The sequence below is a fragment of the Deltaproteobacteria bacterium HGW-Deltaproteobacteria-18 genome (assembly GCA_002841885.1).
Classification (GTDB): domain Bacteria; phylum Desulfobacterota; class Desulfovibrionia; order Desulfovibrionales; family Desulfomicrobiaceae; genus Desulfomicrobium.
Genome location: PHBE01000025.1, coordinates 1 through 43,239, shown reverse-complemented (window position 1 = coordinate 43,239; position 43,239 = coordinate 1). Strand labels below are relative to the sequence as shown.

At 56.7% G+C, this 43,239-nt stretch carries 40 protein-coding genes, 1 tRNA gene, 1 other RNA gene and 1 CRISPR repeat array; of the genes, 33 read left to right on the top strand and 9 right to left on the bottom strand.

Annotated features, from left to right (window positions below):
• Positions 1-170: 170 nt before the first annotated feature.
• Positions 171-1,361 (top strand): cystathionine beta-lyase, encoded by a 1,191-nt coding sequence (metC, locus tag CVU60_17365; protein PKN40158.1) that lies wholly within the window; start codon positions 171-173, stop codon positions 1,359-1,361.
• A gap of 55 nt (positions 1,362-1,416) precedes the next feature.
• Here metC and CVU60_17360 read toward each other — a convergent pair whose 3' ends face one another.
• Positions 1,417-2,787: a sigma-54-dependent Fis family transcriptional regulator gene (locus CVU60_17360; GenBank protein PKN40157.1), complete on the bottom strand. Its 1,371-nt coding sequence runs from the start codon at positions 2,785-2,787 to the stop codon at positions 1,417-1,419.
• 535 nt (positions 2,788-3,322) lie between these two features.
• Here CVU60_17360 and CVU60_17355 point away from each other — a divergent pair.
• The 5 genes from CVU60_17355 (at position 3,323) to CVU60_17335 (ending at position 7,243) form a co-directional block, all read left to right on the top strand.
• Entirely contained in the window at positions 3,323-3,535 is a 213-nt protein-coding gene (locus CVU60_17355) for a hypothetical protein (protein PKN40156.1), read from the top strand.
• Complete coding sequence (locus CVU60_17350) at positions 3,535-3,720, top strand: hypothetical protein (GenBank protein ID PKN40155.1); 186 nt, start codon at positions 3,535-3,537, stop codon at positions 3,718-3,720. The genes CVU60_17355 and CVU60_17350 overlap by 1 nt, the downstream gene beginning before the upstream one ends.
• 299 nt (positions 3,721-4,019) lie before the next feature.
• The gene (locus CVU60_17345; protein ID PKN40154.1) at positions 4,020-4,994 is read left to right on the top strand and encodes a 4Fe-4S ferredoxin; all 975 of its coding nucleotides are present in this window, start codon (positions 4,020-4,022) and stop codon (positions 4,992-4,994) included.
• Entirely contained in the window at positions 4,987-5,412 is a 426-nt protein-coding gene (locus CVU60_17340; protein ID PKN40153.1) for a FeS-binding protein, read from the top strand. The genes CVU60_17345 and CVU60_17340 overlap by 8 nt, the downstream gene beginning before the upstream one ends.
• A 139-nt stretch (positions 5,413-5,551) precedes the next feature.
• Positions 5,552-7,243 (top strand): pyridine nucleotide-disulfide oxidoreductase, encoded by a 1,692-nt coding sequence (locus CVU60_17335; GenBank protein ID PKN40152.1) that lies wholly within the window; start codon positions 5,552-5,554, stop codon positions 7,241-7,243.
• A gap of 157 nt (positions 7,244-7,400) precedes the next feature.
• Here CVU60_17335 and CVU60_17330 read toward each other — a convergent pair whose 3' ends face one another.
• A complete protein-coding gene (locus CVU60_17330) occupies positions 7,401-7,754 on the bottom strand; it encodes a two-component system response regulator (GenBank protein ID PKN40151.1) in 354 nt (117 codons plus the stop codon).
• Between the two features lie 152 nt (positions 7,755-7,906).
• Entirely contained in the window at positions 7,907-8,446 is a 540-nt protein-coding gene (locus CVU60_17325; GenBank protein PKN40150.1) for a hypothetical protein, read from the bottom strand.
• Positions 8,447-8,603: 157 nt separating this feature from the next.
• Between CVU60_17325 and gcvH the strand changes: the two genes are divergently transcribed.
• The 4 genes from gcvH (at position 8,604) to CVU60_17305 (ending at position 13,163) form a co-directional block, all read left to right on the top strand.
• Complete coding sequence (gene gcvH, locus CVU60_17320; GenBank protein PKN40149.1) at positions 8,604-8,984, top strand: glycine cleavage system protein H; 381 nt, start codon at positions 8,604-8,606, stop codon at positions 8,982-8,984.
• A 104-nt stretch (positions 8,985-9,088) separates the two neighbouring features.
• Positions 9,089-10,417: an aminomethyl-transferring glycine dehydrogenase gene (locus tag CVU60_17315; GenBank protein ID PKN40148.1), complete on the top strand. Its 1,329-nt coding sequence runs from the start codon at positions 9,089-9,091 to the stop codon at positions 10,415-10,417.
• Between the two features lie 5 nt (positions 10,418-10,422).
• The gene (locus CVU60_17310) at positions 10,423-11,865 is read left to right on the top strand and encodes a glycine dehydrogenase (aminomethyl-transferring) (protein PKN40160.1); all 1,443 of its coding nucleotides are present in this window, start codon (positions 10,423-10,425) and stop codon (positions 11,863-11,865) included.
• A 95-nt stretch (positions 11,866-11,960) separates the two neighbouring features.
• Positions 11,961-13,163, top strand: a complete 1,203-nt coding sequence (locus CVU60_17305; GenBank protein PKN40147.1) for a hypothetical protein — start codon at positions 11,961-11,963, stop codon at positions 13,161-13,163.
• 47 nt (positions 13,164-13,210) lie between these two features.
• On the opposite strand, the gene CVU60_17300 is transcribed toward CVU60_17305, so the two are convergent.
• From CVU60_17300 to argB, 3 genes are all read right to left on the bottom strand, one after another.
• The gene (locus CVU60_17300) at positions 13,211-14,491 is read right to left on the bottom strand and encodes a hypothetical protein (protein ID PKN40146.1); all 1,281 of its coding nucleotides are present in this window, start codon (positions 14,489-14,491) and stop codon (positions 13,211-13,213) included.
• The gene (locus CVU60_17295) at positions 14,488-17,196 is read right to left on the bottom strand and encodes a DUF2339 domain-containing protein (GenBank protein PKN40145.1); all 2,709 of its coding nucleotides are present in this window, start codon (positions 17,194-17,196) and stop codon (positions 14,488-14,490) included. Before CVU60_17295 ends, CVU60_17300 begins: the two co-directional genes overlap by 4 nt.
• 246 nt (positions 17,197-17,442) lie before the next feature.
• Complete coding sequence (gene argB, locus CVU60_17290) at positions 17,443-18,324, bottom strand: acetylglutamate kinase (protein PKN40144.1); 882 nt, start codon at positions 18,322-18,324, stop codon at positions 17,443-17,445.
• A 178-nt stretch (positions 18,325-18,502) separates the two neighbouring features.
• On the opposite strand from argB, the gene CVU60_17285 reads away from it, so the two are divergent.
• Positions 18,503-18,775: a hypothetical protein gene (locus tag CVU60_17285; protein PKN40143.1), complete on the top strand. Its 273-nt coding sequence runs from the start codon at positions 18,503-18,505 to the stop codon at positions 18,773-18,775.
• A gap of 245 nt (positions 18,776-19,020) precedes the next feature.
• Here the strand turns inward: CVU60_17285 and CVU60_17280 are convergent, their stop codons facing one another.
• On the bottom strand, positions 19,021-20,364 hold the full coding sequence (locus CVU60_17280; protein ID PKN40142.1) for an HslU--HslV peptidase ATPase subunit: 1,344 nt from the start codon (positions 20,362-20,364) through the stop codon (positions 19,021-19,023).
• Positions 20,361-20,909: an HslU--HslV peptidase proteolytic subunit gene (locus CVU60_17275; protein ID PKN40141.1), complete on the bottom strand. Its 549-nt coding sequence runs from the start codon at positions 20,907-20,909 to the stop codon at positions 20,361-20,363. Before CVU60_17275 ends, CVU60_17280 begins: the two co-directional genes overlap by 4 nt.
• Positions 20,910-21,107: 198 nt before the next feature.
• Between CVU60_17275 and CVU60_17270 the strand changes: the two genes are divergently transcribed.
• A tRNA-Arg gene (locus tag CVU60_17270) sits at positions 21,108-21,184 on the top strand.
• A gap of 76 nt (positions 21,185-21,260) precedes the next feature.
• Here CVU60_17270 and CVU60_17265 read toward each other — a convergent pair.
• Positions 21,261-21,473 carry a hypothetical protein gene (locus CVU60_17265; GenBank protein PKN40140.1) on the bottom strand — a complete coding sequence of 71 codons (213 nt, stop codon included), beginning with the start codon at positions 21,471-21,473 and terminating at the stop codon, positions 21,261-21,263.
• A gap of 326 nt (positions 21,474-21,799) precedes the next feature.
• Between CVU60_17265 and CVU60_17260 the strand changes: the two genes are divergently transcribed.
• The 21 genes from CVU60_17260 to CVU60_17160 all read left to right on the top strand — a co-directional run bounded on the left by CVU60_17260 (position 21,800) and on the right by CVU60_17160 (position 43,031).
• Entirely contained in the window at positions 21,800-22,291 is a 492-nt protein-coding gene (locus CVU60_17260) for a hypothetical protein (protein ID PKN40139.1), read from the top strand.
• 32 nt (positions 22,292-22,323) lie between these two features.
• Positions 22,324-24,903: a hypothetical protein gene (locus CVU60_17255; GenBank protein PKN40138.1), complete on the top strand. Its 2,580-nt coding sequence runs from the start codon at positions 22,324-22,326 to the stop codon at positions 24,901-24,903.
• A gap of 100 nt (positions 24,904-25,003) precedes the next feature.
• Positions 25,004-25,394, top strand: a transfer-messenger RNA (tmRNA) gene (gene ssrA / locus CVU60_17250).
• Between the two features lie 317 nt (positions 25,395-25,711).
• On the top strand, positions 25,712-26,977 hold the full coding sequence (locus CVU60_17245; GenBank protein ID PKN40137.1) for an integrase: 1,266 nt from the start codon (positions 25,712-25,714) through the stop codon (positions 26,975-26,977).
• Between the two features lie 124 nt (positions 26,978-27,101).
• A complete protein-coding gene (locus CVU60_17240) occupies positions 27,102-27,863 on the top strand; it encodes a hypothetical protein (protein ID PKN40136.1) in 762 nt (253 codons plus the stop codon).
• 156 nt (positions 27,864-28,019) lie between these two features.
• Complete coding sequence (locus CVU60_17235) at positions 28,020-28,313, top strand: hypothetical protein (GenBank protein PKN40159.1); 294 nt, start codon at positions 28,020-28,022, stop codon at positions 28,311-28,313.
• 144 nt (positions 28,314-28,457) lie between these two features.
• On the top strand, positions 28,458-30,407 hold the full coding sequence (locus CVU60_17230) for a hypothetical protein (GenBank protein PKN40135.1): 1,950 nt from the start codon (positions 28,458-28,460) through the stop codon (positions 30,405-30,407).
• Complete coding sequence (locus tag CVU60_17225; protein ID PKN40134.1) at positions 30,404-31,018, top strand: hypothetical protein; 615 nt, start codon at positions 30,404-30,406, stop codon at positions 31,016-31,018. Before CVU60_17230 ends, CVU60_17225 begins: the two co-directional genes overlap by 4 nt.
• A gap of 147 nt (positions 31,019-31,165) precedes the next feature.
• Positions 31,166-31,618 carry a hypothetical protein gene (locus CVU60_17220; protein ID PKN40133.1) on the top strand — a complete coding sequence of 151 codons (453 nt, stop codon included), beginning with the start codon at positions 31,166-31,168 and terminating at the stop codon, positions 31,616-31,618.
• Positions 31,615-31,980, top strand: a complete 366-nt coding sequence (locus tag CVU60_17215) for a hypothetical protein (GenBank protein ID PKN40132.1) — start codon at positions 31,615-31,617, stop codon at positions 31,978-31,980. Before CVU60_17220 ends, CVU60_17215 begins: the two co-directional genes overlap by 4 nt.
• Positions 31,977-32,168: a hypothetical protein gene (locus CVU60_17210; GenBank protein ID PKN40131.1), complete on the top strand. Its 192-nt coding sequence runs from the start codon at positions 31,977-31,979 to the stop codon at positions 32,166-32,168. Before CVU60_17215 ends, CVU60_17210 begins: the two co-directional genes overlap by 4 nt.
• 480 nt (positions 32,169-32,648) lie before the next feature.
• Positions 32,649-33,293, top strand: a complete 645-nt coding sequence (locus CVU60_17205) for a hypothetical protein (GenBank protein PKN40130.1) — start codon at positions 32,649-32,651, stop codon at positions 33,291-33,293.
• A gap of 379 nt (positions 33,294-33,672) precedes the next feature.
• Entirely contained in the window at positions 33,673-34,656 is a 984-nt protein-coding gene (locus CVU60_17200) for a hypothetical protein (protein ID PKN40129.1), read from the top strand.
• Positions 34,653-37,130: a CRISPR-associated helicase/endonuclease Cas3 gene (locus CVU60_17195; protein PKN40128.1), complete on the top strand. Its 2,478-nt coding sequence runs from the start codon at positions 34,653-34,655 to the stop codon at positions 37,128-37,130. The genes CVU60_17200 and CVU60_17195 overlap by 4 nt, the downstream gene beginning before the upstream one ends.
• Before the next feature lie 12 nt (positions 37,131-37,142).
• Complete coding sequence (gene casA, locus CVU60_17190) at positions 37,143-38,723, top strand: type I-E CRISPR-associated protein Cse1/CasA (protein ID PKN40127.1); 1,581 nt, start codon at positions 37,143-37,145, stop codon at positions 38,721-38,723.
• Positions 38,720-39,208 carry a hypothetical protein gene (locus tag CVU60_17185; GenBank protein ID PKN40126.1) on the top strand — a complete coding sequence of 163 codons (489 nt, stop codon included), beginning with the start codon at positions 38,720-38,722 and terminating at the stop codon, positions 39,206-39,208. The genes casA and CVU60_17185 overlap by 4 nt, the downstream gene beginning before the upstream one ends.
• Positions 39,205-39,867, top strand: coding sequence for a type I-E CRISPR-associated protein Cas6/Cse3/CasE (gene cas6e / locus CVU60_17180; protein ID PKN40125.1), 663 nt, complete (start codon positions 39,205-39,207; stop codon positions 39,865-39,867). The genes CVU60_17185 and cas6e overlap by 4 nt, the downstream gene beginning before the upstream one ends.
• Before the next feature lie 22 nt (positions 39,868-39,889).
• The gene (locus CVU60_17175) at positions 39,890-41,119 is read left to right on the top strand and encodes a type I-E CRISPR-associated protein Cas7/Cse4/CasC (GenBank protein PKN40124.1); all 1,230 of its coding nucleotides are present in this window, start codon (positions 39,890-39,892) and stop codon (positions 41,117-41,119) included.
• Positions 41,109-41,786: a type I-E CRISPR-associated protein Cas5/CasD gene (cas5e, locus tag CVU60_17170; protein ID PKN40123.1), complete on the top strand. Its 678-nt coding sequence runs from the start codon at positions 41,109-41,111 to the stop codon at positions 41,784-41,786. The genes CVU60_17175 and cas5e overlap by 11 nt, the downstream gene beginning before the upstream one ends.
• 20 nt (positions 41,787-41,806) lie before the next feature.
• Positions 41,807-42,730 (top strand): subtype I-E CRISPR-associated endonuclease Cas1, encoded by a 924-nt coding sequence (locus CVU60_17165; GenBank protein ID PKN40122.1) that lies wholly within the window; start codon positions 41,807-41,809, stop codon positions 42,728-42,730.
• Positions 42,711-43,031 carry a type I-E CRISPR-associated endoribonuclease Cas2 gene (locus tag CVU60_17160; GenBank protein ID PKN40121.1) on the top strand — a complete coding sequence of 107 codons (321 nt, stop codon included), beginning with the start codon at positions 42,711-42,713 and terminating at the stop codon, positions 43,029-43,031. The genes CVU60_17165 and CVU60_17160 overlap by 20 nt, the downstream gene beginning before the upstream one ends.
• A gap of 47 nt (positions 43,032-43,078) precedes the next feature.
• Positions 43,079-43,231: a CRISPR direct-repeat array (repeat unit 29 nt; unit sequence CCGTTCCCCACGCCTGTGGGGATGAACCG).
• Positions 43,232-43,239 lie beyond the last annotated feature (8 nt).

Below are 43,239 nucleotides of genomic sequence, written 5' to 3'. Positions count from 1 at the left end.
TGAGGGGGAAAGGCGACTTTCCCCCTTTTTTCATGGCCGGGTACGGACAGAACAGCCTGGACACACGCGCAGCGAAGATGAATCCTTCAGCCGACGCATTCCCGTCCCCTTGAAAACATTGACCAATGACTCTCGCCAAGGCATCAGCACTCTGAAAAAGGAGGGCGCCCATGAAAGCAAGCACCCGTCTCATGCAGTCACCGAAGCTTGAGCTTCCGCCGACCAGGACCGTCAATCCGGAACTTCATCGCGGCTCGACCGTATATTTCGATTCGTATGCGGACCTGCTCAGTGCCGGTTGCGGCGAATATCGAGGGGTCACCTATGGTACCGACAGGCTGCCACAGCAACGCATTCTTGAAAAGGCCATCGGCGAACTTGAAGGCGCGGCCCTGACCCGTGTCTTTCCCTCGGGGATCAGCGCCATCAGCGAAACCCTGCTGGCTTTTGCGAGTGCGGGTGATCATCTGCTCGTATGCGACAATGTCTATGGACCGACCCTGCGCTTCTGCCGCGAGATCCTGGGCAAATTCGGTGTGCAGACCGATGCCGTGCCCGCCAATGCCGGAGCGGAAATAATCGATTTCATCCGTCCTGAAACCCGGCTTATTTTCCTGGAATCACCCGGCTCGAACACGTTCGAGATCCAGGACATCCCGGCCATCACCCGCATCGCCCGCGAGCGCGGCATCGTCACGGTTCTCGACAACACTTGGGCCACGCCGCTGTACCTCAACCCGTTCGCCCTTGGGGTGGATATCTGCATCCATTCCGTGACCAAATATCTTTCCGGCCACTCGGATGTCCTGATGGGCTCGGTCTCGACCACTGCCGAGCACGCCGAAACCCTGGCGAAAACCTACGCCTGCCGAGAAATCTATGCCTCGCCGGACGACTGCCTGCTGACCCTGCGCGGCCTCAAGACCCTGCATGTGCGCATGAAAGAGCATTATGCTTCGGCGATGCAGGTGGCGCAATGGCTGCAGGAGCAGCCGCTGGTCCGCGAGGTGCTTTATCCGGCTCTGCCCTCGCACCCTGAACACCATCTCTGGAAGCGCGACTTCAGCGGCGCTTCAGGCCTCTTTGCCATGACCTTGCGACATGAATACGCACCGCAGACTCTGGGCGTGTTTCTGGATTCCCTGAGTCTGTTCGGCATGGGATTCAGCTGGGGAGGATACAAGAGCCTGATCACGGCCGGAGTGCCTGGAAGAAACCTGGCCGGGCGCTATCAAGGACAGACGATCATCCGCCTCAATATCGGCCTTGAAGATCCGCAGGACCTGATGGAGGATTTGGGACGCGGGCTGTCGCTGCTCGAAAGACAGACGCCTCTTGAGGATGCGCGACAAGCACGCTGATCACCTCGTTCCTGCATCCGCCAGGCTCGGCAAAGAGCCTGGCGGCCGCGCATTATCAAACCTGCCCGGAACCTACGCTGTAGCGTTTCATCTGGCTCCACACACTGGTGCGGGAGATTCCCAGAATCCGCGCCGCTTCGGACTGATTTCCGTCCGCCTCTCGCAGGGCCTGCACCAGGCGTTCTTTTTTGATCTCGTCCAGGCTTCTGGTCGCCACATCGGCAGGAACGCACGCCACGGATTCGCTCATGAGTTCGGTCGGCAGGTCGCCGGGTTCGATCATGTCCGTCTTGCAGGCCACAAAGGCGTACTCGAAGGCGCTGCGAAGCTCGCGCACGTTGCCGGGCCAGGGATGGCGCAGCAGCAGATCCATGGCTTCGCGCGAGATGCCCTGCACCTTCTTGCCGGATTTGAGCTGCATGCGCAGGAAAAACGAAGAGGCCAAAAGCGGAATGTCCTCGCGGCGCTCGCGCAGCGCAGGGATGCGAATGGGAATGACGTTGATGCGATAGTACAGGTCCTGGCGGAACAGGTTTCTGGCGATAAGTTCCGGCAGATCGCGATTGGTGGCCGTGAGAATCCGGGCCTGGATGGGAATGGGCTTGTGATCGCCAACGCGCTCGATGACCTTCTCTTCGAGCACGCGCAAGAGCTTTACCTGGGTACTGGCGGGAAGGTCGCCGATTTCATCCAGAAAGATGTCCCCGTCGCCCGCGCTCTCGAAACGCCCCATGCGATCCTTGTGCGCACCGGTGTAGGCGCCCCTGACGTGCCCAAAAAGTTCGCTTTCCAGAAGCGACTCGTTGAGCGCCGCGCAGTTGACCTTGATGAACGGCTTGTCCCGGCGCGGACCGGCCTCGTGAATGGCCTTGGCCACCAGCTCCTTGCCGGTGCCGCTCTCGCCGTAGATGATGACCGGCGAGTCGATCTGCGCCACGCCGTCGATAAAATCGAAGACCCGCTGCATGTTCGCGGCCCGGCCCACGATGCCGTGAAAGGAGTCCTCGCGGGAAATCTCGCGCCGGAAGATCTCAAGCTGCTCTTCCTTGTCCACAAGGTCCGAGATGTCCGTCATGGTCTCCACCGCCCCGATTATCTCGCCATCCCTGTCCTTGAGCACCGAGGCATTCTTGACCACCGGCACGCGCGAGCCATCCTTGCGCATCAGGGCGCACTGCTGTTTGCGCAGCTCCCCCTTCTTGAACATCACGCACCAGTGACACTCCGGAATCCCGCGCGCCAGCTCGCAGGACGAGCAGCCAAGGATCGTGCACGAAGCCCCGATAAGCTCTTCGCGGGAATAACCCGTCATGCTCACCAGGCCCTCGTTGACGGACACGATCTTGCCATCCGGCGTGACGATCATGATGCCGTCCTGAATGGTGTTGACCACGGTCTTCCAATATTGATTCAGATCTTCATCCATCCTCTTCGCTCCATGCCACATGTTTTGTTTGTGAACAAAGTACCTGTTCATCTGTTTAGTTAATGAACATGCAAAACGCAACAACGGAACGGAAAACGATCGAAAATAATCGTTCGCAGTCAAATTTAAATTATTATTTCAGATAGATAAAAATAATGAAATTTCAAGATCCGTAAAGCACGAATCTGGCACGCCACTGGCTATTGGGGATATGTCGGCGAATCCCGGCGTATGAGGATGACTGCCATGACCACGTTAGACATGCGGAACACAATGGATTTTTTCGGGATGCTCACGGCCTGCGCACTGATCAAAAGGCTTGAAGCTGGTGAATCCATGCTGATTCTGGCCAACGACAGGGCCTTTCTGCCAGATTTGCGCAGAGTGCACCCTGACTGCAGCTTTCAGATGATCCCGCCTCATGACTTGCAGGACGGCGACGATTACCTGTTTCAAGTCATAAAGATATCATCATGGCCGCACCCGCCTGGCCCTGCGTCACGCCGTGTCCCTGGCCGTAAACTACGGCGCTTCCATGACCATCCTGCATGTGGTACCGGATCTTGTGGACCTCCTGAGCGAAGATGCAGGCTTTGACATCGAAACACACTTCGAGGCTTCGAACTGGAACGAATTCAACGCCTCGGCCACGGCCAGGGCCAAGGAAAAGGACCGGGATCGAGTGCGCCAGATAGCCGCCGATGCGCCACCGAGGACGCCCGCTGCCCGGTATCCGGAGCGGAACTGATGATCCGCACAGGCGATCCGGCCGAACGCATCCTTGAAGAGATCGCCGGGCACGACCTTGTCGTCATGGGCGCCCACGGGCGGGGCGTGTTCGCCAACATGCTGCTCGGTTCCGTGGCCAGCAAGATCGTGCGCCTGAGCCCCGTTCCGGTGCTGACGGTGCGGTTGCCCGAGGAAAAGGCGTGAAGGTGAGCTGGCCGATTGTATCAGGAAAGACATGGATTGCCACGGCTTTCAGCCTCGCAATGACGCCATGGCTCAACCGTCATTGCGAGGAGTCTTCGACGCGGCAATCCATCTTCGCCTCTTCAAATGCAAAGAAAAGACAGGAAAGACATGGATTGCCACGGCTTTCAGCCTCGCAATGACGTCATGACTCAACCGTCATTGCGAGGAGTCTTCGACGCAGCAGGTCAGGCTCTGCGTGAAATCCATCTTTCCGAATATAGAGAAACCGTGACAATAAACTCTCCTTGGAGAAATACATGAAAATAAACCGCAGACTCTTCCTTGCCTCGGGCCTGGCCGCAGCGGCCGGTGCCGTGGCCAGGCCTGCGCAGGCCCTTGCCGGGGAAGGCGGCAGTTCCGGCACGAACGACGCTGTCGTCCTGGCAACCCTGCTCGACATTTCCAAGTGCATCGCCTGCGGCGCATGCGTGGAAGCATGTCGCGAGACCAACGGGCACAAATTCCCCAAACCGACAAAACCCTTCCCCAAGATGTATCCGGCCAAGGTCAAGGCCGCTGACTGGTCGGACAAGCAGGACGTGGACGACCGCCTGACTCCCTACAACTGGCTCTACATCCAGACGGCCACGGGCGAATACAACGGCGAGCCCTTCGAATTGAACATCCCGCGCCGCTGTCTGCATTGCCAGAACCCGCCCTGTGCCAATCTCTGCCCTTGGGGCGCAGCATCAAAGGACGGCCGGGGCATCGTCAGCATCAACGACGAGATCTGCCTGGGCGGCTCCAAATGCAAGAGCGTCTGCCCGTGGCACATCCCCGAACGCCAGACAGGCGTCGGGCTGTACCTGAAGCTCGCACCGAGCTTCGCGGGAAACGGCGTCATGTACAAATGCGACCGCTGCCGGGACCTGGTCGCCCAGGGAAAGACTCCGGCCTGCATCGAGCCCTGCCCCGAAGGAGTGCAGACCATCGGCCCGCGCGACGAGATCAGGGCCATGGCCCTCAAGCTGGCCGAGGAAACCGGGGGCTTCATCTACGGCGACACCGAGAACGGCGGGACCAACACGTTTTACGTTTCCCCCGTGCCCTTCGACGTCCTTGACCAGGCCGTTGAACAGGGGGCGGGCAAACCGCACCTGGCATCGGTCGGAAACCCGTTCGTTAAGGAAGAGCAGCTGGCGCGTGCCGTCTATGCAGCTCCCTTCGTCGGGCTCGTGGCCGGCGTGCTGCATCTGGTACGCGGGGCCACTTCGGAGGACAGCAATGAATAAACTCACCCTTGTTTTCCGCCTGACCGTGATCGCCCTGCTGTTCACTGGCTTCGCCCAGATGCCCATCTTCGCCCGGTATTATCTGGCCGACGTGCCGGGTTTTGCCTGGACGGCGGACTACTATTTCAACCACGTGCTGCACTACATCCTGGCCATCGTCCTGCTGGCCATTCTTGGCTGGCGACTGCCCCGCATCCTCAGGCGCAAGTCCTGGAAGACAATGGACGTCATCGTCGGCCTGTGCTGGGCCGGCATCGTGCTAACCGGCATCATCCGGGTCATGAAGAATCAGCCGCAGAGCTATTTCTCCCCCACGCTGGTCATGTGGGTGGACTGGAGCCATCTCGGATTTGTCATGCTCCTCGGAGCGGCGAGCCTGATTCGACCCAGAGCCCGGCCCGGAGCCCCGAAAAGCTGACGCCCTCTAAACCTGATAAATCACTTTAAGTTTATCTCGGCGGAATCATTCCCTCCATACTGCTGCGCCCCAGGCCACTGGGTGCGCGCCAGGGGCTCTTGTTTCAAAATTCAACCAATTTGATCGAAAGGAGACAAATATGATTGCCAAACGAATTGTCGTGATCGGAGGAACCGCCGCCGGGCCAAAGGCAGCGGCCAGGGCCAGCCGCCTGGATCAGAACGCGGAGGTCATCCTCCTGCAGAAGGCCCCGGAGCTGTCCATGGCGTCCTGCGGATACCCCTACTACGTATCAGGCATGTTCAAGGAGCGTGAAAAGCTTCTGTGCACACCGTCCGGCGTGGTGCGCGACCCGGCCTTCTTCGCCGGTGCCAAGGGCATCACCGCCATGGTCAATACCGAAGCCGTGAGCATCGATCGTGAAAGCAAGGTCGTGAGCTGGATCAATTCCGAGGGAAACAACGGCCTTTTGGCCTATGACAAGCTCATCCTCTGCACCGGATCCGTACCCAAGATGCCCCCGATCCCGGGACGGGACCTAAAGGGCGTGACGACCCTGCACTCCATGGCCGACGCCGACGCCATGCGTACCTGGGCCGAGCATTCCAGAGGCAAGAAGGCTGTGGTCATCGGCGGCGGGCTCATCGGCATCGAGGCCTGCGAAGCATTGAGCCATGCGGGAATCGATGTCACCGTGGTCGAGGCCCTGCCGCAAATTCTCGGTTTTCTGGACACCGAGTTGGCGCTGCTGGTGGAAAACCACGCCCGCGCCAAGGGTGCAAAGATCATAACCGGCGTCGGCCTGTCGGCTCTTGAAGGCGAAGACGGACAGATCAGCGCCGCACGCCTGGCAGATGGGCGGGTGCTGCCCTGCGATCTGGTGGTCATGGCCGTCGGCGTGGCTCCGAACACTGCCCTGGCCAAGGCCGCGGGCCTTGAGATCGGTGCCTCCGGCGGCATCGTCGTCAACGAGTTCATGGCAACTTCGGATCCGAACATCTACGCCGCCGGAGACTGCGTCGAGATTACCAATCGTCTGACCGGAAAGAAAATACTGGCTCCGTACGGCGACCTGGCCAATCTGGAAGGCCGCGTGGCCGGTGAGAACGCGGTGCTCGGCGATTCGGTGCGCTTCCCCGGAACCATCGGCAGCGGCATCTGCAAGGTCTTCGACTTCACCGCCGCGTCAACAGGTCTCTCGGAACGCCGCGCCAGGGAAGCAGGCTTTGATGTGGTCACAGCCATAAATGCCAGCCCCGACAAACCCGGCTTCATGGGCGCAAAACCCCTGGTCTCCAAGATGATCGCGGATCGCGCCACGGGCCGCATCCTGGGATTTGCCTGCGTAGGCCTCGGTGACGTGAACCGCCAGGCTTCCGAAATGGCCGTGGCGGTGGCCGCTGGCTGGACCGTGGACGAAATGGCCATGGCCGACCTGCCCTACGCACCGCCCTACTCCCAGGCCATCGACCATGCCATCGCCACCGCGCATATTCTCCAGAACAAGATGCGCGGGCTCATGACCGGCATCTCCAGCGTCGAGGCCAAGGCCCTCTTCGACGCGGGTGGTCCTCTCTACGTCCTTGACGTGCGCGGCCACGATGAATTCGCGGAGAAGCAGCTCGGCCGTGGCGAAACACTCATTCCTCTAGGCCAGTTGCGGGGGCGCGTGAACGAACTGCCCCAGGACAAGAACGCGACCATCCTCTCTTTCTGCAAAGTGTCCATGCGCGGCTACGAAGCCCAGCGCATTCTCGAAAGCGCCGGGTATACCAACGTACGGGTCATGGAAGGCGGACTCATGGCATGGCCCTACACCAGCGAACAATAGTTTCCCCTCCCCTCCTTAAAGAAGGCCAAAGCCCCCTGACAGATTGGTTGTCAGAGGGCTTTGGCCTTATACTTCGCGAACGTAAGTGACGCATTTCAGCAAATGGACTATAGAAGAGGCGGTCGGCTCCAGCAGCTTTTTCCCGGAAGCGACTTTTTCAGATGAGCTTTTCGACCGTCCGCATCAACTCCGTGCTGTCGTAGGATTTGACCACATAGGCATCGGCCGCAATGGACTTGAGGTCGAAGCGAAAGCTGTCGTAGGCCGTGCACAGGACGATGGGCAGCTTGCCATGGCTGCACCGCAGGCTCTGTAGCATGTCGAGCCCCGACTTGCTCTCCAGCTTGATATCCAGAATGATCAGGTCGGGCTTGTGATCTTTCACCAGCTCCAGAGGATCGTCGCTCCCGTCGGAAAGGACCACTTCATAGCCCAGGGCGCGGAGTTCCTCGGCATAGAGCATGCGCACATGTGCTTCATCGTCGATCACCAGAACCTTCTTCCGGCCCATAAGAACCTCCCCCTGCGTCAAATTTTCTTTTCCATAACAGACTATATCCGACCTTGGGAAGATTCTCCTGTCCAAAAATCAACTCCCTTCCGGCAGCCGCAAAACACAATGCCGCCCGGAGGCGGCATATGGTCACCAGAGAAAGCGCGCCTCTATTCCTGCATTTCAAAAATTCCATCCAGTTCGGAAACAAAAGGCTTCACCGTATCCTGATCTTCCGGCGACGCTGTAAGCACCTTCTCCATTTCCGCCATGCTCGTCTGCATCTGTGTGATCATCTGGGACTTGTATTCGGCCGGGATGTCCTTGTTGCCTTCGATCTCGGCGATGGACTGCTGCATCTGGCCCATGACATCCTGCCCGTCCTTGCCCAGCCTGATGGCCATGTATGCCTGGGTCACCTGCTGGGAAACCGTCGACCAGGTGGTAAAGTCAAATCCGTGCTTTCCGAGAATGGCTTCCACATCGCGCTTCTCCTTGAGGCCCTGGGCCCAATCAGTCACGACCTGGGCGGTACTGGTTGCGTCACCGTCATCACCGCTCTCTTCGGCGTACTGATCAAAATACGGCTTGAGTTCCTGCATGGAGGCAATAAAGCCCTTCACGTCGTTTGCAGTCAGGCCCGAACACCAGGCGTTGGAAGAAATCAACAACATCATTATGAAAAGCCCCGCCACACGCACCAATTTCATACTTCCTCCTCGAAGAATATTTGGCAATGCATAATCTATTTTCCGCGCTCCTCATCTCTTTATTGCGCTTTCGTGGCAATATATTTATGTCAGCGCGAACTCAAGGGGCTGGAAACGATCCAACCCGAATCTCCAAAAAACAACACTGGAGGCTGTCATGAATCCCAAGGAACTTCTATACGCAAAATCCCATGAATGGGTCAAAATCGAAGGCGACGAGGCCGTGATCGGCATCAGCCACTTCGCTCAGGAGCAGCTCGGCGATCTGACTTTCGTCGAACTCCCCCAGCCCGGCGACCAGGCCGAGGCCGGAGCCGAGATCGGAACGGTGGAATCGGTCAAGGCCGCCAGCGAAATATACTCCCCGGTCAGCGGAGAGATCACCGCAGTCAACACGGAGTTGGAAAACGCGCCGGAACTGGTCAACAAGGATGCATTCGGCGCAGGCTGGCTGTTCAAGGTCCGCCTTTCCGCCGCACCCGAAGGACTTCTGGACGCCGACGCCTACGCAGCCCTGTGCGCCGCCGAAGCGCACTAAACCCAATCATCAGGCTGCCCCTTCCGCTGCGCGAACGTTCATTCTTTTTTGCCTGAACTCGTCGCCTCCGGCCGGATGGACGCAGCCCATCATCCGGAGGCGACATGCCCTTCATACCGCATACCCCTGCCGAACAGAGCGAAATGCTGGCCACCGTCGGCGTGGACAGCGTGGAAGCCCTGTTCGAAGATATTCCGAAAAAATTCCGGGCCGCCGAACTGAACCTGCCTCGGGGCCTGAGCGAAATGGACGTCCGCCAGAAGCTCGAAAAGACGGCGGCCAAAAACCACACGGATCTGACCTCGTTCCTGGGCGCAGGATTCTACGATCACTATATTCCAAGCGCAGTGGACGCGCTCTGCAGTCGGGGTGAATTCTATACCGCATACACCCCCTATCAGGCCGAAGCCTCCCAGGGCATGCTGCAGGCGATCTTTGAATATCAGACTGCCGTGGCACGCCTTCTTGACCTGCAATACGCCAATGCTTCCCTCTATGACGGCGGAACAGCGCTCTACGAAGCGATCATGATGGCCGTGCGCCAGAACAAACGCACGCGCATCGTCATCTCCGAGAGCGTGAACCCCATCTACAGGGTCATGCTCGACAGCTACACCACGAACCTCAAACTCGATCTGGTGACCATCCCTCACCAGAATTGCAAAACGGACGTGGATGCGCTGCTTGCTGCCCTGAATGACGACACGGCGGCCGTCATCGTCCAGAATCCCAACTTCTTCGGCACGATCCAGGATTTCACGGCCCTTTTCACCAAGGCCCGCGAACACAAGATCGTCTCCATCATCTCGACCTATCCGATCATGCAGTCCCTGCTCAAGACTCCGGGCGAAATGGGCGCCGATATCGCCGTGGCCGAGGGTCAGAGTCTCGGGCTGCCGCTCAGTTTCGGCGGTCCGTACCTGGGCATCATGGCCTGCAACAAGCAGCTCATCCGCCAGATGCCCGGCCGCATCGTCGGACGCACCGTGGACAAGAGCGGCAAGACCGGCTTCGTGTTGACCCTGCAGGCCCGGGAGCAGCATATCCGCCGCGAGAAGGCCACATCCAACATCTGCTCCAACCAGGCCCTGTGCGCCCTGCGCGCACTCATGTACATGAGCCTGCTCGGGCCCGAAGGGCTCAAGCGCACGGCCCAGATCGGCATGGAACGCGCCAGCTATGCAGCCAAGCGCCTGGAACAGCTGCCCGGAGTACGCGTGGTCAACCAGCCTTTCGGCAACGAATTCACCGTCGAGCTGCCCGTGCGCGCCTACGAGGTCATCGACAAGCTCCTTGTCACCAAATACGTGCCCGGCTTCCCCCTTGGCCGCTACTACCAGGGCATGGACAACCACCTCCTGGTGGCCTGCACCGAAAAAACCACACAGCAGAGCGTCGGCATCCTGGCCGAATTGATTGGAGGTGCCCTGTGAAAACCATGTTCTCCGATTCCGCCAAGGGCAGAACCGGCGTGTGGCCCGACGCCCCCAAGGGAAATCCGTCGTCCACCATCCCGGACGAGCTGCTGCGCGGCTGCCCCCCGAAACTCCCCGAACTGTCCGAGATAGACGTCATCCGTCATTTCACCAAGCTCTCCCGCCTCAATTACAGCGTGGACAGCAATTTCTATCCCCTCGGGTCGTGCACCATGAAGTACAACCCGAAATTCACCGAGGCCGTGGCCGCCCAGCCCGGGTTCACCTCCGTGCACCCGCTTATCCCGCAGCTCAAGGGGGCCGGACACATGACCCAGGGCGCGCTGGAAGTGCTCTACGAGACCGAGCAGCTCCTGGCCGAGATCACCGGCATGGACGCCTTCACCCTGCAACCCATGGCCGGAGCCCACGGCGAGCTGACCGGGGTCATGCTCATGGCCGCCTATCACAACGACAAGGGCAACAAGAAGACCAAGATCATCGTCCCCGACTCGGCCCACGGCACCAACCCTGCCTCGGCGGCCATCGCGGGTTACGATGTCGTCTCCATCGAATCCAAAAACGGGATGATCGACCCCGACGAACTCGAAAAGGTCCTTGACGACGAGGTCGCGGGTCTGATGATGACCTGCCCCAACACCCTGGGGCTTTTCGAGTGCGGGCTGGAACGCATCGTCAAGCTGATCCACGGCGTGGACGGGCTGCTTTACTACGACGGCGCTAACCTGAACGCCATCATGGGCAAGATGCGCGTCGGCGACGTCGGCTTCGACATCGTGCACCTGAACCTGCACAAGACCTTCGCCACCCCTCACGGCGGCGGCGGACCCGGCTCGGGGCCCGTTGGCGTAAGCCGGCGTCTGGTGGACTACCTGCCCGTTTCGCGAGTGGTGAAACTCGAGGACGGACAATACTACCTGAACTACGACTACCCCAAATCCATCGGCTATATCGCGCCCTTCTACGGCAATTTCGGGGTCATCCTCAAAGCCTACGCCTACATCCTGCGCCTGGGCCGTGAAGGCATTGTGCGCGCTTCGGAGAACGCGGTCCTGGCCGCCAACTACCTGCGCAAACGTCTGGAGGATCATCTCGAAATCCCCCACGACCGCATCTGCATGCACGAGTTCGTGGCCTCGGCCGCGAAACAGGCCGAAAAGGGTGTTCGAGCCCTGGATCTGGCCAAGGCCCTGCTCGACAAGGGGCACTATGCCCCGACCATCTACTTTCCGCTCATCGTCAAGGAATGCCTGATGTTCGAGCCCACGGAGACGGAAAGCAAGGAAACCCTGGACGGATTCATCGATGACCTGATCGAAATACTCGGACGTGTCGATACCGATGCGCAATCAATTCAAAACGCTCCCGTGACCACTCCAGTGGAGCGTCTCGACGAGGTCCGCGCAGCCAGAAGCATGGAACTTGTGGACGACGCCGGACTTTGATTCCACTTCATCTGAGCCATAAAAAAAGCCTCCAGCAATGGAGGCTTTTTTTATGGCTGCATATCGATTCACCCTGTTTTGCAGCAACTTTCACGATGCTTGCGATACATGATAAAATTCGTTGCAATCACACACCCTCGTGCTTAAGGAAGTTTCACATATTCTTTATTCATGGGGTGATCATGTCCTACATTTTTGTCGTACCTACACTGCTTGGCCTTGTAGCGCTCATGTATTTTTATGTTTCGCGCAAGCCGGAGCTGGAACCCATCTTTGGTGAAGATCATAATCCAGTAAAGATAATTCCGGTTGTCACCAAACAAACTGCATTCAATGAGTGGGAATCAGTATTGATCCGCGCCCTGGATCATATCTACTCCGGTACGCCGTCATCAACCGGCAACCAACTGACCCACGTCTACGAACCGCCCTCGGCCCTGGCTCAAACCGCAATCTCGAATCTGGTCAAGGCCTTCGACAAGGTAGGCACCCTGCACTCCTCCCTGGCCGCCATCGACAATCCCGGCGTCAGCATGAAAGAGCTCGGCGATCTGGTCACCCGCGACCCCCTGCTCTCTTCCCGCGTGCTGAAAACCATCAACTCCCCGTTTTTTCGCGTGGCCACGGATGTCAAATCCATCCACACCGCCGTGAACATCCTGGGCCTGACCAATCTGAAAAACCTCATCGCATTTGGAGTCATGCCCTATTCGCTGTACAAGCATCCCGAACATCAGCGCATGTTCAAGACCGTCTGGCAGCACATGAACTCCACCGCCATCGCCGCCTCGTACATGGCAAGGGCAAGGCAGGATCTGGACAGCGGCGCCCTGTACACAGCCGGACTGATGCACGACATCGGCAAGCTCGTGCTCATCCTGCTGGTCAAAGATCCCGAAGAGGGCGAAGTGTATCCTCAAACCCTGGACCGCGAATACGAGCGTCTCATGGCCACCCATATCCAGGCTGCCCAGATCATGGCCCAAGGGGGGAGCATCCCGGATCAGCTGCGCACCCTGGTCCTGAGCCACCACCTTCCTGCGCTGCTGCCGGTTTCACAGCTTGAATGTGACGGGCAGCAGGCCAAGAGCCTGACCGTGCTTTTTTTGGCCGACCAAGTGGCCAAACTCATCTCGCCGCACGGCACCCTGCTCGACGACGTCCGCAAACTCGACCAGCTCGACCCCAGCTTCCGCGAGATCTTCTCGAAACAGGAAGCCCGGGAGATCCTGCTGAGTCCCGGGCTTATCGATGACGTGATGAACAACGTGCGTCTGGTGCAGGCGACGCTGAACTAGGCTTCAACTGCTTTTTTTTGACTGCCGGCCGCCTTGACGTCCGGCAGTCATTTTTTTTGATCCAGGGTCCGCAGCAACTGCCAGGCCATGAATCCGAGCAGGATCACCCCAAAGCCTAGCACCGCCCAAAGCACAAGTCCGGCATGATCCGGTTCCGGCAACAGCCGATCGTCACCGCCCAGGACAACCGGGGCCGCAAGCTTGGCTGTACCCAGCCCCAGCGTCCCGATCTTTTTGTCGCCGAGCATGGCGGAAAGCATATCGGGTGCGCGTTTTGCGGAATGCTTGCCCATGGCCAGAGTGAACGGCCCGGGGCCTTGCGGCATGAAGACAAGCTCATGAGGCACCCACCCGACACGCAGCGGCACCGGCGCGCCCTGCATCACGATCCGCAAGCGCTCACAAGGGCCATGCAGCGCAAGGCCCGGACCGTCCAGCAACTGCCCGTCAACGGTCAGACGAAAAAGCGCTCCTGCCGCCACGGCACGCCAGTCTTCGTTCAAAGGCCTGAGCACTTTCACGCCCAGCACAGCATTTTCCACGTCTCCCAGATCCAGCACATCCACCGGCAAGGCGGGCGGCAACGCATACTCGTAGGTATCTTCAGCTACCAGATGTCCGTGCAGGGGCAGAAAACGACGGGTCACGTCCGCGTCGCCGCCGACCATCCGCGCATGGGCTCTGGCCAGAACCGAAAGGTCGGCCTGTCCCGTCAGCAGATAATATTTCCAGCGCTTGCCGTGGAGCATGACCCTGTCCTGCAGGATGCGTCCATTCTGGTGCTCCATGAAGGCCAGCACCGCGCTTCCGGCCGCACGCCAGGAATACAGGTCGTCACTGCCTTGCACTTCGACACGGATGAAGGCCGACGATGAGGCCCCGGCCTCGAAACGCAGCGCGGCGATGTCTTCGGTGATGGCGGAAGCGTCAAGCAGCAGAGACTGATGCGTCCCCGCGGGAAGCGCGGTCATCCGGGTCTCCAGTACGGCACCCTGGTCCGAGGTGCGCACGTTCATGCGAAAGTCATAATCCAAGGCGCCTTCAGGCCCGTCCGAAATTCGAAAAAGGGGCAGAGGCGTTTCCTGCGCGGCGACAGCCTGTACTGCGACGCGGCGCAGGTGCATGGGCACCTCGGCACCCTCGGCGTTGAACACGCGCAGATCGCCAAGGTCGTCTCGCACGCTGGCATTGTAAACTTCAAAAGGCAGTTCCAGGCGTTGCAGGGCAAAATCCGCTTCTGTTTCCAGAAGGTAGCCGCGGGCAAAGTCCATGGGCGAGGCGGCCTGGGCTGAGAAAGGCGCAAGCAGAAGCAGCAGGACGAAGATCATGATTTTTTCCCCTTGGGCGGCATCGGACAGAAATAACCCACCACAAGCATGAGCAGCCCCACACCCAGAAACGAGACAATGCGCGCCACGGTGCCGCGCCCATCCAGATCGACCAGAAAAAGCTTGCCGACCACGACCGCCAGCAGCCCGGCCCCGGCCATCCAGGCCTCCCGCAGGACGCGCCTGCGCCCCAGGAGCATGGCCCCAAGCGCAGCCAGGGACCAGAGCACCGAACAGGCTGCCTGCAACACGTCGGAGCGAAACATGGATTCCAAGGCATAGGGCACATCGCCCAGAAAATGAACCGTCCTGGCCACGACCACGTTCATCCAGACAAAGGCCCACCCAGCCAGGACGGCGGGCAGAAAACGCTCGACCCGGGGATCTCTGATCACGTCATGCCCCACCGCCTTGCGCGCCCAGACCGCCAGGGTGACCAGCACCAGCGCCTGGGTCAGATCGAGGGGGTTCAGGACCGGGACATACGGCAGGGGGCGGGGATTGCCACTGACGAAGCAGGCCCCGATCCACCACAGGGCCAGAAACGCCGCAAGGGCTCCGCCGGCGCGAAGATATGCAGCGAAATGCCTGCGCAGAGGCCAGTCCAGGCGCGGGTAGACGATGACAATGAGCAGCAGGATTCCGGTCACGGCCGCTGCGGCATCGGCCCAGCTTCCGTTTTGAGCGAGATGGATGATCGTCTGCCTGTGCGCTTCACGCAGGGCCAGCACCGCGACCAGGAGCGCACCGAGCGTATGCACCCAGCCGCGCACCCGTGCGTCCCAGCTCTCTTCCAGGGCGAAAAGCATCCCGAATTGAGCCAGCAGGGCCAGCGGCCAGCCAAGCCATCCCCAATCCGCTCCGGGATGTCCGCTCCACAGGATGGCGCTGCAAAGCAGCAGCACGACCGTAAACTGCGCAAGATACCGGGGCATGGGCCATGTGGCCCTCCTGTGCAGCACGGACCAGACGCCGAGGGCTGCCAAAATCGCCGCCAGGAAAATCGGATCCGGGTGAACCTGCTCCCCGGCCCAGAAAAACCAGGTCCCGTACCACCACGCAGCGCCCCACAGCCCCATGACCAGCGGCAGCGGTTCCTCATGGGAAAGTCGCGCCTCAGGCAAAGTCCAGTAGGTCCAGCTCGAAAAAAAGCCTCCCAGCCCCAGAAAGAGCCCGGCCAGAAGATGCCCGCTGTCCAGATGCACAGACCACAGGGAGAGCGAGGCGGCAAAGGCCAGGGCCGCGCCGATCTGCAGCAGCAGGCCGAAGATCCGGGTGACGAGCCGCTCCTGCCGAAGCCCCAGCCAGATCATCCCCGCGCCTTCAAGGGCCCAGGTTGACGCGGTCCATGAAGCATCAAGGGCCATGGGCACGGCCAGGGAAAGAAAGATCACGCCCAGGGCGAGATGGGCCTCGGCCAGGAGCCCAAGACCGCCGCTTTTCTTCCAGAGCAGCCTTAGGGGCAGGATGTACCACAGCGCAAGGCCCAGACAGCTGAAAGCCGCGCCCATTTCAATGTCGTGCACCAGCCCCATTTGCAGCCCGAAGGCCGCTAGCGGCAGTCCGAAGACCAGCGCGCTGTCGAGCCTGGTTCGCCCGGAGCCGCTATGGGCACGGGCGAAGAGGATGGAGACGGTCCCGTACATGAGGAAAAAGAGGATCAGAAAGGGCTCGGTGGTCGAGAAATACTCCGGAGAATAGAACCTGGCTCCCCACAGCGCCCCGATGCCGAAGGTGCAGGCGAACCCGAGCAGGTTGAGCACCCGCCACGTTCTGTACCAGGCGATGCCGAGGACGCCGAGGTTCAGCAGGGCGTAATAGCCGAAGAGCTGCACGTGGCTGCCCTGCCCCGTGGACAGCAGGATAGGGGCCAGAAAGCCCCCCGCCGCGCCGAATACGGCCAGGGCCGAAGCGTTCTGCACCACGGCCAGGATTCCTGAAAAGACGACCACCGCGCACATGAGGATCAGGGCCCACAGCGGCGGGATCATGTCCAGAAAACGGGCCGCCGCAAAAATGGTCAGATACAGCACGCCGACGCCCCCGCCCTGCACCAGCAGGGCGTAGACGGGATTGCCGTGCCGCAGCCGCCAGCCCAGAGCCAGCAGGACAACACCCAGCATTCCGGCCCCGGCCATGCGCAGTTCCACCGGCAGCAGGCTGTGATCGGAAGCGTACTTCAGTAAAAAGGAGACTCCGAAAAAGAGCACCACCAGCCCGACCTTGACCACGGGATTCCCGCCGGTGACCCAGGCCAGGGTCTGCGACCAGGCGGCGGCGAGCCAGTCCGGAGCCATGTGCTCCGTTTTGGTGACGGGCCGCGATGCAGCCAGCTTGGGAGCGAGCTCCTCCTGGGCGGAGAAGACGAAATCCTCGCCGGTGTCCCCACCCGTGCTCCAACCGGACTCGGGCGCGAAGGCACGGGATGCGCCCGCACCCGAATCGGCACCGTCCTGGACGGAATCAGTCGCAGCAGGCGCGGCTGCCGCCATGGTTTCATGCGTTGCAGACGTGCGCTCGGATGATTTTGCGCGGAGCAGGTGTTGAAGTTCCCGTATCTTTTTCTCCTGCGCCGCAATGCGGGACGCAAGAACCCAGCAGACCACGCCGAGGACGGGAAGAGCCAGGAGCGTCGGGCTGCGCCACCAGTCATCGACCGCGCCGAGAAATGAAAACAGGATCAGGATGCCAAGGACAATACGCACAAACACCTCCACGTTGCGGCCGCTCTCGTCCGATGCGCCAGGGACGCATCACGATCCTGCATTGCCACGATTTCATAGGCTTTGCCGAGTGCGGAGGATGTTGGCAAGAAAAAAACCGGAGTGCTTTAAACCCGGCACACATGGAAGTACGCGGACTAAGATGGATGCAGTCCTAAGCAGGTGGGCGAAAAAAAGCCCGGCTACCATCAAGGCAGAGGCCGGGCTTTATCAACAGGGGAGACGTGACTATTTGCTCGTTATTTCAGAACCGATTCCGCCCTGGGTGAACATTTCAAGCAGGATGACGTTCTCCACCCTGCCGTCCAGAATGTGGGCCTTGGACACGCCTCCGTCCACGGCCTCCATGCAGCACTTGATCTTGGGGATCATGCCGCCGGTAACCACGCCCTGCTCCAGGGCGTGCACGGCCTGATGCAGGGTCATGGAGGAGATGAGCTCGCCCTTCTTGTCCAGCACGCCCGGCACATCGGTCAGCAGGATGAGCTTCTTGGCGCCCACGGCCACGGCCACGGCACTGGCCACGGAGTCTGCATTGATGTTGTAGGTGTTGCCTTCCTCGTCCACGCCCACCGGGGCGATGACCGGAATGAAGTTTGCGGCCTGCAGCGAGCTGATGACCGAAGTGTCCACGGCCACGACCTCGCCGACGTTGCCAAGGTCAATGATCTCGGGCGGTGCGTCGGCGCGTTCCACGGCCATCTCCAGCTTCTGGGCCCAGATCATCCGCCCGTCCTTGCCGGACAGCCCAACGGCCCGGCCGCCCTGGGTGTTGATGAGGTTGACGATTTCCTTGTTGACCTTGCCCACCAGCACCATCTCGACCACGTCCATGGTCGCGTCATCGGTGACGCGCAGACCCTGGCGGAACTCGGAGGTGATGCCGAGCTGCTTGAGCATGTTGCCGATCTGCGGCCCGCCGCCGTGCACGATGACCGGATTGACGCCGATATAGCGCAGCAACTGGATGTTGAGGGCAAAACCCTTGCGCAGCGCCTCGTCCTTCATGGCGTGACCGCCGTATTTTATGACGATGGTCTGGCCGTAAAACTCGCGGATATAAGGCAGCGCCTCCAGCAGAAAGGCGGCTCTCAAAGCTTCTTGTGACATGGCTCCCTCGTGGACTTGAAAGGTGGGGAATGGGGCCGGTTTGACGGCATGCGGGAATACCTTGGCAAGGAGGGGGGAAAAATTCAAGCACAATGATGGAAGAGGTTTTGCGACCTGGTACTGTGGTTCGAAAAGGAGGAGGAAGTCTCTGTGCGGACCAGATAGATGATCCGCAAGGATGGAGAACCTGCAAAAACAGGCTCTCTGGGCGGACGCGCCCCGGTTTGGCCCGGGCCAGGGCCGCCGAAACTCCATCGCGGACCTCGTAGAGCTGAATCGGAGCATGCAGGACGGGAAATCAGGACAGCACGCCAGGCACCGATTCAGCAAACGATGCCTGGCTCAGTCAGACAGTCGGTGCCCCTGGCCCGGACCAACCCGGGGCGCTGAGACGTTGCAGGAGCCAACTTTTTTGAATCTGGAACTGATTTCAATTCAGGCTAAATCTTGATTATCACGATGTTCGGCCTTGCAATGACTGGTCGGATAAATCGTCATTGCGAGGAGTCCTCGACGCGGCAATCCATGACTTCCAACATTCATTGCGTATCCAGAAAAAAAGATGGATTGCCGCGCTTCGCTCGCAATGACGGTTTGTGCAGCTCGTCATTGCGAGGAGTCTTCGACGCGGCAATCCATGACTTCCAACATTCATTACAGCGTATATAATGAAATATTACTGCAAAAAAGTAGACACTACAGAATATACCGCGTCAGATCCCTATCCTCCTGCACATCATGCAGGGCCGCCGCTACATAGTCCTTGTCTATGGTCACAATGGCCTCGTCCATATCCGGGGCATCGAAGGACAGGTCGGAGACGATCTTCTCCATGATGGTGTACAGTCTGCGTGCGCCGATATTCTCGGTTTCCTCGTTTATCTTCTGGGCAAAGCGTGCAATTTCAAGAAGCGCCTCGTCGGTGTAGACGACCTCGATCTTTTCCGTGCCCAGCAACGCCTTGTACTGCACTGTCAGCGCGTTCTGGGGTTCGGTCAGGATGCGGTAGAAATCCTCCTTGGTCAGGGCCGCAAGCTCCACGCGCAAGGGGAAGCGTCCCTGCAGTTCCGGCACCAGGTCCGAGGGTTTGGACATGTGAAAGGCCCCTGCGGCAATGAAGAGAATATGATCACTGCGTACCATTCCGTACTTTGTGTTCACGGTGCTGCCCTCGACTATGGGCAAAAGGTCGCGCTGCACGCCCTCGCGTGAAACATCGGCCTTGCCCGAACTGTTTGCGCCGCAGATCTTGTCGATCTCGTCCAGAAAGACGATGCCCGATTCCTGGACCCGTTCGCGGGCGGTCTCGTGCACCTTGTCCATGTCGATGAGGCGCTCGCACTCGGACTGAATGAGGATGTCATAAGCGTTACGGACGGCCACCTTCTTGGTCTTCTTTTTCTTGGGGAAGACTTTGGAGAACATGTCCTGCATCTGCATTTCCATGCCTTCCATGCCCGGCACGCCCATGACCTGCACGCCGCCCCCTGCGGAGACTTCGACTTCCACCAGACGGTCATCGAGCTTGCCCGCCCGCCACAGCTGCCGAAGCTTTTCGCGGGTAGAATCAGCGGCCTGGGATTCGGGACCGATATAGTCGATCCCGGCCGATTCCAGCGGTTTGGTGGGAAGCAGCAGGTCCAGCAGGCGCTCTTCGGCCGAAACCTCGGCCTTGATGCGAACCGCCGCCTCCTCTTCCTGGCGGACCAGGTTGACGCCGATTTCCATCAGGTCGCGAATGATGGACTCCACATCGCGGCCCACGTACCCAACCTCGGTGAACTTGGTGGCTTCGACCTTGATGAAGGGGGAGCCGGCCAGCCTGGCCAGACGACGGGCGATCTCGGTCTTGCCCACGCCCGTGGGGCCGATCATGAGGATATTTTTGGGCGCGATCTCTTCGGCCAGTTCCGGGTCGAGCTGACGGCGGCGCCAGCGATTCCTGAGGGCGATGGCGACCATGCGTTTGGCCTGGGTCTGGCCGACAATGTATTTGTCCAGTTCGGACACGATCTCACGGGGAGTCAGGGTATTCATCAGGAGTTCCTGGTCACGGTTTCAAAGATGATGTGGTCGTTGGTATAAACGCAGATCTCGGCGGCGATGGCCATGGACTTGCGCACGATGTCCTCGGCGGGCAGATCCGTGTGGCGGCGCAGGGCGCGGGCAGCGGACATGGCGTAGGCCCCGCCGGAGCCGATGGCGGCCACACCGTCATCGGGCTCGATGACGTCACCGGTGCCGCTGAGCATGAGGATATTCTCGGCGTCGGCCACCAGCAGCATGGCCTCCAGACGGCGCAGATATTTGTCGGTACGCCAGTCCTTGGCCAGTTCCACACTGGCGCGGACCAGATTTCCGCCAAATTCTTCAAGCTTTGCTTCAAATTTTTCAAACAGCGTGAAGGCGTCCGCCGTGGATCCGGCAAAGCCGCATACGATGCGATCACGGTAAAGACGCCGGACCTTGCGAGCCCCGTGCTTGATGGCGATGGCCTGACCCAGGGTGACCTGACCGTCGCCGGCCACGGAGACACCCTTGTCGTCCTTGACCGCCAGAATTGTTGTTCCGCGCATTTCCTGCATGATTTCTTCCTTATTGGGTGCGCTCTTCTAAAGGCGCGTGAATAAAGCAAACAAGTTGGACACTCCCCCGTCCTTGTCAAGGCGCGGACGGGAAAATGGCTTCCGAAAAGCTGCAACCGGACACAAGAAAAAAAATCAAATTCGGCAAAAAACTGCTTGACGATGAAGCCGCTTGTCCATAGTAACCGACTTCTCGACGCGCCCGTAGCTCAGTTGGATAGAGTGCCTGACTACGAATCAGTAGGTCGCATGTTCGAATCATGCCGGGCGCACCAGAAAATCAAGGGATTGCTGATAATTCAGCGATCCCTTTTTTTTTGCGCTTCCGCGTCACCGTGTGCGGGCATCCCATCAGGTCGCCAGCGCAACGCCCTCCTGCACAATCCCGAATATCTCCGTCGCCTCTCTCACCCATTCCATGAAAATCACGGTCGGACGCCTCGCCTGTGAAACGCAAGGCGGCGCACCTAGCTTACAGCACTTTCTGCCACCTGCGCCAAAATCCTTCTTTCGATACCGCAATTCCCCGCTTTTTCCTCCGACAATCGCCGCGTTGTCATACAAACAGCTTGCTCCTTGGCACATGGCTACCATACTGTCGACAAAGACGCTTTCTACACTGCCTCCTCCCATCTACTTTCGGCATGCAGACAAAAATGAACAAAAACCAATATAGTTGAAAATGAAAAATCATTACAAAACAGAACGACAAAGTTACCATTTATCGGCCAGCCATGACGTCAAAGAACACAACGTGCCTGAGCAGACTTTACAGGAAAGTGAAATCCGGTGTCGCCTGCTTGCGGATGTCGCCTTTGAGTTATTTCCGATTCATCAAACGGCATAGCACACCCCAAGTCCTTAGTATCACAACATCATAAGGTACAGGCATGAACGATTACAGCTCAAAGCCCCTTTCCCCGCGGACCCTCTCGCTGGTCCTCGACAAGTGGCTGCCGCTCCAGGATGGCGAAGCACAAACACCGCTCCATGAGCCGTCAAAAAAAGAGGACAAAAGCCCGCTAGTCTGGGACAAGGAGACAATGCTCGACCGATTGCTGAACGATGAGCAGTTGGCTGACGAAATTCTCGCAGGTTTTGCGGAGGATATTCCTCTGCGCATCGCAGCTCTGAAGCGCGGGCTGGAAGACAACGATCTGGCCACGGCCGCGCTCCACGCGCACAGCATGCGAGGCGCTGCCGCAAACTTGGGAGCCGGAATCCTGCAGGATGCCGCCAGGGACATGGAAAGATGCTGCATCGAAAACGACGCCGCGAATTTCAAGGCATGCCTTGAATTGCTCGAAAATTCCATCGATTCCCTGCTGAATGAAATAGCCCTGCATGAAGTTCAAAATGACAGGCATGCAAACAGCCTTTGAACAAACAGATAAACAAGGGGATTGGCGCTCATATGATTCATAGCAAAAAATGCACAATCCTCTTTGTTCAGCTCCTCCTTGTCATATCCTGCATCGGTATGCTCGCAGGCATTTCGCTGGCCCAAAAAATCCGGGTCGGCATATATCAAAATGAACCCGTGTATTTCCTCTCCAAAGAAGGCGTCCCTTCCGGAATTTTTGCCGACACCCTTTTGGAAATGGCCCGCCAGGAAAAATGGGAACTTGAATTCGTTTCCGGCAGCTGGGACGAGGTGTTTACAGGTCTTCAGACGGGAAAGATCGATCTGCTGCCCGCTGTGGCCTTCAGTGAAAGCCGGAGCAGGCTGATAGAATATTCAAACGCCACCCTGCTCACGAACTGGGGGCAGTTATATGTAAACGAAACAGATTCCCTGCAAAGCATCTCGGACTTGCAAGGCAAGAAGATTGCAGTTCTGAAGCACGATACGCACAATGTCGCTTTTCATAAATTCATGTCCGGATTCGGTTTTGAGTTCACTTCAATTGAATTTGATACCTACAATGAAGTCGTTGATGCCATCGTAAACAGAACTGTCGATTGCGGAGTCGTGAATCGTTTCTTTGGTTCAAGCCAGAAATTCAAATATAAAATCAAGGAAACACCAATAATTTTCAACCCAATCCAGATGAGGTTCGCATTATCCAAGCCTGATCCCTTTCACCTCTTGGCAACACTTGATTCAAACATATCAAAACTTCTGGATAATAAAAACTCAATTTATTATGAATCGTTATACAAATGGCTAGAAAAAAGAGATACAAAATACATCCCATCATGGATAAAATTTACATCTTTTTTAATAGCTTTTGGACTTTTATTATTTTTTCTTGCAACGTTATATTTTAAATTCCAGGTAAACAAAAAAACTTCTGAATTATTATTAAAAAATATTGATCTACAAAATGAAATAGAAACAAGAAAAATTACAGAGGAAGCTTTACACCAAAGCAAAGAGCGATTTCACTATGCCATGACTGCCTCAAAAGATGGCTTGTTTGATTGGGATCTCCAGAGCAATGCCGTATTCTACTCTCCAGCCTGGAAAAGCATGCTCGGATATGAAGAGCACGAGGTGGAGAACGAATTTTCGGAATGGGAAAGACTCACCGCGCCCGAAGACAGATTCAAGGCATGGAGTCTCATGCGTGAACATCTGGCAGGCAAGCGCGATCGTTTCGAGATGGAAATCCGCATGCTCCACAAGGACGGCCACTGGGTCGAGATCCTGGCCCGAGCAAGTGCCGTCCGCGACCATGAAGGCAATCCGGTCAGGGTTGTCGGCACCCATGTGGATATCTCCGAGCGCAAGCAATCCGAGAAAATGCTCATTGCCGCCAAGGAAGACGCCGAGGCGGCCAACCAGGCCAAGTCGTCATTTCTGGCCAACATGAGTCACGAAATCAGAACCCCCATGAACGGCATCCTCGGCATGCTGCAATTGCTGCAGACAACACCGCTCGACAAGGAACAGCAGGAATTCACGGCCCTGGCGGTACAATCCACAAACCGCCTGACACAGCTGCTCTCTGACATTCTCGATTTGTCGAGAGTGGAGGCGGGCAAGATGAGAATCCGCAGCGAACCCTTCAATCTCCGGGACGCCCTGCTCCAACCCATCGACCTTTTCAGCCCTTTGGCAGCGAAAACCGGCGTCAAACTGAAACATCATTTTGACCCAGGCCTCCCGCAAGAGGTCATCGGAGACTCGCTGCGTTTGCAACAGATACTGACAAACCTGATCGGCAACGCCTTTAAATTTACCCGGCATGGCCATGTCAGAGTGGAAGTTTACCCCCTGTCCGCACGCAAGGATGCCGAAAAAAGAATATTCGTTTCCGTTTCAGACACGGGCTGTGGAATCAATGACGAAGACCTCGCCAATCTCTTCCAGCCGTTTACCCAGGTCAGCCAAGGATATGCCAGAACCCACCAGGGAGCCGGGTTGGGCCTGACCATCTGCAAGCAATTGGTGCACCTGATGGGCGGCAACATAGCTGTCGAGAGCGATGAGGGGGTTGGGACCAGTTTTCATTTTTGCGTGACGCTGCATAAGAGCGTCACCGCCGTAAAAATTTCGGATTCTTCCACTGCGGACCCGATCTCGCCCAAAGCAAGGCGAGTGCTCTTGGCCGAAGACGATGAAATTACGGTCTTTGCTGTTCAAAGAATGCTGCAGAAACTCGGATACGAGGTCAGCGTGGCCACCAATGGTGAAATGGCGCTTGATATGCTCGGCCGCGATGATTTTGACGTCATCCTGATGGATGTGCAGATGCCGGTCATGGACGGCGTGGAAGCAACCAGATCGATACGGGCCTCCATCAGCCTCGGACCGAAAAGGAACATCCCCATCATTGCGCTGACAGCCTTCGCCATGAGTGGTGACAGGGAAAAATTCATGGCGGCAGGCATGGATGGCTACATCAGCAAACCGATAAACCTTGATGACTTGCAGCGCACAATGAACCGGACCATAAATTTGAAAGCCCAGAGTGATGCGCACGATGCCCGTCAAGAGCCCGGACCGCCAGCGCGGACGGATTCACTTGACAGGTCCGGACATTCGTGATGTTTGCAGGACCCGGGTTCAACATGAACCGGCATGATTTCGCTTTGTCCGCCTTGTCTTTTGCAAAAACGGATTTAGAATGGACAAGCGTTATTTGAAAGGGGCCGCCCTGGTTTCGACGGGGATGATGAGGCCAAAGTTGCAGGTCGAGGTGCTGGGAGGTCCTCGTCAAAACCCAGCAGAAACATAATTGCCAATGACAATTATGACTACGCAATGGCTGCCTAGTAAATAGGTAACTGTTGCATGACGACCAAGGTCGTCACATCCGTGCGGTGGACGTCTGATAAGCCGTATCCGGGTGGCAAACCCCATCAGGCTGGCGAAAGGCCGCTGTCTGGACAGCCAATCGCGAGACTACATCCGGGCTGGTTTTCGGGACGCCTGTTCATGGGCTCACCTGAAAACGAGATACAGAACATGAACTAAACCTGTAGAAGCTTTGCGCGGAGCATTCTCGGACGGGAGTTCGATTCTCCCCGGCTCCACCAGTTGACAATCCATTCGGTTTTTTACTGTCTAAAACGTCTAAAAAAATCTCAACAAAATCAACCATAAGGCGGGACTCATCACCCCGCCTTGTCCTTTTTCGTCCGATTCCGTCCATTGACATCCGCCTAATCACCCGGATAGAATTCCGGATAACTTTCGATTTTTGAAAAGTTATCCGGTTTTTTCTCAAAAAGTTATCCGGGTACACCCTTCTAGGCCACGACTGGCAAGGGTTCCCGAGATAAGAAAAAAATAAAACCGGATAGCTCCACCGGATAACATCCTGAAAACACAGGGCTGAACATCGGGGGGCATCATGGCAAAATTGACAGAGGTCCAGATCCGCAACGCGGCACCCGGCGAGAAGCGTTACACGCTCCGCGACGAAAACGGTCTTTTCCTCGAAGTGCCCACCACGGGCAACAAGCGCTGGCGGCTACGTTACTGGATCGACAGCAAGGAAAAGCTCATCAGCTTGGGCACGTACCCTACCGTTTCCCTCAAGGACGCCAGAGCCAAACGGGACAAGCTCCGTGGCAAGATAGCCGACCCCGACAATCCCCAGGACCCATCTGCTATCCGCAAGAAAGCCAAAGCCGAGCGCAAGCATGCTGAACAGGCAAAGGGTCAACAGGAACTCGAAGATGCTCAGACCTTCGAGAAGACCGCCAGGGAATGGCACACCAAGAAATCCACCGTCTGGAGCGCCGGGCACGCAGGACGCATCATGCGCGGCCTTGAAGTCAATATTCTCCCCTGGATCGGCTCAAAGCCAATTCGCCTGATCGACGCCCCCACTCTACTCCGCACCATCCGCCGCATCGAAGCACGCGGCACCATCGAGACAGCACACCGAGAACTTTCAACCTGTGGCCAAATTTTCCGCTACGGAGTGGCCAGCGGATATTGTGACCGGGACGTGTCCGCCGACCTTCGTGGGGCCATCACACCCGTTAAGCACACTCACCATGCCGCCATCCTCGAACCTAAGGCGATAGGTGAACTTTTGCGAGATATTGAAGCATACCAGGGTAGCCACGTTGTGCGTTGCGCCCTGCGCCTTGCTCCCCTTCTCTTTGTCCGCCCGGGAGAACTCAGACATGCCGAATGGAAGGAATTCAACTTCGAAGCCGCTGAGTGGCGCATTCCGCCCGAGAAAATGAAAGCCCGCGCACTCCACATTGTCCCGCTCTCCCAACAGGCGCTCGTCATTCTGCAAAACGATTTGCAGCCCCTCACGGGCTCAGGCAAATACCTCTTCCCCGGTCGGGCATCCTCCCGACCCATGAGCGAAAATACGCTGAACGCGGCCCTGCGTTACATGGGCTACGAAAAAGGCCAGATGACCGCCCACGGCTTCCGCTCCATGGCCAGCACGAACCTGAACGAAATGGGCTGGAATCGCGACGCCATCGAGCGCCAGCTTGCCCATGCCGAACGGGACGAAGTGCGTCGGGCATACAACCACGCCGACTTCCTGCCCGAGCGCCGACGGATGATGCAGGCTTGGGCGGATTTTCTGGATCAGGTCCGGGAAGGCGCAAAGGTTATTCCCTTGCATCACACAGCAAGCGTAAAATAAACTTTGGATTTGGCCATTGTGACCAAAGTCTGATCTAGGGCTGATCACAGCGAGCGAAGGACGCACCCCTGCCCCATGTGCGCCTAGCCACTGATTCTTCCGCAGGGGCAAGGAGGTATCGCGCATGGAAATTCCTTCGATCATGATTGTGGGCCACGAGCCGGTTACCCTTGACTTTGAGACTTTGGAGTCCGCTTGCAAACTCAACTTCAACGAGGATCAACGCGCACGCCTGACTTCGGCGGCAGAAGCTTATCGGGCATGGAACAACGCCACGCGTTCACGAAACAAAGGCGGTCTGTTGTGTACTGACAAAGAACTGAAGCTACATTTCAAGAAAATTACAAAGATGGCTAAAAAACTGGCCGCCCTGCTCAACGTCAATTTCGGCACGCACCCCCGCGAATTTCTCGCTGTTGACCAGCTATGGGACGCCCTCGGGCTTGAAAAGCCCAATATCGATCCGCGATATGGATTGTCCAGGTACGCTTTGCCGTATCCAGAAACGAAGCGCTACAGGCCCCAACCCCTGGCAGCGTGTCTCGAAATGTATGCCCTGGGAGCCAAGGCGTTTGCAAAGCGGATACCCGAGGGTAAAGCCGGCCACCCGGAGGACTGGAATCTTGTCCACTACATCAAGGTGCTCCGGGTCATCTTCCGGGAGGCCGGAGGTGGCGACGGAATTCTCTGCTACAAGAGCGAGGCGCTGGGCGGATACCAAGGGGCATTTTTCCATTTGGCCTGTGAATGGCGTTCTCAGGCACTCGGCCTACCATGGCAGGACAGCGCGAATCCGATATGGCTTGCCGTCCAGAAGGAGCAGGAAGAAAAGCGGGAGGAAGAAAAACGGCAGAAAGAAATAGAGCAGGAGGCTTGCCAGAAGTAAGTCTCCCGCTTCTCCACCCACCCGCCTGAAGGGAATCAATCGGAAAAAAAAATTCCGATTGGTTCCCTTTTTCATTCAAGCAAGCCGGTGCCAAATGGTTGTCCATCTAGTGCAATTCCGCCCTAGATGGATTTTTTTTCTTACGAGGTTGATATGATGAAAAAAGGACATCAGGACTCACAAATTACTCGGCCCAAAACAGATCAACAACCTTATCAAGTTCAGTTTCCCGAGGTACTGGGCACTCCGCATCCTGGCCGACTGCTCCGAGTCCGTCAGGTTCTGGAACGCATTCCCATCTCAAGGAGTGCTTGGTGGCTAGGAGTTTCCGAGGGGCGTTACCCAAAGCCGATCAAATTAGGACCAAGAACCACGGCCTGGCTGGAGCAGGACGTTGACGAACTCATCGCGCGCCTGACGACTGAGGCAAGGGGGGGACATGAGGACTAGACGCAACGGAGCCCGGAGCAGGTGGCAGCCTGCGGTCCGGGCTCAAAGGGAAATCGGCACCGAGCACGACAAAAATAAAATGCCCCGGAACTCTCCGTATGTCAATGCCGGAGCCGCCCGTCGTGACCGCTGTGGAGGTCGGCCATGAAACACCTCGACGCCATTCTCCAGGCCCTCGGAGGCCACCGCACGGCCAACAATGGGATCATGGTACATTGCTGCGCCCATGACGACCCGAACCCTTCCCTCTCGATCACCAGCAGGGGCGGAAAGCTCCTAGCGAAGTGTTTCGCCGGGTGCGACCAGGCCACCGTTATTGCTAGTCTAAAGGCCCGGGGGCTCTGGCCGGAATCTACGCCGAAGCAGGACGCCCCCGACGGCATTCCGGCGACATGGCGAGGTAAGCCCCTCGCGGGAAGGTGGACTTACCGAGCCGAAGACAACGCGGTCCTCGGGTACGTGGCCCGCTACGATGGCCCTGACGGCAAGGACATTATCCCCTTCTTCAAACGCGACGGGCAGCGCTGGATATCCGGAGCCGCTCAGACTCCCAGACCTTTGTACGGCCTTGACGAATTGCCCGGCTTCACTGGCGGCATCGTAATTGTTGAGGGAGAAAAGGCGGCCGACGCGGCCCAGAGACTCCTCGCTGACGCCGTGGCCATCACGTGGCCAGGCGGGAGCAACGCCGTCAAGAAGGCGGATTGGGCACAAATGCGAGGCCGCAACGTTGTAGTCTGGCCCGACAATGACGAACCGGGACTGAAGGCCGCGCGTGATGTTGAAGCCATGTGCCGAGAAGCTGGGGCAACGTCCGTACGCATTCTCACCCCTCCTGCCGGGAAACCCAAGGGTTGGGACGCCGCTGATGCCGTGGCCGAAGGATGGAGCAAAGAGACCTTCACGGCCTGGCTGGAGGCTCCGGAACAGTCTGAGACATCGAAACAGTTAGACCCTTACCTGCGCGGGATCTTCACCGCCGCTGCGCTGCTGGCTATGGTGCTCCCAGAACTCGTCTGGGCAGTCCAAGGACTACTCGCAATGGGTTTGGCTATACTTGCCGGAGGGCCGAAGTTAGGTAAATCTTGGCTTGTAACGCTCATCTGCCTTGGTGTCGGCCGGGGTGGTCTGGTTCTTGGCCATTTTACCGCTGAACGAGGCAAAGTTCTCTACTTGGCGCTGGAGGATTCCAAGCGGCGTTTGCAGGACCGTATCCGAACGCTATGCCAACTTGAGCCCGAACTGACGGATGGACTTGAAAACGTGGATTTCCAAACCTCCTGGCCCCGAGTGGATGAAGGAGGCCTTGAAAAACTGGAGTCGTACATTCGCGAGAACGTGCCCAAGGGTCTGAAGCTGGTCGTCTTGGACACGCTGGCCAAGATCGGGCCGAAGTCGAAACCCAAGGGGTTAAACGCATACGAAGCCGACTCGTTGGCCATGGGCCAGATCAAGGCAATCGCCGACAAGTACTCCATCTGCATCTTGGTCGTGACTCATATGAGCAAGGGTCGGTCATCTAACCGTGACCCGTTCGAGGCCATCACAGGAAGCTCCGGACAGTTCGGCACCGCCGACACGGCCATGCTCTTGACGCGCTCAAGGGAAGCAGAAACTGCCAAACTTCTCACCACTGGTCGCGACATTGACGGCGAGGCCTACGCCCTGCGCTGGACTCATCCCGGATGGATCTGCACTGGTCTCGACCACGGCGCAACCGCCCCAAAGATCAGCCCTGAACGTCAAGCGATACTCAAAACATTCGCAAGTCATCACGGCCCCCTCTCCCCCAATATGGTGGCTCACACATTACGCAAATCACCTAAGACCATCAGCAAGCTTATAAATTCTCTCTCTGAGGATGGTTTGTTGTTTTGCGTGGGCTACGGCCTCTATTCATTACCTGGTGGTCAAGGCGGTGGGAGTAGTGGAAGTGATAGGGATGGTGGATGCGGTGGAAATGGAATTTCTGCTGGTGATATTATGGGGGGGGGAAGTTCAAACCTAAGTGAAACAAGAGATGAAGAGGTAACTTCCACCACTTCTACTACTTCGAGTGTAGCTTCTAAGAAGCTCGTGGAGGTGGAGTTGTGAAAACCTATCTTGACGTAACCGCCACTATTTTTGCCGAGGCAGAAAGGCAAGGCATACAAATCACGTTGGCGTCTCCCACTAAATTGAAACTGGTCGGCCCGGATGAATCCGTCGAGAAAATCAAACCCAGCATCCTGGAGCGCAAGGCCGAGATCATCGAACATCTGCAATCTGACCCGTGGGCCTGGCATGTCGTGCCGACAGATCCCGCCGACAAGGACAACATCGAGTGGTGGGAGACCATCGAACACCTCAAAGAACTGCTGGCCTTCGAAGGGTGGCCCTTGGGTCGTATCGGTAAAACGCTCGTCGTTCTGTCGGAACCGTGGTTCACGCCGTCGAAGATACAACGTCTCCACGTTGCCATTGATGGGTTGCGGGCTTGTTGGCCGGTGCTCTGTTCAAAGACCGAGTTTTTTCCTGAATTGGTCCCGGCCCAAGCTAAAAGCCTGTTGGAAAGAATCGAGGGGTGTCACGGAAGTGAGGGCTTCCGGCTCCTCGGATGGAACGGACTGGCTCTCCCGAAATCTTGGCCGACTGCGGTATGGTCGATGCTTTACACGATCTACGCGCAGGCTCTGCAATTTGAGAACGACGGGAGGCCACTATGACCGAGCAGCCCATCCCAGAACGCCTAAAGGTCCTCGAAGACGAAGTAGCCGGGCTCGAAAGCATGATCGATGCCAGGACCCGGCGTTTGTGGCTGGAAATCGAACAGCTCCGAGTTGAGATCAAGGAGTGGTGTAAGGAGATAGCAAATGGCTGAAAATGCAGCGAGAAAACAGCGGGGAAAGCCCTTCAAGAAAGGTCAAAGCGGGAATCCTGCGGGGAAACGTCCAGGGACGCGGAACCGGGCAACACAGGCTGTCCAAGAACTGCTTGATGGTGAGGTCGAGGCCCTTACCCGCAAGGCCGTGGACCTGGCCCTGGCTGGTGACACGACAGCTCTACGTCTCTGCCTAGAGCGCCTGTGTCCACCGACCCGGGAAAAACCAATCTCCCCCGCCCTGCCCCTACCAAACAAACTCACGGCGGAGAAGCTGCCCCAGGCCCTGGAGATAATCGTCAAAGCCGTGGCCTCGGGCGACCTTCTACCGGGCGAAGGCCAAACGCTCACGGGCATGCTGAACGCCCTCGGCAAGGCCCTGGAGCTTGCGGAACTGGAAAAACGTGTCGCGGCCCTCGAAGGGCGCAAGGAGACGCAAGGATGAAATTGGAAACACGGATTGAACAGCTCGAATCATCCAAGGCTGGCCAGGCTGGGGAGCTGTACGAGGACCGCGCCAATTACCGGAGGCATATGCTCTACGTGGTCGACCCGGACGGTGCTGTTATGAGCATCTCGGACCTGAGCGCCTGGCCGGATGAAGCGGCTCTCTGGAGTAAGCATCCCAGGGGTACAAAGTTCCTTCGCCTGAACAGGACCGAGACGGCAGAGATCGTGGACGGCGTGGCGCGAGCGGTGCGCTTCAGGCCGTTCGTATCGACACCGGACATACGCAGGGCGATGGACGAACTTTACAAAGACGTCACCGGGGAATGGCCGGGCCTGGCCAGGGAGGTTGAATCGTGAGAAATTTGCAACGTAGGGTCGGGCGTCTGGAGTCTGAAAAGGTTGTGGAAGATGACTTTCAGCTGGCCTTTGTGGACCTGGATCTTCCGGACGGGCGGATGTTCTACAAAGGCAAGCCGGTCATCATCCGGCCGTGCGCCTTTAGTTTGGTCATCCACAAGCACGCACGCCGAAAAATCGATGCGTAGGTCGTGGCGGGATTGGGGGCAACCCTGGTTCCGCCGTTTCCGCCCTCTGCAGCGTTAACCATATTCCGTGCTGACTGACTGGATAGAGCGTGCTATCTGGCGGGCGTGATTTGGTATAAAGTTATCGCATGGGAATGAATGGCGAGAAGAAAAAAGATGGCCTTCTCCTGTCAAGTGAAGCGCTAGAGTACGAGTGAGGTCTAGAATACAAAAAATTACCTCTGACGTTTGGTAACAACCATGAATAGTGAATCAAAAAATGAACTCGGCCCATTGGATGAGCTGTTTCATCGCGTTGGAACATATCGCCGTGGCCCAGAATTGCGCGATCTTTTCCAATTCATCAAACAATTTCCGCGCATCGCGCCATTCAATGCGTTTTTGCTACACGTCCAGAGACCGGGAAGTTGGTTTGTCGCCAGTGCTGATGAGTGGCTCAATCTTTATGAGAGGACAATAAAGCCAGGGGCCAACCCGCTTGTGATCCTCTGGCCTTTCGGCCCGGTCCGTTTCGTTTTTGAATTGAACGACACAGAAGGCAGGCCCTTTCCTGAAGAGTTGATGGAGCCGTTCAAGGTTGCGGGACAAGTGTGCTTCGAGATGGCCGACAGGCTGCTGCGAAATTTGCCCATCGTCGGCGTCCGGCTCAACTGGGCAAATCATGGCACCGATCGGGCCGGGAGCATCCAAAGGGCGGGACAGCGGTACCGCGTTCCGCACAAGGGGAAATTCCTTAGCATGGATTTCGATATGGTGATAAACCGCAATCTTCAGGACGAGGCGCAAATTGTGACCATCGCCCACGAGTTGGGGCATCTTCTGTGCGGTCACCTCGGCTGGGTCAAGGGTGACAATGGTTTTCCGTCTCGGCCACATGTTGACCAAAATGTCGCGGAATTCGAGGCCGAGAGCGTGGCCTGGCTGGTCAGTGAGAGGATCGGCATCGCCAATCCATCGGAAAAGTATCTGGCCGACTACCTCGACAAGGACGGAACGGTTCCGTCCATCAGCCTTGAAGCGGTTCTCAAGGCCGCCGGGATAGTCGAGAACATGCTTCGGGGGGTGCAGAAGCCTTTGAAGGCATTCGTTGAAGATCCACCTTCGAAAAAAACTGCGACGACTTAAAATTAAATTCTTTGATACGACTCCCTAAGGGCCGGCACATGATCCCTGACCACTGTGACCATGTTGCTGGATGTTCACAGATCCAGATCCCTCGCGCCACTCTACACGTGAGGGAGTTTTTTATGCGATTTCGGACTAAAAATTCAATTATGTCATACAAAGTAAGTCGCATCATACGCATTCACTGAGGAAATACTAAATTTCAGGAATATTGCACGTATTCCGTCATACATTCTGATCCTCCTTGTCTTTCATTCCAATTTTCGGCAATCACATTCATAAAAAAAGATTTCTCCCGTCTACGCTATGGGATCTTCCCCACTGCCGGGGAAGATCTGTTGTTTTGTGCTTGCTGCGAAACCTGCTGGAGGGCCATAAGATGGGAACAAGGAGTTATGATTCAACAAAGTTGGAGCGCATTCTCCATCTCTACATGGCCATCAAGGCGTCCCCGGACAAATCGCCCAAGGAAATCCGGCAGGAACTCGGAGTCGAGAAGTCGGCCTATGGTCGGTACTGCAGTCTGCTCAAAAGCTTGGGCGTAGAATTCCGTTTCGACAGGAAGGCTCGTCGGCATGTCATCGAAAAAGACGCCTTCCTGACCGCCCCGGATCTCGCGCTGGATGAGCGCCTGGCCATCGTACTGGCTGTTGGCAGGCTCGGCGGACTACAGGAATCCTTCTTGGCCTCGCGGGCCCGCAAGGCAGCGGCCAAACTCCTGGCAGTGAATCAGGCCCCTCTTGCCGTGGCCTGCGCAGCCCTGCTCCAGGGACCTGAAATGCCCGCGCATGTCGGAGGAAAAGAGTCAGTCGTCGACGGCCTCTTCAATGCCATCACGGAGCGGCGCAGGGTCCGGATCACCTATCACAAGCCCCATGCCGAACCAGAGACATTCGAGATCGACCCGTACCAGCTTTATGTCCTTGAGGGGTCTCTCTACATGGACGGGTATCACTGGGGACGAAAAGCGGTGCGCTGTTTTAAGGTCTGCCGGATTCAGTATGTCTGGCCTACGGAGATAGTTTTTACGAACGAGCGCGGCTACATCTATGAGGAACGGCGTCATAACTCATTCTGCGTGTTCGCCACAGACAAGGAGCCTGAAGCGGTGCGCGTCTGGTTTTCACCATTCGCCGCGCCCTACATCCGGGAAGGATACCACAGCCCGAGCCAAAGGCTCACGGAACACCCCGACGGTTCCCTGGCCTTCGAGGTTGAGGTGACCGAACCCAGAGAGGTGCTGTGGTGGGCCATGCGCTGGGGCGGGGATTTTGAAGTGCTGGAGCCGCAGTGGCTGAGGGAGGAGGCGATCGTGAAGGTGAAAGTTATGGCGAGGATGTATGGGATGAGGGTGGAAGGATGACACCGGCTGTCAGTAACGACATCTACTTTTGGGCCAAAACCACTGCCGAAGGGCAACTGGGGATTTCCGTTACGGAGCATATGCTGAATGTCGGCCATGTGGCTCGGTTGCTCGCCGACTTGTCACCGCAGTTATGTCAACGACTGAACCTGTCACCTGAAATCGTCGCTGCTTTGGCAGCCCTGCATGATCTGGGAAAAATTTCTCCGGGGTTTCAACAGAAATGTCCGGCTTGGCTTGAGCGGTTTGCAATGTCAGCCATTGCAGAACACAACTCTTGGCAGACCTCTGTGGAGACTGATCACGGTCGCGTCTCGCATGCGTCTATTCAGCAGGCGCTCATGGAACTGGGCGTCAGTCGGAAAACGGCCAAGTATATCTCGGCTATTCTCGGCGCGCATCATGGACGAATCAAAGCTCTTCCGAGTGATCGCGGCATTTCCTGCGTCATGTCGGAATCCGCCAGCGGCATTGCATGGAACGAACTGCGATTCCACACTGTCCGTAAGGTTTGGTCTCATTTTGGAGCGATGATGGATTTTTCCGCGCTGACGGTTTCGGAATCCGGATTGTGGTGGCTCGGTGGCCTGACTTCCGTGGCGGACTGGATCGGATCGGATGAACGCTTCTTCCCTCCAGACAAAGAAATGTCCGAATTCAAGGGCATGAGCGCTCAAGCCGCCCTGGAACACATCGGTTTTCACCACCCCAGGATAACGGCCGATTTGTCTTTTGAGTGCATTTTTCCTTTTTCACCCAATGAATTGCAGGAACGTGCCGCAGCAATCATTACTACGCCAGGCGTCTATATCATTGAAGCGCCTATGGGCATGGGCAAGACTGAGGCCGCCTTGTGGGCCGCATATCATCTGCTGTGCTCCGGGTATGCGTCCGGCGTGTATTTCGCTCTGCCCACGCAGGCCACGAGTAATCGTATTCATCTGCGCATGAATGAATTCCTGGATCGAATCACGGATAATGCTTCAGCATCAAGACTCGTGCATGGCAATTCCTGGCTGTTGGAGGGGAGTGACGTTCCCAAAACTCCAGCCACGACTGTTCACGGGGCCGCAGAGGATGACGCTCGCGCCAGCCAAGACTGGTTCGCATCGACTAAACGCGCCCTGCTGGCTCCGTTTGGTGTCGGCACGGTGGATCAGTGTCTGTTGGGTGTGGTCGCGGCCAAGCATTTCTTTGTCCGTCACTTTGCGCTGGCAGGAAAAGTGGTCATTCTGGACGAAATCCATTCCTACGATCTTTACACCGGCACACTCATCGACAAGCTGATTAAGACACTGGAAGGATTGGGCTGCACGGTCATCATTCTTTCCGCCACATTGACCGCTAAACGTCGGGACCAGTTGCTGGTGACTGTTTTCATCACCCCGCCGCAAGGGCGGCAGATCCGAACCTGCTTCTCCACGGCTGACGATGCCATGAGCCGTGCGAAAGATATGGCGCAACGCGGTGGCGCAGTGCTCTGGATCTGCAATACCGTGGATAGCGCACAACACATTTTCCGCGAATTGTCAGAGCGATGCGGCGAAGCCTTTCCCATCGGCCTGCTACATTCCCGCTTTACCTTTCCCCGACGCGAAGCATTGGAGCAGGAATGGATGGAACGCTTTGGAAAAAACGGATCACGCTGTGGCTCCATTCTCGTGGCCACTCAGGTGGTGGAGCAAAGTGTGGATCTCGATGCGGATCTGCTCGTGACCGAACTTGCACCGACAGACATGCTGCTGCAACGCATCGGGCGGCTCTGGAGGCATCAGCGTTCGGGTAGGCCAGCCTACGAACCTGTTGTAATGATCGTGGAGGAAGCGTCCTCCCTGGAGGCATTTCGAACCATGAAGCCTGCCGCCATCATCAAGGAACTGGGTGCAAAAGCCAAAGTTTATGCTCCGTATGTACTGCTTCGTAGTCTTGAAGTGTGGAAAACGCATGAGCAGGTGGAAATCCCTCGCCAGATCAGAGCGCTGCTGGAAGCGACGTATGCAGAGAGTGAAAATGAGCCGGAGTCGTGGTCTGCGCTGTATGGAGAATGGTTTGCCTCGGATTCTGCAAAGAAAATGATCGCTCAACAGAACGCCAATTACTGGACGGTGGCACTGCCGGATGAAGAGGGCGTCCAGACGCGACTCAACGAAATGCCGACTATCTCCCTTATTTTGTGCTCCGAACACAGTTCGTCACAGAGCGTCCTGTTGAGTGGCGAAGTCATCTTGGCACGGGGTCAGGATTTTTCTCTGGCCGCAGCCCGCGCTATTCACCGCAACCTAGTCAAGGTTCCGGAATACCTGATCTCGTACGGCCAGGAACCGGGCGAAACCCTGTTCAACATGTATGTACGAGGACGCTTTATCGTTGGCGTGGTTGATGCGGCGGGAAGTGTTTCAATCAAAGGTCTGCAGTCCGGAAACCGGCTATTTTATATGGATTCCCTTGGTCTCGTCATTGATCGTTCATCCTGAAACGGAGGATTTATGAATATTGCCTTTGACCCCTGGATGCCGGTGATCGCTCTCGATGGTGCTAGTGCTCGCATCAGCCTGCACGATGCGTTGACGCACGGCGAGGATTATGCGGATCTGGCTGTCCGGCCCCATGAACGCGTGGCCCTGATGCGCCTTATGCTGTGTGCCAGCCATGCGGCCCTTAATGGCCCCAAAAATTATGACGAGTGGGAGCAGGCACCGGAACACTTACCTGAGGCCGCTGACAACTACTTGAAGACCTGGAAGGATTCGTTTGAATTATTTCATCCGGAAAAGCCGTGGCTGCAGGTTGCCGGGCTATCAAAGACCGAGGATGGCAAAGTGAGTTCCGACATTTCGGATCTAACACCAGTATCGAAACTCATCTTTGAAAATGCCACGGGAAATAACACCACCCTGTTCGACCACGAGGGGATGAATACAGACCGAAACATTAACCTTTCAGACGTTGTCGTAGGGATGGTCTCTTTTCAGTGTTTTTCCCCTGGAGGTCTCATCTCTCAAGTTTATTGGGACAAGCATAAAACCAGCAAATCGTCTAAAGATTCTCCTTGTGTTCCGTCCTCAATGATACACGCCTTTTTGCGCGGAAAAAATATTAGCGAGACGCTGTATCTAAACCTTCTTTCAGATGAAGATATCGCAATGTACTGCGCTGGATATGCCAAGGGCTGTCCTGTATGGGAGAAAATGCCCTTCAAAATGGACGATTCCAGCGCTGTTTCTAACGCTACCCAAACGTATCTCGGGCGCTTGGTTCCCATGTCTCGCTTCATCAAACTTAAGTCAGATGGGCAATACATGTTGATGGGCGATGGATTGCCGTATCCGCAATTTACGGATGGATTTCATCCGGAGCCATCTGCCACCGTTGTTCTGCGCAAAAATCAGAAGAAAGAGGAGCGTGCCCTGCTTGCTTATCGTCCTGGCCGCGCCATTTGGCGTGATTTGGCTGCCGTAATGACCAGACAGAGGACACAAAAAGGTGCGAGGGGCCCGTTGATGCTTGAGCGACTTGGGCGAGAGGTCGCCTCAGACTTGTGTGTTTGCGCTCTGGGCCGTGATCAGGCGACAATTCTGAATACCATCGAATCGGTGTACCACATCCCTGAAAACATGAATTCAGAGGCTGGTCTCAACACATACGAAAATAGTGTTCATCTAGCAGAAATTATCTCCGGAAAACTGGGCTGGGCTGTTGAAACCTATCGTTTGGAAATAGACGGTGGCTGGGAAGGTCGTTTGAAAATGGTTGGGCCATCCAAAGGTCAACTCAAAGCCCGACTCCACAGCATTGCGACAACTCATTATTGGACCGCAGTTGAACAACATCTCGATCTGCTCATGAATGCCGTTGGGGCGCTGGGAAGCGATGCGTTCGCGAATTTACAGAAAGCATGGCGATCCATGCTCTATGCCTCGGCCCGTGAAGCGTATGGACTTGCCTGTTCCCAGGATACGTCTCGGAAAATGCGTGCCTTTGCCAAAGGCTGGAAGAAACTGACCATCCGGCAAGATGGGGTTGGAGAAGTGGAAGCAGGTAATTCCAATCAGGAGGAGCAAGAATGAAGACGTTAATTGAACGACTCCTTGGCAGCAAGGATGATCGCGGCCTCATGGCCAACCTGCGCTGTGCCCTCATTGCCGGAAAACGGCATCGAGCTTGGCCCGCCCTGAATCGTCTTGGGGTGAAGATCGATAACGAAGTCGATGTTTTTGTGGCCGGGCTTTTCGCAGCGCATCCGGAGGTCACGGACGTGGGAAACTTTGGCAATCTGTGTCGGCGGATCGAATTGCGGCGTGATCCCCCCAAAAGCAAAGATGCCAAGCTTACACCCACGGAACGCCGTTTTCAGCATGTTCTGGCGGCCAGTGGGGACGAAGTCCTGGATCGCGTATTGCGTCTGGTCCTGATGGCCAAGGCCGAAGGATTATCCGTCAATTACGGACAGTTGCAGACAGATCTGCGGTTTTGGAACGAACGGGTCAAAACCGCGTGGGCAAGCTCCTTCTGGAATCCCGACGCGGAGAAAACCGAGGGGGGGGACGCATGAACTGGCTAACCCGTATGGAGATCCACGCTGATCTGAGGCGAACACATAAAATCTGGGACAATTACGACTGGCATCAACGCTTGTGGGAGTGCTTTCCAGATAATTCCGATGCACTGCGAGATTTTCTGACTCGTGTCGATCAGCAGGAAACGCTCATGGTGCTTTGGATGGCCTCGCTCCGCAAGCCTATCTGTCCGTCATGGTGCCCGCCCGAAGGCTTTGCGTTCAAGCGTATCGCTTCCTCATTTTTTGAGCACAAACGCTATGCGTTCGATCTTGTGGCCAACCCCACCAAGAAACTGTCTGTCAAAGGCGAAGATGGACGCTGCCTGCGTCAGGGCAAACGGGTCGCTTTGGTCAAGGAAGACGAACTGCGTGCCTGGCTCGAACGTAAGGGGGCGGAACGCTGCCTTGATGCCCAGGGAGTATCTGTCAGCGGTGGATTTCGGCTGATTACGGATCGTCCACTCGAAATAAGTCCGATGGTAGAGCAGTTTTTCCGCAAACCGGGGCATGCTGGAATGCACGGAGGTGTGCGATTTCGCGGTACGCTCGAAGTGATAGACACACAGGATTTCATCGCAACCTATCAGCACGGCCTGGGTAGCGCCAAAAGCTTTGGCTTTGGGCTCTTCCTGCTCGCGCCTCTGGCCAATTAAACAATAAATTTAGGAGATATTTATGAGACATCTGGAATTGCACATCATTCAGTCCGTTCCCGTAGCTTGCCTCAACCGTGACGATCTCAATTCTCCCAAAACCGCCATTTTCGGAGGCGTGCAGCGTGCCCGTGTTTCCAGCCAGTCCTGGAAACGCGCTATTCGGGAAATGGCCGCAAAGGAACTTGATGATAATCAGGCCTTCAAAGGAATTAGAAGTCGTCTGTTTGTCAGCAAAATTATTCAATCTCTACTTGAACTCGACGTGAATCCCGAGGATGCAAAAATATTTGCCTCATGCGCTGGTCATTATCTCGCAAAATTAGATCCTAAACAGGAAGGAAAAGTTAAAACACTTATATTTCTTTCTCCATCTGAATATAAAATCTTCGCAACAATTTTAGAATCACTTGAAGAAAAAGACAAAAAGGTGCTTCGGGATGCTTTTGCAGCTGTTGATATTTCAAAACTTGGCAGTGATGACGATGACGATAGCGATGACGACAATGAACCGGATGAAAAGCCTAAGAAGAAAAGTGGAGAAAAAAAGATAACGCCAAAGGAGTTCTCCAAGCGCATTGGAAAAGTGCTAAAATCACAAATTCAAAAGGCTTTTAAGGCTGAGCGTAAAAATGCTGAGGGATTAGTGAAAGATGCCGCCGATATTGCCATCTTTGGCCGCATGGTCGCCAGTGACCATTCCCTGACCGTGGAAGCGGCGGGCATGTTCTCGCACGCACTGTCCACGCACAAGGCCGATAACGAGATCGATTTCTTTGCCGCTGTGGACGATCTGCAACCCAAGGAAGACGCTGGAGCAGGCATGACCAGCACCCTCGAATTCAACTCCGCGACGTACTACCGCTTTGCGGCTTTGAACCTCGACATGCTGGAGGACTCGGGTCATCTGGGTTGCATGTCTGTGGAAGAACGCCAATCCGTTGTCCGGACATTTCTTGAAGCGACCATCAAGGCCGTGCCGTCTGCCCGAAAAAATACCATGAACGCAAACACTCTGCCCGCCTACGTTATGGGAGTTGTCCGCGAAAAAGGGCATCCCGTTCAATTGGTCAACGCCTTTGAAATGCCGATTCGGCCGGGGCAGGGGTACGTCGAAAAATCCGTACAAGCGCTGCAGACCGAGTACGACAAGTTACAGAGCATCTGGGGCATCGAGTCGGTTGAGCACATTGTAATCCCTGCGACAACCATGCCGGATTTCCTGAACAGGATGGTGTCACATGTCCGTTGACATCGGTGTATTGGCTTTGCGCTTGGAAGGGCCGTTGCAGTCGTGGGGTTGCCACAGCCAATACAATCGTCGGGACACAGGGCTTATCCCGACCAAAAGTGGTATCGCCGGAATGTGCTGCGCGGCCATGGGGCATGTCCGTGGAAGTGTTGCGGAACAAGTCTTTCTGGAGTCATTCAATATACTGGCCATGACCGCATTTGCCATCCCCCGTGAACGTCACACTCAGGAAATTCCGGTTCGGCGTTTGACGGACTATCATACGGTGCAGAACACCCGCACCGCTGACGGCAAGAATAAGGATTGTCACATTACCCAACGCGTTTATCTCCTCGACGCCTCTTTCGGCGTATTGCTCGAAGGCGACAATGCGTTTCTGAAACCACTGACGCAGGCTCTGGCCGATCCGGTGTGGGGTATCTGGTTGGGGCGCAAGACGTGCATTCCGTCTGCCCCGGTGCTGGTCGGACTGTTCAATACGCAGGACAAGGCCGTACAGGCTCTGGTCGGCAAAAGGACGCTGTCGTCCTTTACGCGGCAGCAGGATGTCTCAGACTTTGCGGATGGTCGGGACAGTCTGCCGGACAAGGCCTTGAGTTTTGAATCCAGTGCCCGGCGGTTTGCCCCCAGAAGAGTTTGGCTAATCCAACGAACTGAAAACGTTTAATAAAATAACATTATAATGAGATGACAGAACCAATCCTTCCACCTCTGAAGCCACTTCCAATCAAGGATCGGCTATCGATCCTGTTTGTGGAACGCGGGCAGCTTGATGTTTTGGATGGAGCATTTGTGCTCGTGGATAAGAACGGTGTGCGCCAGCATATCCCTGTAGGCAGTGTCGTCTGTCTGATGCTGGAGCCTGGGACGCGGGTTTCCCATGCTGCCATAGCATTAGCCAGTCGGGTTGGATGCTTGCTGACTTGGGTCGGCGAAGGCGGGGTTCGGTTGTATTCCGCAGGTCAACCCGGAGGAGCGCGAGCGGACAGGCTCTTGTACCAGGCCAAGCTGGCTTTGGACGATGCCGCCAGATTGAAGGTGGTGCGAAAGATGTATGAGATGCGCTTTCAGGAGAAACCACCTGAAAAGCGGAGTATTCAGCAACTGCGAGGCATTGAAGGGGCCCGCGTCCGAAAAATGTACGAATTGCTGGCCAAGCAGTATCGTGTTCAATGGAATGCACGGAATTATGACCATACATCCTGGGGAAGCGGAGACATCCCAAACCGTTGCCTTTCTTCGGCAACGGCTTGTCTGTACGGCATTTGCGAAGCGGGTATTCTCGCTGCTGGTTATGCTCCGGCGGTGGGCTTCATCCATACGGGAAAGCCACAATCCTTCGTTTACGACATCGCGGATATTTTCAAATTCGAAACGGTTGTGCCCGTTGCATTCCAGATTGCGGCCCGTAAACCGATTAACCCTGAAAGAGATGTGCGTTTGGCGTGCCGTGACGCTTTCCGGCAGTCCAAAATCCTGAAACGCATTATACCGACGATTGAACAGGTGCTTACTGCTGGCGAAGTATCTGTGCCTACTATGCCGGATGAGGCGGTGACCGTGGCAATCCCTAACAAGGAAGGGCTTGGTGATGCTGGTCATCGTGGTTGAAAACGTGCCGCCCAGACTGCGCGGACGTCTGGCGGTCTGGTTGCTGGAGATCCGAGCGGGAGTGTATGTTGGCAAGGCTAATCGACGAGTGCGCGAGTTGATTTGGTGTCAAGTCAAGACTGGCTTGGGAGAAGGTAATGCGGTCATGGCTTGGAGTACTAACGCGGAAAGTGGATTTGACTTTGAAACCCTGGGCGCAAATCGCCGTATACCGGTGGAGTTGGATGGCGTGAAACTCATATCGTTTCTTCCGCCAGCTCCGGTGGAAAGTGACGGCTCTGAGCCGTCATTAAATCGGTAATCTTGAGGGCTCTTTGAAAAATGAATAGTTTCAAAGGGTTTTATTTAGTCCGTTCCCCACGCCTGTGGGGATGAACCGCCCATGGCCTTTGCCGCATCAGTCTGTTCGGACCGTTCCCCACGCCTGTGGGGATGAACCGCGTCTGAAATATCTTCTCGCTGCTCCATTCTACCGTTCCCCACGCCTGTGGGGATGAACCGGCGACAGC

Excerpts from the sequence above, each read along its gene's own strand:
- metC (PKN40158.1), top strand. The coding sequence starts at position 171 with ATGAAAGCAAGCACCCGTCTCATGCAGTCACCGAAGCTTGAGCTTCCG.
- CVU60_17360 (PKN40157.1), bottom strand. The coding sequence starts at position 2,787 with ATGGATGAAGATCTGAATCAATATTGGAAGACCGTGGTCAACACCATT.
- CVU60_17355 (PKN40156.1), top strand. The coding sequence starts at position 3,323 with ATGACCATCCTGCATGTGGTACCGGATCTTGTGGACCTCCTGAGCGAA.
- CVU60_17350 (PKN40155.1), top strand. The coding sequence starts at position 3,535 with ATGATCCGCACAGGCGATCCGGCCGAACGCATCCTTGAAGAGATCGCC.
- CVU60_17345 (PKN40154.1), top strand. The coding sequence starts at position 4,020 with ATGAAAATAAACCGCAGACTCTTCCTTGCCTCGGGCCTGGCCGCAGCG.
- CVU60_17340 (PKN40153.1), top strand. The coding sequence starts at position 4,987 with ATGAATAAACTCACCCTTGTTTTCCGCCTGACCGTGATCGCCCTGCTG.
- CVU60_17335 (PKN40152.1), top strand. The coding sequence starts at position 5,552 with ATGATTGCCAAACGAATTGTCGTGATCGGAGGAACCGCCGCCGGGCCA.
- CVU60_17330 (PKN40151.1), bottom strand. The coding sequence starts at position 7,754 with ATGGGCCGGAAGAAGGTTCTGGTGATCGACGATGAAGCACATGTGCGC.
- CVU60_17325 (PKN40150.1), bottom strand. The coding sequence starts at position 8,446 with ATGAAATTGGTGCGTGTGGCGGGGCTTTTCATAATGATGTTGTTGATT.
- gcvH (PKN40149.1), top strand. The coding sequence starts at position 8,604 with ATGAATCCCAAGGAACTTCTATACGCAAAATCCCATGAATGGGTCAAA.
- CVU60_17315 (PKN40148.1), top strand. The coding sequence starts at position 9,089 with ATGCCCTTCATACCGCATACCCCTGCCGAACAGAGCGAAATGCTGGCC.
- CVU60_17310 (PKN40160.1), top strand. The coding sequence starts at position 10,423 with ATGTTCTCCGATTCCGCCAAGGGCAGAACCGGCGTGTGGCCCGACGCC.
- CVU60_17305 (PKN40147.1), top strand. The coding sequence starts at position 11,961 with ATGCTTGCGATACATGATAAAATTCGTTGCAATCACACACCCTCGTGC.
- CVU60_17300 (PKN40146.1), bottom strand. The coding sequence starts at position 14,491 with ATGATCTTCGTCCTGCTGCTTCTGCTTGCGCCTTTCTCAGCCCAGGCC.
- argB (PKN40144.1), bottom strand. The coding sequence starts at position 18,324 with ATGTCACAAGAAGCTTTGAGAGCCGCCTTTCTGCTGGAGGCGCTGCCT.
- CVU60_17285 (PKN40143.1), top strand. The coding sequence starts at position 18,503 with ATGGAGAACCTGCAAAAACAGGCTCTCTGGGCGGACGCGCCCCGGTTT.
- CVU60_17275 (PKN40141.1), bottom strand. The coding sequence starts at position 20,909 with ATGCAGGAAATGCGCGGAACAACAATTCTGGCGGTCAAGGACGACAAG.
- CVU60_17260 (PKN40139.1), top strand. The coding sequence starts at position 21,800 with ATGAACGATTACAGCTCAAAGCCCCTTTCCCCGCGGACCCTCTCGCTG.
- CVU60_17255 (PKN40138.1), top strand. The coding sequence starts at position 22,324 with ATGATTCATAGCAAAAAATGCACAATCCTCTTTGTTCAGCTCCTCCTT.
- CVU60_17245 (PKN40137.1), top strand. The coding sequence starts at position 25,712 with ATGGCAAAATTGACAGAGGTCCAGATCCGCAACGCGGCACCCGGCGAG.
- CVU60_17240 (PKN40136.1), top strand. The coding sequence starts at position 27,102 with ATGGAAATTCCTTCGATCATGATTGTGGGCCACGAGCCGGTTACCCTT.
- CVU60_17235 (PKN40159.1), top strand. The coding sequence starts at position 28,020 with ATGAAAAAAGGACATCAGGACTCACAAATTACTCGGCCCAAAACAGAT.
- CVU60_17230 (PKN40135.1), top strand. The coding sequence starts at position 28,458 with ATGAAACACCTCGACGCCATTCTCCAGGCCCTCGGAGGCCACCGCACG.
- CVU60_17220 (PKN40133.1), top strand. The coding sequence starts at position 31,166 with ATGGCTGAAAATGCAGCGAGAAAACAGCGGGGAAAGCCCTTCAAGAAA.
- CVU60_17215 (PKN40132.1), top strand. The coding sequence starts at position 31,615 with ATGAAATTGGAAACACGGATTGAACAGCTCGAATCATCCAAGGCTGGC.
- CVU60_17200 (PKN40129.1), top strand. The coding sequence starts at position 33,673 with ATGGGAACAAGGAGTTATGATTCAACAAAGTTGGAGCGCATTCTCCAT.
- CVU60_17195 (PKN40128.1), top strand. The coding sequence starts at position 34,653 with ATGACACCGGCTGTCAGTAACGACATCTACTTTTGGGCCAAAACCACT.
- casA (PKN40127.1), top strand. The coding sequence starts at position 37,143 with ATGAATATTGCCTTTGACCCCTGGATGCCGGTGATCGCTCTCGATGGT.
- CVU60_17185 (PKN40126.1), top strand. The coding sequence starts at position 38,720 with ATGAAGACGTTAATTGAACGACTCCTTGGCAGCAAGGATGATCGCGGC.
- cas6e (PKN40125.1), top strand. The coding sequence starts at position 39,205 with ATGAACTGGCTAACCCGTATGGAGATCCACGCTGATCTGAGGCGAACA.
- CVU60_17175 (PKN40124.1), top strand. The coding sequence starts at position 39,890 with ATGAGACATCTGGAATTGCACATCATTCAGTCCGTTCCCGTAGCTTGC.
- cas5e (PKN40123.1), top strand. The coding sequence starts at position 41,109 with ATGTCCGTTGACATCGGTGTATTGGCTTTGCGCTTGGAAGGGCCGTTG.
- CVU60_17165 (PKN40122.1), top strand. The coding sequence starts at position 41,807 with ATGACAGAACCAATCCTTCCACCTCTGAAGCCACTTCCAATCAAGGAT.
- CVU60_17160 (PKN40121.1), top strand. The coding sequence starts at position 42,711 with ATGCTGGTCATCGTGGTTGAAAACGTGCCGCCCAGACTGCGCGGACGT.